The following is a 57,671-nucleotide window of genomic DNA, read 5'->3' on the forward strand; positions in this document are numbered from 1 at the left end:
AGGTACTCTCGAACAGATGTCGCCCCTGTGCTGACAGTAAAAGCGTAGTATATTTCCGGAGCGGGTCTATGCGCTTTTCATGTTCGTTCGGATTTTAATCAACTAAAACTCTTTTGTCCCAGCCTCTACTTTATAATTTTCATTTAACGTCTTAGTTGTAAACCGGTAAATGTTAATGGTCCGATAAGGAAGATATCAGGGTCTTCAGCCTTAATAGATAGTACATAAGTTACGTTAGTTTGATCCTCTGTTGCAACATCCACATGAGCAAATGGTGCTACAGTCTCATCATCATGATCACCGTCGATATCAAAATCACTACGGTAAATTTCCTTTCCGTCGATTAACACTGGTGATTGACCTTTGAAGATGCTAATTTCCACATCTGTTTCTGGATCGCCTGCTTCACTTTCCAAACCAACAACACCATTCAACCATACGACATCACCCGCACACAGTTTAGGGAACGTAATAGTTGCAACTTTTTTCTTACGATTATTCGGAAGGCGCTCTCTATACTTATCTTTGTTTGGATCCAATTTATCCCAACGGAAGTCCACTACATTATTTACGTTTTGTGGTTGACCACAATGTTTATCATGCTTGTTGTCATGCTTGTTATCATATTCATTTCCTCGTCTATCCATATCACCCATCACTCCTCTTTCATAATCCTTATAATTTCTACTCATCCACTTTCACCTCCTTACACTTTATTAGATGCAAGAGGGGAGTTAGATGATAGAGATAATAGTTTATGTTACGTAAAATGTATGTCTATCACTATGAACATCACCCAAATAGGTGAAAACTAGACTATAAAACTACCCCACCGCAGATGTTCTGCATAAGCTATAGGAACTACGTATAAAAGGGGTGAGAATATTGGATAGGCATAACAAACATCGATGCTATGATGAGAATTGCGTTTGTGAAGTAGTAGAGAAAATAGTTAAAGCACAAAACAGAGTTGCGCAAGAAGCAACGAATTGTGACACTAGTTGTCAGCAATCTATTCGTGATTTGCTTTCACCAACAAGAGAGAACCAAAATACTACAGTACCTTTCATTTTGTATTGCAAAGAGGGTTGTAAGCCATTTATTGCTAGTGGTGTTCATAAACAGCCAATCGAAGGATTCCCTAATGATAGATATTACGAGTGTATTGAAACACCAGTATTACGTGCTAAACAGTTCACAAAGAAGGACCGTTGTTGTGTAAATGTAGAATTATTAAGACCAGTTAATGCTAATGGCTGCCCGGTTACTGATAAAGGCGATAAACTATGCGACTTTTTCAAGGATAAAACACCGTATAGAACCATTCAATTTCAAGAAACTGGTATTTGTTTAACGATTGACTTAAAAGATTTCTTAGGTATTTCTTGTTTAGATGCTACTAGACCTCTACCCAAATAGAACTTATATTAGAAATAGTATTGTATAGAAGAAATATATTAATATAGATACTAACTGTGCGGAGAAAACATTAGTGCCATGTTATGCACTAACACATTAAGATAAAATCATAACCATCCCTTAAGTTAATGGGGATGGTTTTGATTTTACGAATCATTAACAGGAAATCGGCCGTGGATTTTCATGATAAACTTGGAGAATTTATTAACAAATGGTAATGCAATTAAGGAACTAAGCGCGTTAAAGAGAACACTAATATGAGCTACTTGGACATCAGGACTATCTGCCAAATAAGTTCCCACATCAGCAAGTACACCGATGAACGGGAAGAACACAATAACCCCTAACACATTAAGCCAAATATGGGACCAAGCGGTTAGCTTTGCTTCTCTTCCACCACCAATAGAGGCTAACCACGCATCAAAACAAGTTCCAATATTAGCACCTAATACGATAGCTACTGCAGTATCTAGGTTTAATATACCGACTGCAATGAATCCCATTGTAATTCCGGTCGTGGCGGTACTAGATTGAATAATAGTTGTTAATAATGCCCCGGCTACAACTGCATAGAATAGATTATTATCGAGAACCAAGAACAATTGGCCAATGAATTGCATTCCCTGTAACGGTTCTGCTAGGGTTTGAAATCCCCACATTGCCCCGAAAACAGCTGCTAATCCTAAAATAGCTATACCAATATTACGGAAACTTTTCTTATTAATGAGGAAAAGAACAACCCCAATACCGGCCATTGGAAGAATCATCGCATCAATATCCAGTGCAATTATTTCGGTTGTTACCGTAGTTCCAATATTGGCCCCTAAAATAATTCCAATGGACTGGCTAAAAGTGAGCATTTTACCAGCTACTAAACCGATTACAATGATTGAAACAGCCGAACTACTTTGTAGGATTGTAGTAACAACCATCCCTAGTAGGAGACCTTTCCACGGGGAATCTGTTAATTTTGTTAAAAGATTTTTTAGCCGATCAGCTGATAAGTTAAATAGTCCCGTTCTTAAAAGATACATTCCAAATAGAAATACACCCAATGTAAGAATAAACAGGAGTAATTGATACAAGTTTTCACCTTCTTTCTCACACATAAAATAAACGGGATCAACTAAGGAGCTATTTACACAGGGTTAACAAGAAGTCTATTTATTGGAACGGTTCACAGGTTGTTGAATGGCAACTGGTTGAGTAGGAATCGTAACTACTTTTTCCCGAATTGAATCAGGCTCAAAGTCGGTTACTAGAGTCCTTAATGTTTGGTTTACTTGCTTTTTAGTTAGTTTTCTAAAAAATGTAACCTGATAGACAAATAGACCAGCAATAAGTGAAATAAACATTACTTCTAGCATGAATTCACCTCCCCTATACCATTACAATATGTATATATTAATAGATTCAATTGGACAAATATTGATATACGTAAAAAATGTGTAGGAAACTAGATAAATGATAATCATTTGTAGACTTGGACAATAGATAATTAAGTAATGGTCAAGGTAAAATCCCTATGGAACAGACCCCTCCCCTCTATGTTGACGTAACCTATTTTCTAATCAAGCGGACATTAATCCAAACACTATCTATTAAAATGAATAATATATAACACTTATTAAAATGGAAATTTGGGGTGTTCATAGAGAAAATCTTCTAAAAATTAACCAATGATAAGGAGGTATATTATGGACGGAGGGCCAATCGTATTAATGGGAATTGATGCAGAGGATTACTCACAAGGTGGTTATCACGGACCAATCTCTAGTTACGCAACCATTGTTAGTAGTGTCCTGAATAATGTTACTAATGATGGTGGAGGAATCCTAGTAATTGGAGGAGGCAAAGACCGATTTGACGACGTAACAAGATTTTGGAACGCTGTTTCATTGGATATCAATCAGACTGTATCCTTCGCTAACGGAGACGGTATTGCTAATATATCCTTTTCTCAATTTGCTTTGCTAGCTATTGCCAGTAGTATAACTTCAACCCCTTCTGGAGGATTAACACAAGAAGAAAATAAACTATTAGTTTCTAGAAAAAAAGATATTGCCAAATTCGTGAATACTGGTGGGGGACTTATTGGTTTCAGTCAAACAGGGTTGACAAAACCATATGCTTATCTAACTAATATTGGTAAATTCCGGGTGAATACAAATTTAAATTACGACAATATCACATCGACACCCGCAGGAAGATCGATAGGTATTGCAAACTCTAACTTAGATATCGCCATATGGCATGATGAATATGTTACTTTTCCTTCCTTCCTGCATGTATTAGCAATTAATAATAGTACAGGAAAAGCAGCTGCAATTGGTGGAAGAAGTGTTACTCCTTCAAAAATCTTATAGCTAAAAAAATATGCCATACTATAACCAAACACTAACTTTTTGTTTGAAACTTCTCCTCCCTATTAATTTTTCATTAGTTAATTTTTGTAAGGACAAGTAGTGTCTATCGCTTGATTATATTTATGTAAATATTCTAACAATTTAATTTCAATATGATGAGAAATGGGTATATGCTATTTCGTTTGCACCGTTCAAGACATAAAATGCATTATTCTTATACTCGTTTACTTAACCATCCGTTACAAGTTTGTCTTTATAAGATTTTAGAGTATAACGAATATCCATCCTAAACTTTTGAGGTGCATATTGTGAGCTTTGAATTTATTATTTTAGGATTTATTGTTGGAATATTAATCGGTGTAGCTGGCGTAGGTGGAGCATCTCTTCTCACACCTAGCTTAATTTTCATGGGAATCCCCCCTGTAATTGCTATCGGTACTGACTTTTTATATAACTCTGTAACAAAGGCATTTGGCACATTACAGCATTTAAAACAAAAAACAGTAAATATTAAACTTGTAAAATATTTTTCTATTGGGAGCCTCCCCTCTGCCATTATTGCTAACTTTCTCTTTCACTATTATTTATCAGATTACTATAATGAATCCCTTATTCTTTTATTGTTAGGAATAGTCTTAGTAAGTATTTCTCTTTTAACTCTAATACAGTTTGTTTTCAACTTTGAAATCATACGTTCATGGAAGGAAAAAGATATTAATGACAAAAGAACATTAATCATTGTAATTGGAATAGTCCTTGGAGTAATTGTAGGAATAACTTCAGTTGGAGCGGGTAGTCTCTTTGCAATAATACTTCTGTATTTCTTTAATCTAAAATCTTCAGAGCTTGTAGGAACAGACATAGCCCATGCTTTTTTACTCACCACAATACCAGGTATTCTAATGGCATTTTATGGTCATGTAGATTTCCATTTATTGCTACTTCTTCTCTGTGGGTCCATACCAGGATCTATCATCGGCAGTAAATTAACCTTAAAACTCCCTTCCGTGTTTATCCGCCTTCTTATCCTCATCATTATCTTTTTTACTGGGCTAAAATTAATCGTTGGGTAAAAGCACATTCTTTATTATGCAGGTTTTCTAACTTAGTTTTTTTCTTGTACATTTCTATCATTAGAGAAGGAAAATCAGTAACCCTAGGAATAGTTTATTTTAAGGATTAATAAAAAAGAGGCTGGGACATAACTAAAAGTATAAGTTGAGAACCTGAACGATACGCCACATTAGCTCCGGAAATATACGGAGACTCCTACGGGAGGATAGGCATCGGTGAGACCCCGGAAGAGCTTTAGCTCTGAGGAGGCTTACCAGCCGCCCGTGGCAAGGTAGACACTGTGAGGTACTCTCGAACAGATGTCGCCCCTGTGCTGACAGTAAAAGCGTAGTATATTTCCGGAGCGGGTCTATGCGCTTTTCATGTTCGTTCGGATTTTAATCAACTAAAACTCTTTTGTCCCAGCCTCTTTAAACTAAACCAATTTCTGTCCACAGTTCGAACAAAAATTTGCTCCATTTGTTTTTTGTCCGCAGTTAGGGCAGAAGTTTGGAGCTTTATTTGTTCCTTCAGATGGTTTATTAGACTCAGATTGAGTAGGTTCATTTTGATTCTGTTGATTCTGGTTTTGTTGCTTCATTTGATCTTGAGAATTATTCTGATTCATATTATCCATCATTTTATTCGCCATTGTCATTCCCATCATCATACCTGCCATATCACTCGCCGTACCAGATCCTTGTAGTTTACCTGAAGCCATTGCATCTGTAACGGAAATCTGCTGGTACTTGGAAACATCTCCTACCATACCATGTGAGGCACTTTTATTAATCATATCTTGAACTTGCTTTGGATAGTTGAAGTCCCCCACGCTAAAACCTGTAATGGTCATTCCCATTTGATGAATTTCCATATCTAAGTCTTCCTGAATTCCTCTAGATATCTCGGTACTGTTCATCTGTAAATTGAGGATATCCTTGCCTGCACGTGTAATCCATTTCATTAATAATTGATCCAAGATAGTCGTTATTCGAATTTTCACATCATCAACCAAATAACGATTCTTCACACCTGCAATATTATCAATAAGTGCAATATAATCATTTACTTTAAACTCAAATGTACCATTTGCTCTAATAGGTAAACCTCCTGGGAGATTTAGTTGAGGTGCTGGAATATTTATTGCATTTCTTGTTCCCCACTTCACATTAAATATTTTGGTATTAACAAAAATAACCTCTACTCGTAAGCCACTATTAAAGCCAAATTTAAATCCTTTCAACGTAGAAAGAAAAGGGATGATTTCAGATTCAATATTATAATCCCCTTCATCCTTAAAGACACCTTCAATTTTTCCATTATAAAGAAAAATTGCATCCTGCCCTGGACGGATGATTAATCTACTACCCTTTTTAATTTCCTTATTACTCCACTTCCAAAATATCATATCATCACGGAACTCATCCCATTCAATAACATCAGCAAATTGGTTTCTGAAAAAAGACATATGCAACTCCCTTTCGCTTTTTTTATAGTCAAATTAATTAGAACTTCCCTCGGCTTCCACTATAGGAGTGACCTCCACCTGTTACTCCACCACCGCCGCCACCTTTGTTATTATTTTGTGGCTTTCTACGTTTGGTGACACTTTTCGTTAGATAAATATCTTTTCGCTCTAACACTTGAAAATTCCCTGTATATGTTCGTTCATTAACCGTGACTTTCCCTCCAGAGTTATAAGCCATGGATCCAACTACTACTCCGGCAAGCCCTATTGCCACTATAAGATGAAACCATGTTTTTAATAGAAAACTATCTGGGTTAACTCCAGGCATGTATTCCATATATTCAGAACCTAGTTCAATGTATTGGGTAAAGGCATCATAATAATTGCCACTTGATAAACTTGGTGTTATTTTTTCCCTGATTAATGTTGCCCGTTGATCATCCAGATACTTTTTCCCCTTATAAAACCCGGCTATCATTACATCTCTTTCGCTCATATCAAGTGCCAAGATTACCGTGTTTCCATGTGGTTTATCAAAACCAAATGCCATATCATCATAGAAACTTTCTATAAAAGGTTTAATATCCTTACCATCAGCGTCCTGTGTGGTGACAATAATAAAGTCCATTTCGTGTTCTTTACCATGCTGCAAGGATAAATTCTCCAGCCTGGCGATTTCATCATCTGTTAATAGATTAGCATAGTCATACACTCGTTGTTTAGTCTCATCCGCGTAAACATTACTAAAAGATCCAAAAATAAAAATGATAGAGAAAATACTAGTAAGAATTATTATTCGCTTTTTCACCAGATATCCCCTCCAACAATTAGCGTAAGGACCTTAGCAGCAATAAATGTTGCTGCGGCAATACTGCCAAACCACGCAGATACTTTTGCCATACTAAGTGGAGGTTTTCCAACCACTTTTCCATTAACACCATTCATTGCAAAGGTGTGTTCTTGCTTATCATAATCATAATATACCATCCATACTGGTAGAAGAACGTAATGTGCCTTTGTTTCCTTCGTATCGACACGCTTTTCTTCGTAACGAACAGAAGAATACCCACTAATTGTGGAACTAATATATCTATCAATATAACTGCTGACTTTAGATTTCACACGAGGAAATAATTCTTTGTTATCATAGTTATATTTTTCCGCTAAGTAGCCTGCTAGATATGGTGTTTTAAAGTCTTTTAAACTTCCATAGTCATATGGTTCTAATTTATCCATTAAATCGTCATTCATTTTCTCCGATGCATCAACTGGAACTTTATTAAAGGTTAAATCTATTTTTCGGTGTACATCATAGTACTTTGTTTCTGTATAGATGTAGTTACCTTGCGTATATTCCCTCACCCTAGTAGCTCTTGCTTTAACCTTTGCAATACTATGTAAATCATAAATCCAGAATGGGACATATATGCCTGTCATTGACTTAATACGGTCTGCTGACATAAAACCGGTTGGTGTCAATCTACCATTTTTACACCATTTCTTAAATGCTTGAATTGCCTCATCCTTACTAATTTGAAATGGAATAACCATGTCCGGTGCATGAATGCCAGAAACCCGATCAGCCAAGACCACCGCAGCGCCACAAAAGCTACATGATGTAGCAGATGTATCAGCATCAGTTATCACTGCTGCACCGCAATTATTACATACATATTCTTTCGCTTCATCAACTGAAAACCTTGTCGTTATATACTCATCAGAGAAATCCTCGATTGATTCTGTACGTCCACAACTTCCACAAGTTAACTTACCAGACTCACTGTCAAATGCCATGTCATCACCACAATTTGGGCATTTATATTGAATGACCATTTCTCTTCCCCCCTAACTCAATTTATCGTTTTAGTTTATCTCTTAACATTTCCAATTCTGTGTTTACATCATTACTTTCATCATATTTCTGGTCCAGCTTATCCATGTCATAATCGAGACCTTTTCTTAACTCTTCTAATGTCTCTGCTTCCGCCAATGCCCGATTAGCCTTTTCTTCTAATTGGTCAAAAGTAGTTAAACGAACGTTTGATTGAGACAACCCAATCTCGTTTAATTGTTGTTTACTCTTGGCAGTAGCTAATTTTCCAATAATCCGGTCACGTTGTTCGGAAAGTTGGTTTAAGTCTTGGGTTAGTTTTTCCTGGACTAATGTCATTTGTTCGACCTTAAGTCCAGCTATTTCATATTGTTTTTCATAATTTTGCTTTTTAGGTTCCAAGCTTACTTTCTCATCCAAAAACCTACGTGCTTTATCCTCATCACCAGTTTCTAAAGATTTCATCGCGTACCGTTCCATTTTATTCATTTCTGCTTGGCACTCATGAAGGTTCCGTTTCAACCGTTCTCTAAGGGAAATCGCCGCTTCAAGCTCTCCCTTTATTTCTCTAACCTCTCGCTCTACTTCTCTTATATATTTCTGGACTTCCGCTTCTGGTTTTTTTGCCTTCTCTATTTTTACTTGTATATTGCTCTCTAAAATCGCTCGTAATCGTGTTAGTATACTCATTCCACTACCGCCTTCCACTACTTTTATAGTACCTATTTATACGTAATATTGGAATAGAAGGTTTCAAGATAAGAAAAGCTGGATGGTTTACCTACTAAAAAAGCATTTTTATCCAATGTTAGAAACTTTAACCACACGGGTGTACAGTCTCTTAAACTTGTATAAATCAAACATACGAGTACCATATTAAGCTTACATTATTAGGAAATTATCTTGCAACTACCGTTGGTACGAATTAAAGGAGAATATACTATGGATAAAACTACCTATCAAGGTACAAATAAAATGATCATTGGGATTGTATTTGGTGTTATTACTTTCTGGCTATTTGCTCAGGCCATGGTAAACATTGTACCCGCAGCACAAGAGGATTTGGGTGTTAATTTAGGGACATTAAATATCGCTATAAGTCTTACCTCATTGTTCTCTGGGATGTTTATTGTTGTAGCCGGAGGGCTGGCAGACCGGGTAGGTAGAAAGAAACTCACCTATGTTGGGTTAATTTTTAGTGTTATTGGTTCTTTATTTCTTGTCCTTGCACAGGGGTCTATTCTGTTAATTATTGGTCGTGTCTTACAGGGATTATCGGCTGCGTGTATTATGCCAGCTACAATCGCTTTTGATGAAGGCATATTTTGAAGGTAAAGAAAGGCAACGAGCCTTAAGTTATTGGTCTATCGGTTCTTGGGGTGGTTCTGGTGTGACATCTTTTGCTGGGGGAGCAATTGCAACCTACATGGGTTGGAAATGGATTTTTATTATTTCCATTATCTTCGCGTTACTAGTTAGGGATGTACCTGAAAGTAAAACAGAGACAACGGATTAATTCAAATTCGACTACGGTGGTCTAACCATATTCATTATAACTATGCTTGCTTTAAACATTGTGATCACACAAGGAGCTGATTTTAGATGGACTAGCCTATTAACTCTGTGTTTGATAGCAATTGTAATTATAGGGATCATTGCCTTTGTCCGTTATGAAGGAAAACGGGAACACAGTCCACTAATTGATTTTAAGTTATTTAAAAACAAACCCTATACAGGAGCAACTATTTCTAACTTTTTGTTAAATGCTGTCGCTGGTACTCTAATCGTTGCCAATACGTATGTCCAAGTAGGACGTGGCTTTACAGCATTTCAATCCGGAATGTTATCTATTGGTTACTTAGTAGCGGTCCTGGCCATGATTCGTGTTGGTGAAAAAGTTATGCAACGGGTTGGGGCCATAAATCCAATGATTTGGGGGACTATTGGTACTTTAATAGGAGTTGCCATCATGGGATTAACCTTTTTACCTGACTTTATGTACACCATTGCGGTTTTTGTTGGATTTATCTTATTTGGGTTAGGTCTTGGTATGTATGCTACTCCATCGACTGATACAGCCGTTGCCGGTGCTCCTGAAAATAAGGTTGGAGAAGCTTCCGGAATTTATAAAATGGCAAGTTCATTAGGTAATGCATTTGGAGTTGCTATATCTGCGACGGTTTATAGTATAGTAGCTAACGTGAGTTCCGTCAATGTGGCCGCGACTGCAGGGATTATAACAAATGTTATTTTTGCTATACTATCATTAATCGCTATTATCGTACTAGTTCCAAAAAGTATTACTGAAACCAAAAGAACGAGACCAACTACAAAACCATTAGGTGCAGGACGTTAACGGGATGTTCCAGAGAGAAAGAAAGGCGATGAAAGGCAATGAAAGAAAAATTAATGAAAATGCTGGAATCACGAAACGACGAAATGATTAAGATTCGACGATATTTACATGAGAATCCAGAACTATCCTTTGAAGAAGAAAAAACAGCTAACTATATTGCTGATTTCTACAAGGATAAGGATGTTGAAATTGAAACGAACGTTGGGAATGGATACGGGATAATTGTTACCATTAAGGGTGGAAAAGAAGGCAAGACCATCGGATTACGAGCGGACTTTGATGCCTTACCAATCACTGAGCAAGCAAATGTCCCGTTCAAGTCCAAAAATGATGGGGTCATGCATGCATGTGGTCATGATGCTCATACGGCATATCTACTTGTTCTCGCTGACTGTCTGATTCAACTGAAGGATGAGTTAAAAGGTAAGGTTAAAATCATTCACCAACATGCAGAGGAGGTACCACCTGGTGGTGCAAAAAGTATTATGGAAACAGGTAAACTGGACGAATTAGAAGCTATTTTTGGTATACATCTTCTACCTCTCGCTCCTGCAGGAACAGTCGGTTATCATAGTGGTTATTCATTTAATGGAAGAACCTATTTTAAATTAGTGATTAAAGGTAAAGGCGGACATGGCTCTTCCCCAGATAAGGCCAATGATTCCATTGTCGCAGGTAGCTATTTCGTTACAGCAGTTCAAACCATCATAAGTCGTAGAGTCACCCCGATGAAATCTGGAGTTGTGACCATCGGTTCGTTTGACGGAAAAGGAACCTTCAATGTTATTAAAGACAGTATTGTAATTGAAGGAGATATCCGTTATTCCGATGACGAGGTCCAAAACGTAATTGAACAAGAATTTCATCGAATAGTTAAGGGAATAGAAGAGTTATTTGGTGTAGCTTGCGAATTAACGTATACACCGGATTACCCACCTCTATATAATGACCCGGAATTAACAGAATTTATTGCTGATGTACTTAAAAATTCGAATGAAAAAGAAATTAAGAAAGTAGAAGAGTTCCCTAAAATGGCACCATCCGATGATTTTGCCTATTATCTAGAGAAAATCCCTGGTTCTTATTTCTATATTGGTTGTACACCAAAAGGCGTTAGCGAACCTTACTTTAATCACCATCCGAAATTTGATTTGGATGAGGATGCTCTTCTTGTAGCAGCAAAAGCAGTTGGAGAAGTAACATATAACTTTTTGGAAGAAAGTAAGGATTGAATTCTTGATGTTAAAAAAGCACAACAGACCTCTTTGAAGTTTGTTGTGCTTTAATAGTCACCCGTTATAACTATCCTTCTTCCATGGCGGATTACCTTTTTCAAGTAGCTTTTGATTTATTCTATAGACAGCATAAGGTATTACAAAAGCCAGAACGGTACCTATAATAATAAGTTTTTCAGGAATGAACCCTAGTAAAAAATCAAACACACTCCCACCATACTTTCTATTCTTTAGATTTATCTACTACACCATCAGTGCGAACTTCCGCCTTGACCGTAACTTTCACATTACTTTCACTAAAATAGTTCTCACCACGTTCCCAGTCCTTTTTTACCTTTTTCCATGTATCATAGTGGAATTTCTCTAGTTTATCTGCGAAGCCGAATATATCTGCCTCAAGTTCTTTTTGAGCTTTGTCAATTACTTGATTTGTAATAGCTTTTACTTTTTCAGATATTTCCTCTTCTAGTTCTTGAATGACTTTAGGGTCTTCTAGTATGACGGTACCAAAAGTTTCTTGTATTTCACCTTCCATTTGTATCGTCACATTAATATCGATGTTATCCGGACGATCTGCATCAATAGTTATTTTACTTTTTGATTTCATGATCGAATACGCAGTTAAATGTTCCTTATAGTTTATAACAACTGGTCCTTGTACTTCCTGTCCCGTTATTAATTCAAATCCAAGCATCTCCTCCAAATCTAGATTACCGATTATACTTTTAGAAACTCCTTTATAAACAGCCCCACCCTCAAAAGTTATCTTCTTATCATCTGCTGTTACCTCTGAGAGTACGAAACTACTTTTACTAAGTAAATACTCATGAATATCACCAATTCTTACGGGCTTCATTTCACCTGTCTTTCGCATGCTATTTTCCAGAATTCTATCGATATACCGGGCAGGTAGCTTTTCTGTATCGGGTTGAACATTTAAAATATCCATTGCTTTTCCTTTTGAAACGATGACTTTAATTCCTCGACGAGTATCTCTATTTCGGATAAACACATCCAGTACATTGGCAAAAAGCTCCGGTATAGCTAGTACTTCTTCCGAAACAATGATTAACTTTAAGTGTTCAAAAAATGGCATTTTATTTGTCTGGTTTGCCAAGTTCTGAGCAATATCATAAATACTAGTCCCACTTGCAGATAAATTCATAAAGCTCTTACCACCACCTCCCCCACTTTGACTAGGGGTGCCCAGGCCAGATGGTACGGCAAACTGGTTCGTTAATATTAATTGATAATTTCCATCTGATTTGCCTTCTTCAGCTACGTCAATTGCCATTCCTACAATAAAACCGCGTTCTTCAATATTAACTGAATCCCAACAACCTGAGAGTAACATTAGGGCAATAAAACAGCTCAAAGCTTTATTTATTCGCTTTATCATTACGCCCCACTCCTCTTATTTTAGCTGCAAAGACCAATATGATTGTTATCGAAAATGCAAACGAAACCAGAAACATATGGATGAAGTCTTGAAACATATTAATTTGACTAATATTCCTAGGGAGTAGAGCAATATAGTATATGATTGGACTCAATATGATAACAAGCTTAACTTTCTTCATACGCTTCAAAACAGAATTTAATGCTAAAATAGCTGCATCAAATGCCAATGTGGTTCCATTAAAAACACCCATTGTCCAAACAATAAAGAAGAATGCTTCTACTCTTTCTAATATACCCCCTGGTACCTCTATTCGTTTCGCCAAATCAATGGTAGGAAATAATAAGTTGGATGTTGCCGCATGTCCAAAAATCATGAGACAGAATAAATAGACTAATATGAACAACACAATGGGGATCAACATACCAAGCATAGCGAGTTTAGGTGCTTTTTTTGGCTTATCCACAAAGGCAATATAGAATAAGACAATACTAAACCCCATATAAGCCATTACACTGGTTTGTAATCCTTTTACATAACTCTTAAGATCGGTTTGAAATACTGGCAATAAATTAGTCACATCAACCCACTTTATATTAATCACCAATACAAATAGTAATACGATATTAATGATTGGAAAAAACAACATATTTAAGCGAAATAAGGCTGCTCGAGAACCACATACGGCATAGACTATCACCAGTAAAAATGAGAGGGAAACAACTTCAACTGGTGTCTGTTCAAATAAATATTGTTGGGATGTCTGTCCCAGCACCCGTATATAATAAGCCGCTACGCCAATAAACAAAACCCCAAATATAAGAGTAAGTACAATCGCAACTGGCTTCGAAAGAATAGTGGAAGCATAAGATAAAAAGGATTGTCCAGGAAAGCTTGCTGCAAGTCGAGCCATCATCCAAATAATTAGAAGACTAAATCCACCTGCAACTAAGAGAACAATCCATCCATCAGAACCATTCATATCATTGGAAATTTCCTTTGGTAACGAGAGAATGTCAACACTAATAACGATGGATGGCAAGGCAATCATTAATTCTCTACCACTAATTTTCTCATCACCATATTTGAATGATCTCATCCACCGTTTGCTCCTTTATCAACAGATTTTGCATCCTTAGGAGCCAAAAACTTTGGCCTTTCTGTTAGCATCGTCATCGGTGCACGGATGACAAGGTCTTTCCAGTCCCCTACCATAGTTGGTGTAAAAGGTGTTGAATATGGTATACCAAAACTCTTTAAATTGACCACATGAATATTAATCATAATATAGACAAGTACGATTCCATATAAACCAAAAATTGCTGCAGCTAGCATAAAACCAATGCGTAAGATACGGAATGTAATACCGATACTGAATGTTGGATTTGCAAATGCAGCAATAGCAGTCAGACCGATTACTATTACCATAATTGGACTAACGATACCTGCTGAAACAGCCGCTTCTCCAATTACCAACCCACCTACAATTCCAATTGTCTGACCAATTGGTGTAGGGAGTCTTATACCGGCCTCCTGTAGTAATTCCATTGTGATTACCATTAAAAATGCCTCCACTACCGGAGGAAATGGAACACCTTCCCTTGATGCAGCGATAGAAAGCGCAAGATCAGTTGGTAGCATTCCTGGATGTATGGTTACTAATGAAATATATAAACCTGGCAGAAATAGTGCCATAAAAGCGGCGAGATAGCGTAAGAATCTTAGTAATGAACCTATCAACCACCTTTCGTAATAGTCCTCAGGCGATTTTAGTATATCCCCTAATGTGACAGGTGCGATTAATACAAATGGTGTCCCATCTAACAGAATGACCACTTTTCCCTGTAGGAGTGCTGAGGCTGCTCTGTCCATTCTCTCCGTATTATTCATCTGTGGAAACGGAGATAGAAAACTATCCTCTATCCACTGTTCAATAAATCCAGCCTCTGGTGCGTCGTCAATATCGATGGTTTCTATCCGTCGGTTGACCTCTCCAACAATTGCTGGATTAATAACACCGTCCACATAAGCAACAACAAGACTTCGCTTGCTACGTCGACCAATTTGATGTGTCTTAAATCTTAGATCTGGGCTCTGAAGGGATCTTCTAAGTAGCGATAAATTTGTTCCAAGATTCTCAACAAACGCCGTTTTGGGTCCACGAACAACCGTTTCTGTAGTAGGTGCTTCAATTCCACGACTCTCCCCACCTTTGGTATCCATTAGTAAGACGGTTTCCGTATTATCTAAAAAAAGGACTGTTTTACCCGAAAGAATTCCATTAGTAACATCATCAAGAGTATTCCCTAGCTCTATGGAAGTGATGGAAATAAATGATTGATAGATCTTATGGAATAGCCCTACATTTTCTATGGGATACTGCAAATTTTGAGACACATTTTGCAAATTAACTAAAATACTATCCTGTACTAATTGTCTATCGATCAATCCACTGATATAAACAATAGCACTGGTGATATTTGCCTCCTCAAACTTGATTTCCCTAACTACTAAATCATTTGGAGCATCTAAAAGCTTTTTTAACTGTTGGATATTTGTATTTAAATTACTATCTAGTTTGACTGGTTTGCTTGGTGACTCTTCATGTTGCTTTGATTTCTTATTGCTCCTCGTATATACTCGACGTACCATGAAATCCCTCTAGTCTTTAAAAGTTCTCTCCTTTTGTTTCCCTATTTTATGGTTTTTTATACCAATATTGGTGTTCGGTATGTAGATCCTGGTGAACTTCTATTCAATAGAAAATGTATTGATTCAACAGGAATATAACTAGTCCAAATTATCTGTACCCTAACTTTATTTGTCTTTAAGGATAGTTTTAAGTTGATTCATTAGTTGCATATACAGGCAATAATTTTTCTTCTATAATCAACTTTAGAAAACGCTTTCATTACTAACACCGTTACTTATCTAATATAACCATTAAGGAGGAGAGAAGTTTTGCGTAGATTACTCTATGTTGTAATGTTCATTACCTTGTTTAGCACCATTTTATTCCACCCTGGAACAACAATGGCAGAATCTAATCATACTCATGAGCCAACTATAGAAAAACAAAATGCAAAAAAGTCATCATCCAAACCTCACCCAAAATTCACATGGGGAAGCCCTAGACCAATATCACCTGTTCTACATCCCGGCTCAGTTAGAGGGGCTGGAATGATACAAGAGCCGTTATTGAATATTGGTCCAGTAATGGAAAATATGATTGCTAGCGGAGCATTTCCTGGTGCAGTTACCTTTGTTGCTAAGGGTGGGCATATCGTTCAACATGAAGCATATGGACATGCATACCTCTATGAAGATGACAACTTTACGGAAGCTGAGAACCAAATTCCAATGAGGAAAGATACCATTTTCGACCTTGCTTCCATAAGCAAAATTTTCACTACAACAGCGACAATGAAACTATATGAAGATGGCCACTTCGAGTTGGATGATCCAGTTGCCATGCATCTTCCTGAATTCGCTACGAACGGAAAAGAGGATGTAACGATTAGTCAATTAATGACCCATACTTCCGGATTTCCACCAAGTGCACCTGTATATGATGTAGAAGGGGACCGTGAAGCAAGGCACCAATATGTACTTCAATACCCTCTCTCTAATGAACCTGGAACAGTATACACTTACAGTGATTTAAACATGATTACATTAGGAATCTTAATTGAACGTCTTTCTGGTCAAAGGCTTGACCACTATGTGAAGGAAAACATCACCGAGCCTCTCAACATGAATGATACAATGTATAATCCACCTGAATCTTTACAATACAGAATTGCTGCTACAGAGTATATGCCTTGGACAGATAGAGGAATTGTCTGGGGACAAGTTCATGATGAAAAGGCATGGGCACTCGATGGTATTGCAGGTCATGCTGGAGTCTTCTCCACTGCACATGACTTAGCGATCCTAGCCCATATGTATCTAAATAAAGGTAGCTATGGTGGTAAACAAATATTGAAGCCTGAAACGGTTGATTTACTAGTAGAAAATCAAATACCTGAATTCCCTGGTGACGATCATGGACTTGGGTGGGAAATGTCACAGATGTGGTATATGGAAGGCTTATCAGAAGCCTCCTCATTAGGACATACGGGATATACTGGAACATCGATTGTCATCAATCAAAATAACGATACTATCGCGATTTTGTTGACGAATCGGGTGCATCCTACTCGCAATACCGTTTCAACTAATCCCGCTAGACGTAAGTTTACAGAACTAGTTGCAGATGCTATTCCAGTGTCGATGCCTAATAAGAAAGAAGGAGCATGGTTTGCAGGATATGGCGACCTATTAAATCGGACATTAATTGCAGAAGTGAATTTAGAAACGGATGCAACCCTCTCATTTGACACATGGTTTCGAACGGAGCAAGACTATGATTTGGGTATTGTAGAGATTTCAAGTGATGGGGAAAATTGGACAAAAATCTTGGATCCCTTTACAGGAACAAGTGTGGATTGGTTATCACAAGAAGTAGTGATTCCATCTGAAACAAGTCACATAAGATTCCGTTACGAAACAGATACTTATTACCATGGGCGTGGGTGGTATATTGCTAATTTAGAGGTGAAGGATTCAGATAATGTAGAAATACCATTAGATTTGATCAGCGATGGTTGGACAAAGAGGAACTATTAAAAGAGATGTTAGGTATTAAATAGTTCAGATACAAAGCTTCTTTATACTAGAAAATGCAGAACCTCATATTTATTTTGAGGTCTGCATTTTTTTAAAGTAATCAAGTTACTATATCATTTTTCTTTCCCAATGCCTATGTTCTGCAAGAGCTCGAATAAAGTCTTTTATCAACCTTGTACCAGCGCCATCTAACACTCCTAGATTGCCTTTAAGATTAGTCTCTTCTAAGATCTTTATTCCATCTTGGGATGCAGCAATTGGTTTGTAATGTTTATACGTCTCTTTTAAGTAATATACGGTTTGCTTATAGAACTCTGTATTTTGATTAGCACTTGACGCAATATAAATTGCATCATATAGGACAGGATCCGTTGTAGAGAATGTATGGTTAACCATTAGGTCTTGACTACCTGTTCCCATTACTCGCCCTTGTTTCTCACTAATAATTTCATAAGTTATACCTTCAGCATTTAATCCGTGTAATACTTCCATTACTTCCTTATCATTAAAACCATTATTAAGAATAACACCTACTTTTCGAGTTGCAGCAGTTTTAATTGTATTTAATTGACTTAATGATGGAAATGTTTTCGTTTCAGTTGAATTTTCCACCACTTTTGGTGGTTCTACTCCGATGTTTTCTGCTATTTTCTTCGCTAAACCAACATCCACATTCGCAAACATATCCACTACTTTTTGCCGGATATTCAAATTTTTTACATGGCCAACTTCAAAACTAAACGCATCGATTATATGCTTCTTTTCTGGATCACTCACACTATTCCAAAAGATTTTCGCCTGGGAGAAGTGATCACCGAAACTTTTGCTTCGTTGGCGTACCTTTTTTCCTTCTACTTTTTCTTGATAATGGGCATAGCCACCCTGTTCTTCACTAATCGGGTTCGGGGTATTATTTGCTAGTGAGTTACGACGATAGGATACGTTTCCTTTATTGATTGTTTGACGATGATATCCATCACGTTGATTATTATAAAATTGAACAACTGGCTTGTTAATTGGTATCTCATGAAAGTTTGGCCCACCTAGTCGAATCAATTGTGTATCGGTATAGGAAAACAACCTACCTTGTAGCAATGGGTCATTTGTAAAGTCAATTCCCGGAACAACATGTCCAGGATGGAAAGCTACTTGTTCAGTCTCAGCAAAAAAATTATCAACGTTTTGATTGAGTGTCATCTTTCCAATGATTTTTACCGGCACTTCTTCCTCAGGCCAAAACTTGGTCGCATCTAATATATCAAAATCAAAAGAAAACTCATCACTCTCCTCTATCATTTGCACGCCAAGTTCATATTCAGCAAAGTTCCCCATTTCAATCGCATCATATAAATCTCTTCGGTGATAATCTGGATCTTTACCACTAATTTTCTGCGCTTCATCCCAAACAAGGGAGTGAACACCAAGTTTAGGTTTCCAGTGTAGTCGAACAAAACGAGATACTCCATCTTTATTGACAAATCGAAACGTATTAATACTGAACCCTTCCATCATACGGTAGCTTCTCGGTACTGCTCTAGGGGACATAAGCCACATTATCTGGTTCGCTGTTTCTTGATTATTCACTACAAAATCCCATAATGTATCATGGGCAGCTGTAGCCTGCGGAATCTCGTTATGTGGTTCTGGTTTTATTGCATGAACAATATCAGGAAACTTAATCCCATCCTGAATAAAAAAGACTGGATGAATATTATTTACTAAATCATAATTTCCCTCTTCAGTATAAAACTTCGTAGCAAACCCACGAACATCTCTTACCGTATCAGCCGATCCACGTGACCCTACAACGGTTGAGAAACGAACAAATACAGGAGTCTTTTTTCCTGCTTCAGATAAAAACCCTGCTTTTGTATATTCTGTCATTGATTCATAAGCTTCAAATTCACCATGTACCCCAAATCCACGAGCATGCACAACCCGTTCAGGGATACGCTCATGATCAAAATGGGTCATCTTCTCACGGAAATGAAAATCTTCCATTAAAGTCGGGCCCCGTTCTCCTGCTGTTAAGGAAAGTTCGTCCTCCGATACTTTTAATCCTTGATTAGTAGTCATCTCTTTACCGGTATCTTCAACTTTAAAATGCTCTAATTGATCTTGTTTGCTCTTTTCATTCACTTTGTCTTTCTCATGCATAGTAAAATTTTCCTTTCATTATGTGCTACTAGTAACCTTTCCAACCTGATAAAATCCTATGCGCAAACTTAGCCAGATTTGTTAATAACGATGGGACTAGATAATATTTTACAAGTAAAAAGGCATTGCCTCTTTTGAAGCAATGCCTAGTAAACTATTATGGATTATAATGTAGCGGTCCGCCTGGTCCAAGTGGCAGTCCGAATAACATCCAAATAACTAACATAATCGTCCAACCTATTAAGAAGAAGATTGAATATGGAACCATTGTAGAAATTAACGTCCCAATTCCCATTTTCTTATCATATTTCTGTGCAAATGCAATAATAATTGCGAAATAAGTCATCAATGGTGAAATGATGTTTGTGGAAGAGTCCGCAATTCGATATGCCATCTGTGTCAACTCTGGTGAATAACCAAGTTGCATCATAATCGGAACGAACACTGGTGCCATCATTGCCCACTTCGCAGAAGCACTTCCAATAAACAGGTTAATAAATGCTGTAATAATGATAAATAATAAAAGTAACGGAATACCAGTTAGATTAACACTCCCTAGAAAATCTGCACCGTATACCCCTAGGACAAGTCCCATATTAGTTTCATTAAAGAATGCCACAAATTGTCCAGCTGTAAATGCTAAGACGATAAACGTTCCCATAGATGCCATGGTATCTGACATTTGGCTGGCAACATCTTTATCACTACGAATGGATTTAGTGACGATTCCATAAGCAAGTCCTGGAATAAAGAATAAAATTGCAATAATTGGTACTAAAGAACTCATAAATGGCGACTGAACAATTTGTGCCATGGTATCCCCTTCTGTACCTCGCATCGGTGCATTGGTAGGGACGATTAATAAAGCAGTTAATACGACACCAACAACAACTGAAATACCAGCCCAGATAAGTCCTTTTTTCTCTATTGATTGAAGTCCCTCTAGTTCTTCTTTTTGATCACCATTATATTTACCTAATCGAGGTTCCACAATTCGTTCTGTTACCCAAGTACCGATAATGGTTAATACAAATACTGAAACTGCGATAAATAACCAGTTCATTGCTATATTCATAGTTTCTGCATAAGCTGGGTCTATAATGGCAGCTGCCGCTATAGTCATTTCCCCTAACATCGCATCTGTTCCAGATAGTAGAAGGTTCGCACTAAATCCACCAGAGACCCCTGCAAATGCTGCTGCTAAACCTGCTAATGGGTGTCTGCCAAGAGCTGCGAAAATAAGTGCTCCAAGCGGTGGCAATACAACATATCCTGCATCAGACGCCACACTGGACATAATACCAGCAAAAACTAACCCTAACGTAATAAATCTGTTCGGAACCGATAAAACAAATCCTCTCAGAAGTGCACTAATAAGTCCAGTACGTTCAGCTACTCCAATTCCCAGCATTGTTAATAATACAACACCAAGGGGAGCAAACCCTATAAAGTTACTAGTCATATTTGTGAGTATATACTGTATACCCTCAGCACTTAAAAGGTTTTTTATTTCTACTGTTGTTCCTTCCTCACCTGGATGTTCCACACTAATTCCTAGTGGTTGTAAAGCTGCTGAAAGTAAGATTACTAACAGTGCCAAAATTGCGAATAATGTCGCTGGATGTGGCAACTTATTACCAACAAGCTCAATCCTATCTAAAGAGCTTTGAAATAGGCCCTTTTTTCGTTTAACCATAAATAACTCCTCCTGAATACTTGTTCATAGTGTTATTAATTGCGATTTTTTTCTGAAAATTAAATTAATAGCGTTTAAATTGTGATTTAAAGACACAAATATCATGGTAACAATTTTTTACACTCATTTCAAGATTATTTTTTACCAATTATGCTTTCTTTTAAATTAATCTGTTATTTTGTGCTTTTTGGAGAACATTGTGTGTGGGGTTGGTGCTTGTTAATTTAGTTGGGAGACTTGTTGTGACCGTGGAGGGTAAGCTTGTTACCTTTGCGGGGAACCTTGTGACCGCGGGTGGTGGGCTTGTTACCTTTTTGGGAAACCTTGTGACCGCAGGGGCTGAGCTTGTTACCATTGTCTTAGAATTTATCACCTTAGTGGAGAATATGAAATATAACAATCTTACTTATCCCCAATGAACTTAATAAGAAAAACAGGAAAGATGACGTACAATAGTTTGTGTAAAATTAAGACAAGAACAACTTAAAGGTACCAGTAATGTCACCTTACTATAGAATAGAATCCTCTTTCCTCCTATACTAAAGGTTTAGCCATTCGGATGAAGCTAGCCCTTTTTTTTATGCATCCTTTCTTATCCCCTAAGGCCGAACTAACTATTATCATAAAAGTTCCCCAAATGCCCGCACAATGTCCCAGGAAGAAACCAAACCAAATAAGTGTCAGACTCTTTTTATGCATAATTGTACGAATCTACCGAGCCATTAGCCATCTCAAATTTTAGTACTTCTTAATATGATGTAGTGAGAACCTCAAGAAGGGAGATAAAACACAATGTCAACCAGAGATAAAAGTAAAAATCACAATTGTGAAAAGAAGGTTGTACTGCGAGAAACTTTCGGTGAAATATCTAGACCATGTGACGGAAACACATACACTTTAATTGAAGCAACTGCAACACCAATGGAAAACGTGAATGCAGAGATAGGAAACTTTGGAGATTGCTCTGTTACGTTTCACTTCCTGCAAGAGAAGGGCGGAACGATTAATAAAACTGTCCCGGCTAACGCAGGAATTCGAGTGGTTCAAATCCCGGGCCGTATCCTTTTAGTCTCAGTTACATGCAATTGTCCATGTGAAACAGGCACTGAATGTGACGCTGGCGCATTTGTAACTTTTTCACAGTGTGTTTGCTGCTTACCTGATGGCCATGATGAATACCCAGCTTGACCCGAATATTACATTCTACAGAAGGCAGATGATTAAGTTGTCAAGTATAGATAAATATGAAAAGAGCAAAAAAAGAAAATGTAAAAGTGGTGAATGTAGATCTGTTGTTCGATTTGGATTTGCTTCGTTTGTAGGTGATTGCGAAGAAAATAACATTACTTTGTTTGAAGCCAATATAAGACCGCTGGAAAATCTAATAACAATTTTAGAGAACGATCTTGGAGATTGCCCTGTTACGCTTCACTTCCTGCAACAGGATGGCGGAATGATTGATAAAACCGTTCAACCCGGAGACATTATGACATTTTCAATTCCGGGACGGATCATACTCGTAACTGCTACATGTGAATGCCCATGCGATTCGGGCGAGGCTACATGTGAATTTGAAGCTAACTTCTCCTATACGGAGTGCATCTGTTGTAGCAATTCCTACAATCATTAAGCAAATAGAATGACAAAACGATACCTGACTGGAATAAGAGGTGATTTGAATTGGAAAAATCCGATCTAGGGTTTCTAAAGAGACAGGTCCGAAGCATAAAAATGAGCCGCAGAAAAAAAGAAAAAGTAAATGAGAAAATCGACGAGATAATGAATGCGGTTGAACAATCGTCGATGGATAACGGTAAAATAATGGAAGATTTTCAACAAATTTTAACAATAATTAAATCCGAGAAAAACGTACCCAGAAATACAACAGCGAAGTCTAGCCAACACAAGTGGGCGCTTTCCAGAATAAAACGATTATACCGTCAACAGAAATCTAATATGAGTTAAATGGAGCTTCCATGAAAGAACGGATTAATTTCCATGCTTTGTTGTATACTGCAGATGCATGGGTTATCGTGTATTATACCAGATTTGATGCTTAGGCATCTTTTTTATTGAAAAGAAGGGTAAACCGATGCCGATTAACTTGTTATGACGCATAAAAAAACAGAAAAAATTGCTGATTTCACTAGCACAGAAAAAAGACCGATCGTATTTGTCGGTCTTTTGACTTACTTCTGGGAAATAAGAAATAGAAAAGAACATTACTCCACACTCATTTCGGCATACCCACATTTCATTATTAATAGAAGCTGAAGTAGGTAATAAAGACATACCGGATACTAATACTACAATGAATAGATATGCTCATATGACCGCCAATATGGAAGAAAAGGTCTCCCAACAGTTTAGTAAACTGATGTAAGACCTTCTCTTATAATTAGCTATTCTTGCATGGTTTGGCTTGTTTTTTGAAAAAATGTGGACTGGTATGCAGATGGCGTCAACTCGTATTCTTTGATAATTTCACTTCTAGGCTTACCCGATAAGTGTAGCTTAACAATTTGTTCCTTAAATTCATTGGTGAATGTTCTTCTTTCCCTTTTGGCCATAATTAATTCTCTCCCGACTATTTATGAACTATGTTTATATGGCCTTAAAGAATCTGTCCAACTAAGTGTAACCTATCCAAATTACTTTTACATCTGCATCACTATGTAAATCATAAAACCAGAAAGGGACATATATTCCTGTTATTCCTTTAATTCGATCAGCAGTCATAAAGCCCTTTGGAGTCAATCTACCGTTCTTGCACCATTTCTTAAATGCTTGCATTGCTTCTTCTTTACTAATTTGGAATGGTATTACCATATCTGGCGCAAGATTGCCTGACACACGATCTGCTAAAACTACCCCCGCCCCACAAAAGCTACAGTTTGTCGCAGAAGTATCTGCATCAGTAATTACAGCAGCTCCACAGTTATTACATACATATTCCTTCGCTTCCTCATCTGAGAATCTTTTTATAATAAATTCATTCGAAAAATCCTCTATCGAAAGCCATATCATCACCACAGTTAGGACATTTATAATGTATTACCATTTCTTTTATCCCCCCTAATTAATCTAGTTCAATTCCCCTTTTAATTTTGCCAATTCACACTCTAAGTCCTCGCTTTTATTATATGGTGAAACATATCCATCCATATCTACATCTAACCCTTTTCTTAACTGTTCAAGTGCTTCCGCCTCAAGCAATGCTCTATTTGCCTTCTCCTCCAATTGTTCAAATCTAGATAAACGAACGTTTGATTGAGATATTCCTACATTGTTAACTTGTTGTTTGCTCTTAGCCGCTCTCCATTTGCCAACAATTACATCACGTTGAATGGAAAGGTCAGATAAATCTTGGAAGAGCTTTTCTTGAGCTAGTTTCAATTGTTCTGTCTGAATCGAAGCCAACTCTATTTTTTTTCATATTCTTGTTTTTGGGGTTTTAAACTAAGCTTTTTCTCTAAAAATTGCCGTGCTTGAACTTCATCCCCGTTCTCCAATGCCCTAGTAGCATAACGCTCCATTTTATCTATTTCTGATAGACAATCATTAAGGCTTCGCTTCGCCCTATTCATTAAGACAATCGCTGCCTCAGTCTCGCCCTTTACTTCTCTTAAATCCCTTTCCATTTCTCTAATATATTGATTCATTTCTTCTTCTGGGTCTTTTGCATTTTCTACTTTCGCATTAATATTGCTTGCTAATATTGTACGAACTCGAGTTAATATACTCATTAAAACCCCTCCATCACTCATAATATAACAGTAGCATATATACGTAATTTGGAAATAGAAGGTTTCAAGAAATCATATTAAAAAAAGAGGTAAATGGATTCTCTCCATTACCTCTTAATCAAAACGGATTATAAAATCGACTACCATCATAAAACGTAATAAGTAGTGAAACAACTAAAATGAATAAGCCAGAGATCAAAACAATATAATCTGCTTTTCGAAATGGCTTTTCCTTATACCATGTTCGTTTTTTCTTTTTCCCAAACCTTCTTAACTCCATCGCATTACTAATAACTTCAATTCGATCAAGAGTTGAAAAAATTAGTGGCAGAATAATGGATGATATATTCTTAATCCTTTTCCATAACTTTTGATTCTTGGATATATCTATTCCTCTTGCTTGTTGTGCCTTGGCAATGGTTTTAAAATCACGTTGAATATCTGGGATATATCGAAGTGCTAATGAAACGGAATAAGCAATTTTATAATTAACGCCAATCTTATTAAGGGATGCAGCAAATTCACTTGGGTGGGTCGTCACAACAAACAACAGTGCAGCTGGTATTACGACAAAATATTTTAATGTGATATTAAACTGATAAAATAATTGCTCCCATGTAATATTGTATCTTCCCGCTAGCTCAAATAATACATGGCTAGAACCATATATCTTTACGCCTTCTTGTGGAGAAAAGATATAAATGGCAATATTATTCAATAACAGAAAAGCTAATATAAAAACTAATATAAACCCGATTTCACGTATTCGAATCTTTGACATAACGAAGATCACAATACTTATAACCAGTAACGCCAGTAAGACCCTTGTATCATATGTTAGCATCGCAGCTGTTGAATATAGTATAAATATGATTAACTTAGTAGCTCCTGATAAAGAGTGAACAGGCGATTTACGTTCAATATAGCTTAGTAATTCTTGCGCCATGTTAATCTTGCCTCCTTATCATATTCGATAAACCTTGTAACAAACTCAATCGGCTGATCCATTCCAGCCTTCTGAGCCAACTCAAAAAGTGACGTTACTTTTAAATTGGTCATCTCTACTATAGAGATATTCGTCAAAATATGGGCAGCTGAATGATCTGCAATAACTCGTCCATCATCAATCGCAATAGCTCGTGGTGTATATTCCAACATTAAGTGCATATCATGCGTAATCATGAGAATGGTCACGCCTTGGCTATTTAATTGAGTTAGAAATTCCATAATCTCGGTATAATGCCGGAGGTCTTGACCGGCTGTTGGCTCGTCCAGAATAAGCACCTCTGGTTGAAGCACTAAAATAGAAGCAATGGTAACCCGCTTCTTTTGTCCAAAACTTAGTGCAGAAATTGGCCAATTGCGAAAAGCGTATAACCCACAGACCTTCAGTGTCTCCTCAACCCGTTTCTTAATTTCTTCCTCTGGTACGCCTCGCATCACCAAACCAAGTGCCACTTCATCATAAATCATATGCTTAGAAACCATATGATTTGGATTTTGCATGACGATACCAATTCTATTGGAACGCTCGAATATCGTATCTTCTGTAATATCCTCACCTTTATAAAAAATACTACCCGATTTGATTTTTTCAAAGCCACCTATTATCTTAGACAATGTGGATTTTCCCGCACCGTTTCTTCCAACAATACTAACCATTTCACCTTGGTGAATGGTTAAGGTAACATTTTGAAGTGTTTTTATACCTTTATGATACTCAAAATTTATATCTCGCAGTTCGAGAATAGGAGAATTCTTTTTCTCCTGTTTTACTGAATCAGTTGACTCGTACCATTCAGAAAGCTTATCCCTACATTGTTCTATTGCCAATGACTCAATACTTTCAGGATGCATATCTGGTGTTACGTTGCAACCTGCATATTTTAATGCCTTCACATAAAGAGGTTCCCGAAGATGACATGATTCTAAAATATCTGAAGCTAGTAATTCATTTGGGCTCATATCACTAACAATACGCCCTTCATCTACTACTATTATTCTATCAACATCCTGGGACAACACATCCTCTAATCGATGTTCAATAATCACAACAGTTGTTTTTGTTTCTTTTTGGATTTGGTCAATCAGGGCCATCGCATGTTTACCAGTAGCTGGGTCTAAATTAGCAAGTGGTTCATCGAACAGCAGTATATCTACTTCCTCTACAATTACTCCAGCTAAAGAAACTCGTTGCTTTTGCCCACCTGAAAGTTCATGTATAGAGGATTGAATCTTATTCTCTAAATCTACTAACTTTGATACATCTGTTACTTGTCTTACCATTTCTTCCTGTGGTATAGCTTCATTCTCTAGTGCAAATGCAATATCCTCTGCAACGGATAATCCAATAAATTGTCCATCCGGGTCTTGAAGAACAGTACCTACCATTTTCGATATAGTGAATATATCAAGCGTACTTGTATCATGTCCTTTAATAGTTAGACTTCCTTCTACTTCACCTCTATATGAGAATGGAACTAGCCCATTTAAACAATGGGCTAGTGTACTTTTTCCAGATCCTGATGGGCCAACAATGACTATTTTTTCACCTTCATAGATTGATAGATTGATTTTCTCTAAGGTATGTTCTACTTGACTTTCATATTTAAATGAAAAGTTTTTAAACTGAATGATCGGTTCTTTCATGATTGACTCCTTCAGGTCTCTTATTTATTCTTTTGTTAAACTATTACTCTTTGTACGAGTTTTAGCATAAGCAACTAATAAGATTGTACCAATTATACCAACTGTAATGATATTAGAAATACCTGCAAATAGACCTTGAACAAATACTTTGTTTGCAGGTTCTGCATAAATTAATATATCTAATAACGGAGCAAGAACAAACCAGCCAATTGCTTGGACAACCGCCTGAACCAAATTAAAGGAAATAATTTGCTTTGTTCCAAACTCACCATTTTCCACATTAATTCGCTTACCTAAAAGACCAACAAAGAGACCAACAAATAACGAAACAAATACCCAGCTCCACCATACTGAGCCATAAGATAATGCATCATTTAACGTATGGCCAATAAATCCGATAAGAGCACCAGCAATTGGACCAAACACAACTGCCATTAAAGCTAAAAATGCATAGGCTGTTTGGACCGTCGTATTCGGTATTCCTGTGGGTATTGCTACAAACTTAGCTAAAATTAGAAATACAGCTGCCCCAATTCCAATTGCTACGATAGTTCTAATAGAAAGATTTTTCATTTTCGTATTCCCCTTTTTCATTTTTTATATTTTATTATTATTCATAGCCATTATTAATTATAAATGATTCCTTGTGCTTTACGGATACTAATTTTCCAGTTTGCACCAGTTTCAATATGATAAGCTTTTGCAAAGGATCCCTGGTTAATAGCTACGCCAATTTTATCTAATGAATTAACAAACAAGATAGGCTCCCCTAACCTGCTATCGGCAAATGAGCGACCAAACTTAATAATGTTCTTATAAATGTGGCGGCGATTATTTTCGATGGTAACCTCTAATGCATCCCCGAAATTAATTCCAATTTCTTTGAAAATATCACGATTAATATTTGTCCAGAGATTTCCAAAACGAACATCTAGAATATCAATATTTCCTGTCACCACTTCTTCTGTGTATGTAGCTGTTGTTAGTGGTAACTCAATGAGTTTCTCCACATCATATGATGGTCCTACTTGCTCATAAGAAATTACGCCAGATGCTAGTCTTGCCCCTGTATAAGCATAAACATCACGACCGTGGAATGTGTAGGACTCTCCTGAATTCGGTAGACGATTTATTTTCTCATCAATAATTCTCGCTTCCACTATTCCTACACTTTCTTTAATATGGGTCACACTCCCATTATCAGGAGTAACAATATATTGGTTGTTCGCCGTTTTGACTACTACGCTTAGACGGTCTGTTCCAACCCCAGGATCAACGACAGAAACAAAGACTGTACCCTCTGGCCAATAATTGACAGTTTGGAAGAGACGATACGATCCTTCCCAAATATTATGCTGTGGTATTTCATGTGTTAAATTATAAACACCTAATTCAGGTGCGACTGATAGAGCTACTCCATACATCGCACTAACAGCACCATCACTAAGCCCAAAATCTGTTTGTAATACTAAATGTTGTTTACTCATCTTTACTTCCCTCCATTTTTTAGCAAATAAAAAAACCACGCCTTTACCGAATAAACGGTAAGGACGTGGTTTGATATACGTGGTTCCACCTTACTTCACTGCATGCTCTCACATACAGCCTCATCAAGTACTCAGGTTTATATAACCTTCTATACTGTGGTGTTGATAACGAGCACCAAATCTCGTCGTAACCTACTAATATCAATCGAATAAGTTCAGCACGAAACTCCAAGGCCATTGTTCAGATTCGTATTTTTGCTTCTTTTCAGCTACCGAAGCTCTCTGTGAAAAATAATCTAAATCCTACTTTTCCTTATCATCGTCTTTACAAATAAAAATCATTAAATTTAAATATTGAATTTATTATAATGAATAGTTTAGAGATTTGCAAGAGTTTTTTAAAATTAGTTTCTTTTCAACTAATAATTCACCTAAGCCCGCTCATATATCTGAATCAAATGTGGGTCAATTAATGTATTAGGTCTAAATTCCACAAGCTCCCCATTACTCTTCTCAATCTTTTCATCTTATCTTTACCAAATACACCTAATGCTGGAATTAATTCAGTAGTAAGGAATTTTAGTCTCTACATCAATTTCTAGGTCTGCCAAATTAATCTCTTCACGACTAGCCATCACAAAGCCCCAATTTCCAAAGCTAGGTACATCGACATGCAAGTTTTTAACGGATAATCCAGTCGATGCAACAGTCTCCGAGATCGTCCAGTAAACTTCTCTTGCAAAACCGGACTTGTCGCTTGGATCATCGCTGCTCCACCAGGCTTTAAATGATTCCGAACTAAAGAATAGAATTCCTTTGTATGCAATTTGTTCAAGCTTTCATTATTTGGATCAGGTAAATCAACAAAAATAACATCAAACCACTGATCAGTATCTTCTAAGAAAGTAAAAGCATCCATATTCCTAACTTGAACTTTTTCATCCATTAAGGCTCCTTCGTTATACTCCAAGAGAAGTGGACTGGAATTTGCTAATTCTATTACAGCTGGATGTGGATTAACAGTTTCAGCTAAGAGTGCACTTAACTCCGTCAAGCCAAATTGGGTTGTGGCAAAAATCTCAGCATTACTAGAATCCCCTTCGACAGTTGTAATTTTAGGAAAGTTGGCTTCGATAATATCGTCGATTTCATAGTTTTGTGAATGTTGGATTGTCGTGATGATTTCTTCTTTGGAGATTCATTTGGAATATCTTCGGCTGTTAATTGATTCAAAACACCGATCAATGTGCAATACAAATCATCAAAATATTTTCAAAAAACTATTGCAATAATTCAGCAAACGTTATATTATGGTCTATAAATTAAAAATTAACTTTTAAAAGCATCGAAAAGGACATGAGTTACTTTTTTCGGTTTACAGAGAGGGAAGGATTTGCTGGAAACTTCCTAGCTTGGAACTGTAACTTACCACCTTGGAGCTGATTGGGTAATATAGTAACCATCTCCGTATTGCTGCGTTAAAGCACTGGAGCCATAAGTACTTCTTATGGGAAATTAGGTGGAACCACGGGTAACATACTCGTCCTTATTATAAGGATGCGTATGTTTTTTATTTTTTATATGAAAATCGGCAATGAAAAGGATATGAATTATTTTACCAGTTTACCAGAGAGGGAAGGTACTGCTGAGAACTTCCTAAACAAAGGAAAATAATTTACCACCTTAGAGCCGTATTGGGGAATTTAAAGTATCCAATACCGTACTGCTGCGTTAAAGCACTAAAGCCATAAGGTATTACTTATGGGAAGTTGGGTGGAACCACGGGTAACATACTCGTCCCTTTTTAGGGATGGGTATGTTTTTTTATATAAAAATAAGTAAAAGAAAGTGAGGGATTATGGTCAATAGTGCATTATTTTTCTTTATTTGGAGTAATCATTATAAATATAATTGGAGGTTATTCAAATGAAAAATGTCTGGAACGAGTGGAATCAAATAAGTCTTGTTAAACGAATACTAATGGGTTTAATTCTAGGGATTATTTTAGCTTTAGTAGTTCCTAATGGAGCAAGTTGGATCACCATTTTTGGTGACTTATTCGTCGGTGCATTAAAAGCTATAGCACCGGTATTAGTCTTTATCCTTGTTATTCATGCTATTTCTAACCATAAAAAAGGCAATAAAACAAATATGAAATCTATCCTTCTATTATATGCGGTTGGTACATTACTTGCTGGTTTAGTAGGTGTTTTAGCCAGTTATCTCTTCCCAGTTTCATTAACGCTAACTTCTGGAGCAGAAGATCTAACTCCACCAAGTGGGATTATGGAAGTATTAGAAAATATACTCTTTAATATTGTGGATAATCCTGTAAATGCACTTATGAATGCAAACTATATTGGTATTTTAACTTGGGCTATTCTCTTTGGATTGGCATTAAGGAATGCAGCTGATTCTACTAAAAAAATGTTAGAAAACTTCTCTGATGCAATCTCTGTATTAGTAAAATGGGTTATTAACTTCGCTCCAATCGGTATTATGGGTCTAGTATTTAATGCGATTGTTACTAGTGGATTATCATCACTACTCGGTTATGGAAAACTACTACTAGTATTACTAGGATCTATGTTCTTTGTAGCTCTTGTCGTTAATCCTGCTATTGTATACTTCAATATTCGTAGAAATCCATATCCACTTGTTTTCACTTGTTTGAAGGAAAGTGGTCTGACAGCATTCTTTACTAGGAGTTCAGCAGCTAATATCCCAGTAAATATGCGGTTATGTGAGAAATTGAATTTGGATAAAAATACGTATTCCATCTCCATTCCATTAGGTGGTAACATCAATATGGGTGGTGCTGCAGTTACCATTTCCGTCTTAACTCTAGCTGCAGTCCACACACTGAACATAGAGGTGGACATTTTTACAGCATTAATCCTTATCGTTCTTTCAGCTGTATCTGCTGCCGGTGCTTCTGGTGTTGCTGGTGGTTCTCTATTACTGATACCACTAGCTTGTAGCTTATTCGGAATATCAAATGATGTTGCAATGCAAGTAGTTGCAATTGGCTTCATCATCGGTGTCTTACAGGATTCTTGTGAAACAGCACTTAATTCATCAACAGATGTACTATTCACAGCAACAGCAGAGTACGCTAAAAGCGAAAAGTAGATGATGAATATATTATAGTGTCAGGTGAACAATAGAATTAAAGAGAACCCTAGAGTTAGTAAATTAATAGAAATTAGCTGACCCAAAGGACTACCACTTAGAGCCTTTTGGGTCAGTCTTTTCATAAATTCTAACGGACTTAAAAATATGCATAACTGCCTCTGGTCATTACACCCACTCCTCAAGTCACTATCTATTGGTATTTCCCATCACAATTGATACATATGATGCATGTACATGTTATCATTCTTTTTTTATAATCACTTATGGAAGCGTTTTCTATAATGATACTATTAAGGAGGAGAGGAAGTTGCGTAAATTAATCTATGCATTATTACCTATTGCCTTAATCAGCATGATAGCCTTCTATAGTCAATCACCTACCATGGCTGAATCCACTTATTTTAATGGACCTACGCTTGAGAAACAAAACAATAGAAATTCATCCTTTAAGCCCCATCTGAAATTTTAATGGGGGACTCCTGCGCCATCTTCACCTGTACTGCATCCAGGTTCAATAAAAGGTGCTGGAATGATGGAAGAGCCTTTATCAAATATCGCGAAGCAATGATACCTGTTCCTATTATTTCTCCTAATGTCGCTAATCATATTTGTCTAGTACGTTTATACAACCATCCTGCAAATGCAGCTCCAATCATCCTCCAGGAAAAGCAAGAAATGAACCAGTACCAGTCCTTATCCGGACTAAGCCAGTCATGAAAGCAATCACAATGGCTGGAAAAGGCCCTAATAGTATTGCCGCAATGACATTTACCGCATGTTGAACTGGGTAAGCTCGAGCAATCCCAGCAGGAAAGGAGATGAAAATGGATCCCGCTACCACAATGGCAGTAAGTACGGACATAAGAACTATTTTTCACGTATTCATTGAACTAAGCTCCTTTCATTACGCCATTGCAACGCCTTTTCCTTCAGAATTTCTGTTGCCATTTTAGGATTTTTAACCCTTGCGATGGCTGAAATGACCGATATTCCGTGGGCACCCGCCTGGAAAACCGGAGCGCCATTATCAACTGTTATTCCACCTATTCCTACAATTGGCAAATCAGGATACAGTGTTGCTACTTCTTTTATCACCGCAGTTCCTGCAACAGACTTAGCATCCTCCTTGGAAGTCGTCTGATATACTGGCCCCATTCCAACATAATCCACTCCGTCCTCTATTGCTTTTTTTGCTTCCTCCACTGTATGTACCGAAACTCCCAACACTTTACTAGTCCCGATCCTACGTCGAACAGACCGAGCCTCTGCATCGTCCTGGCCAATATGGACACCATCCGCATTCAGTTCGAGTGCGAGATCAACATCATCATTGATGATAAACGGAACATCAAATTGATAGCATAATCTTTGGCAACTTTCCGCAAATGCCTTCTTTTCCTTCCCTTGGAGTGCGCATGACCCTTTTTCACGCAATTGGAAACATGTAATCCCTCCTTCTAATGCAGCCTCCAAAACCCTTAAAGGATCTTTTGCATTAATCGACCCCATGATAAAGTAAAGCAGCACATCAACTTTTCCCAATTAATTCAACATCCTTTCGTTTTGCATTGCTTCGATTTCGAAATGCAGCATGGTTTGTTGGTCCATTTCCTTTACCGAGATGTAGCCCATCTTCAATAGCTGCATGAATATATTGTTTTGCCGTAACCACAGCTTCTGACATCAGCGCACCTTTCGCAAGCTCTGCAGTTATGGCTGCTGCAAACGTGCAGCCTGTTCCATGGGTATCTTTGGTATCAATTCGCTTGCTCTTCATGAGAAGGTATTCGCCACTTGCTGATATATATAAATCCTCCGCAAAAAGCGTATCCTGTCGATGCCCACCTTTCATTAGTACAGCGTCTGTTCCCATCTCTAAAAATCGATTAGCGGCGATCTCCATATCTGTTAAAGAAGAAATAGACATACCGGTCAATACTTCTGCTTCAGGTATATTTGGTGTCAGTAGAGAAGCCATTGGGATGAGACATTCCTTTAAGGCAACGATTGCACTTTGTTGAAGTAGTGAAGCACCACCTTTCGCAATCATGACAGGGTCTATAACTAAAGGATATTTCGAATAGCGGGCCAAAGTGTTGGCAACAGCCTCAATAATTTCTGCAGAAAACAACATTCCTGTTTTGATTGCTCCAACAGAAAAATCATCCATCACCGCTTCAAGTTGATTTATGACCATATCTATATTAATAGGTTGAACCGCACGAACACCCATTGTATTTTGTGCAGTAACCGCCGTTAATACTGAAGTTCCAAATGTACCAAGTTCCTGGAAGGTTTTTAAATCAGCCTGTATACCTGCTCCACCTCCACTATCTGAGCCAGCTATAGTTAGAGCAACTGAAATCATTCTTCAACCACCTCTTCGCCTAAATAATCATTAGCATTAATTGTCTCATCATCCAAGTAGTGTAGGGCATTTAAGAAATGAATAGTAAAATCTCCCGGACCTGAAGCATTCTCCACTGCCAATTCACCCGCTTTTTTGTAAAAGGCAAGACTATAAGCGACAGTATCTATAGAATGCGTACTGATAGAAAGGAAAGCAGCAGTTACGGCGCTTAACAAACAACCCATTCCGGTTATCCTTGTCATAAGTGGATGCCCACCAGTTAACCGGATGATTTTATTACCGTCCGTCACGATATCAGTCTCACCAGTAACAGCAACAAGGCAACGATAGAGACGCGCCACCTTTTTTGCTGCTACCGTAATATTTGCTGTTCCTTCACCTGCATCAACACCCTTTGTTTTCCACTTAACACCAGCAAGTGTAGCAATTTCACCAGCATTTCCGCGGATAAGTGTAACATCTAATTTCGAAAGGAGTTCTTCAACTGCCCTTTTCCGATAGGCAGTCGCCCCTACACCAACCGGGTCTAATACAATTGGGTGGCCTTTTTCATTTGCACTTTTACCAGCCACTATCATCGATTCAACCGCCGAACTATCCAATGTACCGATGTTAAGCAATAGACTAGAGGAGATTGTCGCTACATCTGTTACCTCTTCGACTGAATTAGCCATAATTGGAGAAGCACCCAATGCTAATAGGCCGTTGGCTTGAAAGTTTGCAACGACAATATTAGTGATGCAGTGGACTAACGGATTTTGTGCACGTAATTCTCTCAACAATAGGGATTGTGTCATCATGCATTCACCTCATCTATTAACAGAGACCATTTTTGTTTTGTCCAAGCCATTTCCCAAAATTGTAATTCATAATGTGTACTTTTAATGAAGTGGGATTCTAATTCTTTATGCCGGTCTTTTGAGAGATTATCTGTCAGCTTATTTAAGCGATCGATTTGTTCACGGGTTGCTTGTTCGAACCATTCTGAGCTGTAAGTCGCAATCCACTTGTCATAGATTGGGTGATTTGGTTTTGCATCCTTCAGCCTCTCGCCGATTTCATAATATAGCCAGTAACATGGTAGTAACGCAGATAAAGTTGCAGACAAGTCACCTTCTAATCCAACTCGATATAAATGCGATGTATAAGCGTAAGCTATCGGGGCTGGTTCAAAGTTTTCGATATCTTCATCTGTAATGCCTAATAGTTCAAAGAAGCCCTCATGCAATGAAATTTCCGCACCGCAAGTTTCATCTGCATGCTGTGCAAATCGTTGTACTGTTGATAAATCCTTTGCCTGTACAGCAGCCATTGCGTGGACCTTTGCAAAGTGTTGCAAGTAGTAGGAGTCTTGCAGAACGTAATATTTGAATACCTCCTCAGGCAATGTCCCATCTGCAAGTGCTGTAATGAATGGATGTTGAAAACTTGCCTCCCAAATATCATCGCATTTCTTTCTTACCTTTTCACAAAATGTCATCCTAACCACTCCTTATTCATTTTTGGAAAACCAAAAAAGCCGCTTCACTCAACAAATACGTTGAAGAAGCGGCTCGCATATCGGCGTAAGATAACCATGGAAGACGTGCGATCCACTTCCCTACGCTGGTATGAGCCAGATCAGGTTCTAAGGGTCCGCGTATCTATACACGTCTCAGTCTTGCTCAAAGACTCCCCCAGTGGTTAACTCTTTTCAGTTTTCAAATTTACTATAACATAGATAAATAGATTCGCAAGTGACAAAAGTCATGGAACAAATTCATTCTAGATTCTCTACGGTAGATCTGTACTGAACCTAACCAAAATTAGAGCTTACAACATTCTGACCATACCTAAACATCTTTCAAATTCCTCCGATAGTGATATTGGAGGGGAAGTAATGAAGAAGTTGAGGTTGGCCATCACAATGAACTTCAAATGTATCTTCAATTTGATACGGGTTATCAGGCTTGTTTTGGGCATTGCTACTAAAATGAAGTAGAACATGGGTAATTGGTGTATCTCTTTTTTCAGAAACCTGTTCAGGTAAATACCTATTAATTATGGAGTCCTCAATAGATAACTGCATTGACTGTACTTGCTTATCTCCTGACTCCTCAGATTCTACTGTATTACAACCTATTAAAATAAATAGTGCCATTGCTAGTAGCTCGATACCAATTGAATAGTCATTTAACTTATTTTCATATGATAAATAATTAGTTAATCTACCTTTTCCGGCATGGTAGGTACCAAAGAAGAAATTTGAATCGGTTACACTTAGTTAGACAAATATTTTAAGGTCATATAAACTGAACTCAACAATTAGTCGGAGGAGAATCAGTAATGACCAAAAGAATAACAAGAACATTCACAAAAGAGTTCAAAGAACAGATCGTCCAGCTACATGCTTCTGGTAAACCAAGAGCTGAGATAATCAAGGAATATGAGCTGACATCATCTTCTTTTGATCGATGGGTTAGTCAGTACAATGGTTCTGGTTCATTTGAAGAAAAGGACAATCGAACACCTGAACAGGAAGAGTTAATCAAGCTACGGAAAGAGAATCAAAGACTTGCGATGGAGAATGATATTTTAAAGCAAGCCGCGCTGATCATGGGACGAAAGTAGAGGTGATTCGCAATAACCGCCACAAATACTCGGTATCAGCAATGTGCGAAGTCCTGCAAATTCCACGAAGCACGTACTATTATGAAGCAAAAGAACGTGATTCAAAAGAAGAAGATAAACTCACAGAACTAATCATCCAGATATTCAATGAAAACAGAAAAGTCTACGGCCAACGCAAAATCAAAAGAGAACTCAAAAAGAAAGGCTGGCAAGTCTCGCGCCGTCGTATAGGTAGAATCATGAAGGCGGAAGGGCTAGTTTCTAAATATACGATTGCCCAATATAAACCCCATAATTCAACTGTGAATGAATCGGACGTTGGCAATGTATTAGACCGTGAATTTACCCAGGAACAGCCATTGAAAGTTGTTGTTAGTGACTTGACCTATGTTCGTGTGCAACAAAAATGGCATTATATTTGCGTGCTCGTTGATTTACACAACCGTGAGATTATTGGTCATAGCGCAGGTCCGAAGAAAGATGCAAAGCTCGTTCAACGTGCTTTTGCGACAGTACCATACAGTTTAAATCATCTTGAATTATTCCATACTGACCGCGGCGGTGAATTCAAAAACCAATTAATCGATGAAGCATTGACTACATTTGGTATTGACCGATCCTTAAGCAACAAGGGTACACCATATGACAACGCAGTCGCTGAAGCAACCTTTAAAACAATTAAAACAGAGTTCGTTAAAGGGGCTATTTTTTCTAGTCAGAAAGAGCTTGATCTAGAACTCTTTGATTATGTCAACTGGTTTAATAACATTCGAATTCACCAATCACTAGATTACTTAACGCCAAGAGAATACAAGCTCCAGCATCAGTTAGAGAAGCTTGCTATCTAACTATCATGCGCCCACTTTACTTGGAGAAGCAGGCGTGATAGCCTTTTTTGGCAAGCCAGCGCGGTTTTAATAAGCTGGCGTTCTGGCAATCCAATCACGCCTGCAGAGGCTCAAAGTCAAGTGACAAACTTTGTTTTGTATTTTTAATAAAGGGCAGTTTACTTAGCACTATAAAACGTTTATATTCCTTAAAAATAATGTTTAGTTTAGTGTTGACATACCAGAAGAAATATTAACACCTTCGTATATAACATATGCAGCGTTCTATTTTGTCCTTTACCAATTGCTTATTTATGCATTAATGACACTTTCAACCTCCGCAAAAAATGACTCAAACTTAGCAATCAGAGATTTAATTAATTATGTGTATCTACAAGCAAAATTTGGTCAACCAATAGATGCAGTTTTTTTCAAAGTTTATAGATTTATAGTAAAAGATAAAGGTAAATATATGTTTAGCAAAAAAGATATTAACTATATAAGTAAATTAGAAGATATTCTTCTTAAATATCGATTAAATGAACTCTCAGACCATGAATTATTTTACCATCTAGATCATGCTTTGAGGGAATTAAATTTTAGGAAAGAATATAATGAATTAATTTGGAAGAATTCAATACTATTAAACTTATTAAAATAAGTACTTTTTTATTAAGAACTTCTACTCAACAAAAATATAAGAAGTATTTACGATTAAATAAAATAATGATTAAATATCGAATAAAAATAATAACTATTTACTATTACAAAGATCAGGAGTGATCGTTTGAACAAAAACAAAATTATCTACATAATAGCAGGATTTTTGATGGTTGCTGTCATTGTAATGGGGTACTTTAATTTTTCATTCTCTTTACCTACTACATTTAAAGAAATGGTAGAAAAGCAAATTAGCCAAGATGAACAACTTGTTATAACTAAAATAGATACGGAAAGAATTGCTTCCATAAGCATTGAAGTTCCTTTTTCCGGCGAAGAAGAAGTCAGAATTGAGGATAAAGATATAATTTCTACCTTACTTAATAATGAACTCCGTATCTATAATGGTGGAAGATATAAAGAGAGTAATGACGAGTTTGACCTATATGTTCGATTTTATGGCTCAACTCATAGATATACGATTGCTGAAGAGGTAAGCGTCAAATAGTCCACACCTATTTCTAAGATGTGGACTAATGTTATGATTTATTTAGATTTATTTGGAACACGACATTCCTTTGGAATAGTCTGTGACCAAGGCAAAAGCTGATCTAACTTCAAATCTGGCTTTCCATTCTATTCTTTTGTCAGCTTTAGTCATCGCAAAACCTCCCGAATTATTTTCTAGGGAGATTATCTCATGAATAAGCTATGCTGGAAATGTGGGTACTATTTGACGCTTACGAAACTAGGAATTTATCTTTAAAAGATGCTTTTGATGCAATGGAGGTTCATGACGCGTTTCATGCTGAGTTAGTTTATGGCGGTGGAACAAGTAAAATTTTGGATACACTTGCAGACGTGGCTATATCGGGGGTAGAAAAGTTATTTGGTGCGACCGCTGGTAATACCACAACTGTTGCTAAAGCAATGGTGGATATTGCGGATAAGCAGAATGCTTCTGCGATTCAAAGCTACATTTACGGTGGAGAATTAGCCTTCAAAGAAATAACAAAGTTTTTAATTAATAACCCAAGATATACCCATGTAGAAGCTCAGTTCTTATTCTATGATCGATTTTATAGCACAAAATATAATCAACAACAAAAATATGTGCAAGGGAATAGACAAGAACCTCATAAGGGTTATAAAGTCTTAAGAGTTAAAACAAGTAACTGGCCTATAGAGTTAGCTAAAAACATAAAACCTCCACCTAATAAGATACCGAAAGTATAATGTCCTGAGAAAATTAATACAAAAGAGGCTACAACCATTGCTACCATTATAATTAATAGAAATAATTTAATACGTTTTTTACCTTTCTCCATCATTTATCCCTACGACATCTATCCTAACAGAGGGGGTTATCTAATTTCTCTTCTAGAAAAGTTATTAGTTAGAACTAATTATATCTTATTTAATTTTAATAATATCTAATTGATCAGTAGTAGAAATCAAATCTATTTTGTGTTTTCCTTTCGTGTAAATAACCGAAGCCCCTTCTCTGTCACCTTTTACCCACCCATTACTTTTTAAGACTATTTCATAAGAAAATGGTATACCATTTTCTTCGGATGCTCTAGACCAATGATACCTTGCCCCTAGTTCATTATTTTCAATAAGTTTTGCATTTCTGGGAACTGGAAAACTATGTAATTCATCTGTTGGCTCATATAAAGATAGAGTACCAAAATAGTAAATAATAACAACCCCTATAAAAGTTGCTAATAAAGTCAAGGTCCACCTAACTTTTTTCTTCAATTTCCACACTTCTTTCTATAAATAAATTTTTCAAAAGATATTATAGGTATATTATAGCAAGGAGAATAAAAAGATTATATAAGTTAAAATCATTTAGAGGAAGAGAGGTGATAATAATATCAATGTTAAATATATTTATCTAGTAATTATAACATCTTGATAAGCTAATGAGCATTACGACCTTCCCATTGCTAATTACTATAGAAAGGTCGCAAAAAGGTTTCTTACAATATAAAATTAAATTGATATAAATATTTTACATTTTAATAATACGATACGTACTATAACCAGTTATATCATCTAAGCTTCTTGTTAAGTAGTCATTGGTGTGCCCAGCCAATAATAAGTCAATTTTAGAACTAGATTTAGCAACTTTGTTATTTACCCACATTGCATGGGTGTATCTGTCTGCACCAGATTTTTTAAATTGAATAACATCACCAGGTCTGGCTTGACTAACAATGTTTGACTTGTTACTACTTGTGTAAACCGTATGACTTCGAACTAGGTGTGAGTATAAATCCTCAACCAAACTCCATGAAGAACTTCTAGTCCATACACCATCGCCAGCTCTCTTTCTAATAAACCAATATTTAGTATCACGAACTAAAGTAGATGTCGTAGCTACAGTAACTTGTTTTCTTCCGCCAGCATGAAGAATCTGAGATACAAAGTTTGTACAATCATTACTATATCTCGGGTAAGCAGTATTATAGTTTTTATAATACTTTGTTGCATATGCTCTTGCAGCAGCAACATTAATAGTCGCCATTATTTCACTATTGGGTTGTTTACTTTCCTGTAACTTTGCTATCTCTCTTTCTTCTTGTAAAATCTCCTCTTTAATTTCACCAAGAGTAACGTCTTTTAAATATGACATGCTAAATTTCTCACCTGAATAATCTAAGACTGTTTTATCAGCTATAGATGAATCTGAACTAATTGTTGAAGGATTATATTCTGCCATTATTTCAGTTTCAAATAGAGATAACTGATGAAGATACTCAGCAAAATAAGCAACAAACAAATGATATTCTGGTAATTTTGCTAGTTTCTGATCAGAATCATAATGCATTTGATTAATTACAAATTCAGTAAAGTCAGGAGTTCCGATTTCTAAATTATTGCCATTTTTATCCAGATAATTAACTAACAATTGCTCTATTTCACCAAAAGTATATTCATCGCGCTCTTTTTCATTAGCATTTGCCACATTGCCTAATAAGCCAAAGAAAAGAAGAAAGCTCAGGAAACCAATAAAAATAGTATATTTTTTCAAAATTTTTCCACCTCATTCCAATATAAATATACAATATTTTTAACACAAATCAATATATTTTTAATAATACGACAAAAGATGTCATATTATTAGAAAATCCGTGATCAATGTACGTTTCATCTAAAAATAATAGAATGTCATTAATAGCTTTAGAAGAACTTGAAAAAGTTAATTTTAATGTTATAATTAGAACGAATGTTCTATAATGTGGTCGGTACCATAAAAGGTCTATTCCTTAGAACAATCGAAAATAAGAAAAAAATCGTCATCTTTTATATCGATAATAAGAACCAGGTAACTCAACGATATGTTCGTATAATCAGCATGGATGATAGTTCTATTGTGGCTTTTTGTTATTGGAGAAAACAAATAAGAACCTTTATGTTAGAGAACATCCTTTCAGCAGGACCAATCAGAAAGAAGGTAGGGGCATAGTATGAGCGTGAATGATCGCGGAAGTATCAAGTGGACTGCAATGATGATGCCGGAACATCACCAATTACTTCATCAAATGTGGAAGCAACAGGAATATAAAGCGAAGCCTGAACTCGATGAGCAACAAAAAGAAGAAATAAACATGAAACTGCATGTTGCAATTCTTAATGACCTATTTGTCATTATCAAATACTATAGTGTTCATGATTATAAAACTGTTAGAGGTAAACTAAAGGATGTAGACTCGCTGCAAAACTATGTGCTTCTCCGTGATGGTACTAAAATTAAATTACAAAGCATTATAGATCTGCAAATAGATTAACCTTCATATTTTAAGGTTTATTTTTAAGGGCTACTTTTATTCTCCACAGTTCTTAAGTTACGAAATAAAACCTAAATAGACTTTTCACTTCATATTCTTGATTCAGAAGTCTCTGTTTCTTTATGATTTATATAATTTCTAACAGGTAACCCGTCTTCTTATGTGGTATTGTATTTTAATAATGATAAATAGGGAGCTTATACCGGTTTACGTATTGGTGAAATGATAGCTCTAAAATGGCATGATATTGATTTTAATACCAATTCACTAAGGGTATATAAAATCTTACTATAACCCTTCAAATAACAAACTAGAATATAAATTGCTTACTCCTAAAACAGAAGGATCTGTACGCACTATTGATGTTGATTCAATCGTAATTAACCTGCTAAACCTACACAAACAAGAGCAAGGTAAAATTATCAAAGAAAATAAACCTTTTTATATTGATAAGGGGTTTATCTTTGCAACTAATGAAGGGTATCCTAAAACCATTAAACACATTGCGATAAGAATGCAGCGACTTTTAAAGAAAACAACTATTAAAAAACACGTTACTCCCCATTCATTTAGACATACTCACACTTCATTGCTTATTGAAGCGAATGTCCATATTAAAGAAATACAAGAACGCCTGGGGCATTCTGATATTAATACAACAATGGACATTTATGCTCACATGACAAACATTAAAAAAGAGGCTTCCAATAAGTTTAGTAACCTAATGGAAAACCTCTCTAAAAAACTCATTGACTAATATCGGTGGTTTGATGCAATTTCCTACCTTATAAATGTTGTTTTATCAACGTTTTAAGGATACTATTACATCATACCGCCCATATATTAACCTGATAAACATTCCAAAACAGGTTCGAAAAACTGTTATTAGATCAACGTTATCTGAATTAATCATTTAATTAAAAGTACTGTTTTCGAGTATAAACATGAGCAAAACATGAGCATTTTTTTGCGAGAACCTTTTTACCTCGTGATTGAAAGTACTATATAATTTAAACTCATTTTCACTGGTATAAGCATTAGAGCAAATGATATAATATAAGTTAATATTATAGTTGACATTCTTATATAAGAACTACTTCGGTTCTGTATTACCTTTTTTTGCTCCTAAAGTATAACCCTTTAAAAAACTTCTTTTTCTAAATGCATATTTACATGAACTATAAGGTATTATTAATTAATATTACATAATGTTCTTTTCAGTAATATTTACAAGTTCCTAATTTAATTAAAAATGTTCTAGAATACTTTTTGTTTCTCTACATAAATGTGGTTCCATCATTAAAAATATATGCCTACTTTAATCAATTAATCAGACTTTACTTTTTAAAAATAAATATGGGTAGGTTAATCACTAAATAAATACTAATTATTTTTATAAAACAAGATGACGAGCTATCCCGTTATCCCATATAATATATGTATAATCCCCTTATCATTTTACTAACTACAAGAATGGGTTAACAGTTTACTAAAAAAACAATTGTTGATTTAGTTGCTTAGAATAGTTGAGAAGGTGAATATATGACTAATTATAATAGTGAAATTTTAGATAAACTTGATGGGAACTATAATAATTATGTGATTTTGAAAAATAAATACAATAAGCTTCTTGACCAACAGATACGTATCTTACTAAATACAATTGATAAATACAACCCAATCATGAAATGGTATAAAATGAATAAAGTCAATTTTATGCATTATTCCTTGCCTTTTCAAACTACCTCTGGCCCTATATTAGGATATAACAAAGAAGAAAATAGGGCTATTATTTATGATTTGGAAAAGAAACTCATAATCACAATGAGAGACACCTATCCAAGAGACGTCAAACATTACCCATACTATCAACTTATTTTGGATGGCTTTTTTATTGAATCTATAAAGTCTTTAAAATACTTAGAGGATAATTTTTCTAAAGATATCAAACTGTTAAAAGAGAATATTGAAATAGCAAGTTGTAATTTAGAAAAAGTAAAATCTATCTTATAAAAATAACTAGTTTCTAAAACCTTTTTTAAGTCCAAAGTTTTTATTAAGAATGAAAATTATTTTAAGTTATTTCTTTCGGACTATCATTTTCATATAAATATCATGTTCAAATTGAGCTTTTTTTGAAGATACTAGGTACAGATGTTCACAATTAAAGCTATCGGTTGATCTTGCTATTTTTCCAGTATTATTATTTGGTGTTAATAAAGTATGTGGAATCAAGCCATTTAGCGCTTCTTCTTCTTTTGAATTCCATCTGTTTTCTTTCCAGCAAACAAGCAAAAATATAGCATTACATAACCTTAAAACATAGATAATTTCAATGTTTTCATTTCTATATTCTAGTATTTCCTTATGAAAGGCCCGTGATGACAAAAGAATTTTTGGTTCAGAAATTCCCTGAAAAGGTAAAGAAGGAAACATATTTTGAAAAGGTGCTAAATCTACGTAAGTACCTAAAAACAAACTGACTTCACTTGTAGTTTTTTCTACTTTACCAATCATATATTTACTATTTTTTTTCAACCAACTTGAGCTATCATTTTTCCTTAAACTATTAAAAAGTATTTTCATTACCCACTTCAATAATATTTGGTAATCATATCTAATTGTAACAATCTGTTCCGGGGATAGATTCCTTGAGAAGTAATCCATAATAAATTTATTACCATAAGAATCCAACTTAGACAGAGCACCATTATTACAATTTTGACATACATCTTTTATGACCTGTTTTTTAGGAGATAGTTTAACTGCTTTTTTTTCACCAAGAAAGGCATATTTATATTCAGGAAATTTCGATATTAATCCAAATGGAAAAATGTGTTCAGCAGTTAATTTATTATTCACATCCTCGCAAAAAGCGCATTTTTTCACTATTATCTATCCCTTTAATTTATTTGAATTGATATAAATTCCGTCAAAAAATCCCAAGTTATATATTCAACTCAGGATTTCTTGCCAAATGAACTAATTACTTCAATCGTAGGTTCCATCCAAACAGACATCTATTGTTTCTTCAATATCTTTACACCATATTGGCTTAATCTTCCCATTCTTTAGAACCCATACAGTATATCCATTTTTGGTAATTTTTGAGATGTTATCATCCCACTTACCTTGAGTAATCAATCTGATTTTTAATTCTTGCCCTTTTCCAACCTGTTTCAGATGAAATAGCTTTTTGGAAGAGTCCTCTACAATTAAATGATCACCTTTAGTATCTATAGCTACAATGCTATCTTTTTGCCAAACAATAAAGTCTGGGTTAAAGTTTTTTGTTGAACCTAATGAAAGTAATGGCACCTCGAAGAATCCTCTTGAAGGATTTCTCATCCAATCATAATTTTTATTATCTAAACCAAGAGCAAACTTTTTCTCAAATTCATTTAGACCACTATAACCTTCATGTAATGAATTATTGAATTTAATTTTATCATTTGGATTAACTGGTAATGAAGGAGCTTCAATATTATTTAGATTATTCTGTATCACTATAGAATAATCTAAATAGTCCTCTACCACTTTATAAGCAGACTCTCTTAAATGTTCAGCAGCTCTACTATTATATTCTACTAATGCATCAAATTTCACATTTTCTATATCTGATAAATTAACTGCTTTAGCATAATACTTTTGTATTTCCCTAACAAAAATCCATCGAGCAGAAACAGGATTGCTATGGTCTAATTCAACCCATTCAACATCATGATCATTTTCAGAACCAATGGTTTGAAGTACTTGTATTCTTCCACCTTTACCAATTGTATTTACTTTATCATCCCTAAAATCCTGTATATTATCTATTACATTCTTTATAGGTTTTTTTGCACTTTCGGAATATATTGAAATCTCAGGGACGTATAATTTTTTTTGAGGAGCTTGAAGGGGTCTATCCTTTCCTGAACCACTCTTAAAGTATTGTAGATTGATTTCCGGAGATTCTGATGCTAATTTAGCTTTAACCTCTAACAATACTTCCTCAAAAACACTTTTTTCATCAGTTCTAATATAAAACTGGGCGGTATTTAACTCCTGTTCAGCATAATGTGTTACGCCAGGCTGCCTTAATGCTCGCCCTATTATTTGTTCAATCTGTATTCTTGAACCCATATCTTTATCAATGTATGCAAAGTAGCAGGATGGGTCGTCCCACCCTTCTTGTAGTGTCTGGTTAAATATAATGTGCTTATAATCACCATCAATAAAATCATCATAATCAGAATCTCCGCCTGAGAACAAATGGAAATTATCTGGTGGCGGAAATTTTTTGTCAAACTTCAAGTTACAATAGACCGCTATTTCGGAGGGATTAATTCCTTTTTCCTCAACTAGATAACGCCAAATTACTATTGGTCTAGCTAATCTATCATGAAAAGGTTGCTTTATTTGATCCTTTTCAACACCTGAAATAATATTGGTGTTTGTAACATAAATAGCTTTAGGAGAAAATGGTTTACTACAATTTTTAGCTACACCAGATACCCTTTTAAATTCCTCAATCATATCGTCAATTGTTTCCTCCATAGGAGTTACGTATCCGCCTAGTAGGATATTTTGTTTTACTAGGCCTGACTTTACAACCTCGGAACTTTTTACTGATGTTATAAAATCCTCATCATTCCAACCCTTATCGTCTCTTAAACGATCAATTATTTTCTTTAACGATTCTGGGACTTTAACTGTTGCACTAGCTGCTATCAAAGCATCTGGCTCTAACTCTAGTAATAAGTCCGTCTGTTGATTTGATAGATTATGTCCTTCATCATAGACAATAATAAACGGTCTCCTAATCCCATTATGGTTACGTCTCTTTTTTAATAGTTCCCATAATGAATCATCTGCACTATCAAGTTGAACTTTGAATATCTTTCTATCACCTTGATCTTTATCCTTTTGATTGAATTTTCCTACAGTTGCTATTAGCACCAAACCCTTATCAGATTGTGTAATGTCTTTAGGTTTACAATCCAACAAAGGTTTTACATTAAATCCACTAAGTACACTAGAATACTTTCCAGATGATAAATTCGAATAAGTTTGCCATACTACAACCTTTCCCTTCGAAAGCCATAACACAATAGGTTGTACAGGTAATGTACTTCTTATTTGTTCTATTGCATCAGATAAAATAAGTGTCTTACCACTTCCAGTGATAGAGGATAAATTTTGATAGAAAGGAACAATTTTTGTTCTTGTTACTGTTAGTGGATCTGACATATAATCATTAAATCTTTTGGCAATCTGATTCGATGCTTTAAGTTGAAAAGGTAAAATTACCATTTAATTACTCACCTCACTCTCATTAAATGGATCAGTATTTTCGTTTAATCCCAAATGAGTTAATATTTTATCAGGAATCTTATAAAATCTAACACTCTTAGTCTGAAGTACTTCATAACGAGCATATACATGATAAGGGGTATTTAAACCAGCTCTTTTTGCTTCATTAACAACTGTTTCATAAGTTTCTAGATTAAGTTCACCAACTTGATCTAATCCATTCCAAATAATAAAGTATCCTTCATTTACATCATTTCTTCCTACAAGGTATTTATAATTTTCATCATCAATTCTAATTAAATTTGAACTAGCTCTTCGTTCATTTTCCCAGTGGGAAGTAATAACTACATCTATTAATTCATCTTTCTTCATAGTCAAAACTGTTTGTGCATCTATTTTCTTCATTAATACTCGAAATTCGAAACCACTTTTTATAGGTTCCGTAGTTTTTTCAAGGTATCCATTCTCATTTGGTCTTTCTCCAGATATTACTCTTCTTAATCTTTCTGCGGTAATACTCCTAGCGTACTTATCACCTTTTTCAGAATTACCTTGTTCAATTAAAATGAATCGCCGTTCAGTTTCTGCCTCTTTATTAAGTTCCAAAACCGCGTGACCTGTGGTTCCAGAACCTGCATAGGGATCAAGAACTAATCCCTTCGGCGGACACCAAAGTTGAATAATTTTCTTAATCAATTTAAGGGGCTTTACTGTTTGGAAATTATGTCCTTTACCTAAAATCTCATCTAGTTCATTTATCCCCGATTGGCTGTGTCCTGATTCTTGGTGTGCCCAAGATTGGGCTCCTAGTATAAATGGAACCTCATATTCTTCGTCTGCCCAGAATGTAAGTGGAACCTTTCCTCTCTTTACGCTCTTGAGATGTCTCTTAATAGCAGGTCTACCTACACCATCTTTTGTAAAGTACAAGGTTGGCCAGACATTGTTGTCACGTATATTTTCAGCTAACTCTCGAGATTTCTTTATTAATTCAGAGTTATACACGGATTCATCTTCGACAACAGGATTGTTATCTAAACTTTGTTCTTTGGAAATATACGGTATTGGTGCTCCCTTAATTATTAGTGCATTCGGTCTATTATCGTTAAGCTTTTTTTCTTCGTATTTTAATCCCCAATCTTCAAGCCATCTTTTCATAGACTTCTTCGGATTAGTCCAAGATCTGGAACCTGGATAATGCAATGCTCCGGTAAATGGAGATTGTATAGCATATCTATCTTTTTCAGTAACTCGAGCAGCAGTTGAATCGCTGTTCCTCCATAATCCTTCTGGGTCATTGTCCGGATTTTTATACTTTGAGTTGGTGCTTGCGTCTCTTGGTAGTAAACCTGTTTTTGCTAATGTTCTATCTTTAGCATAAACCAAAACATATTCGGTTGCAGTAGAAACATGAGTTGTATCATTCTTAGGTGAATAAGACTTCTGCCAGTTTATGATACCTATTCTATTTTCCTCACCAAAGACCTCATCCATCATCATTCCCAAATGAAAAAGTTCATTGTCGTCAATACAAATGGCAATAACTCCATTTGGTTTTAACATTTTCCACATCATTTGCAGTCTCGGCATCATTGCCTTCATCCATTTTGTATGTTTTGAACCATCATCTTCTGCTACAATAGTACCTAAGTCGGGGTCATTTGGATCGGTATCCCATTTATCATTATATCTAAAGTGCTGTCCCCCAGTATTATAAGGTGGATCAGTGACTATTAAATCTACTTGTTCACGATATTTATACAAAGTAACCATCGCTTGAAGATTTTCACCTTCTATGATGAGATTTTTAGACTGTTCTTCTTCATTACCAACGCATAGCTTCCTATCTACTCTAGTAACTCGTGGTCTTACTTTCTTGTAAATTTCTTCTGCAGTTCTTTTTCCATTAAAACTTATTGCTATTCCACCGTTTACCATATTCTTAACGATTTTGAGTAAATCTTCTCGATCTAAAAATTCTAAACCATCTGTTGTGATGTTATTATATACCATCAAAAATCCTCCCTATGCAGGTAATTAATTGCGATATAATACCCAAATTACATGTACTATTTTTCTTAATCTATCATAACACATTTCCCAAAAATAAACACACCAAACAGAACTAGTGTTCCCTCCTTCTCTTTTGCATTAAGATAGATAATGCGACTTTCAGATATATACATATTATTACAATTCATTTTCTCTAATAAAGTTATGTTTTCTTGCCTTTCTTCTTTTCTTGTCCTTATACTTCGAAAGATTTACATTTTTTTCGTTCTTTTGAGCAGTTGTATTGATTATTGCACTAAATATATCACCAGTTGCCTTAGAAGCATTAACATGGTCATTATTGCTATAAGACTTTGGTGACTGTTGCAAGTCTGCTCGTACATCTTTCTCACCAATTCTAAGATTCTTAGAAAATTCACCTGTATTTCTACCATTAATACATAATTCCAGAATTCTAGCCTTAGATTTTGATGGAAGCTTTGATAATGTATTATCATTAACACTTGGATAAAGAACTTTCAAGTGATTATCAATCTTTATAGATAAATCATTTTTATTAGATTCTCTAGCCCGAATTTGTTCTTTTGTATTAGCGTATTTAACAGAAGAATTAAAGACTTTTTCTGCATCCCAACCTTTGAAGTATTCAGCGTATTCTTTTTGTTGTTTAATCTTAGTCCTTTCTAAGATTACTAGACTATTTACATTGTCTTTCCAATCCTTCAATAACTGTTCAGCTTTTACGTATGAATCTGAATATTTTTCTAAGTTATTTTCTAGTTCAGGAATATCAATTCTTAATACTCCTTCTTTAGTAAACTTATCTACATAAGATGATTTTAAAGCCATTGCTTTATCATTATTACTTAGTACATCTGCAAAATCAGGGTACAAGAATCTAAATTCCTCATTTGTAAATGATTGTTGGATTACATAAGCTCGTTTAGAATGTTTATTTATTTCATTATAAGCGTGAACTTTTTTGTTATAATCTTCAACTTTAGTTGCATATTCTTGTTGTCTTAAAGAGAATTGTTCTTCAAATTTATTTGGTATGAATCCATACAATAATACATCTTGTGGCTTATCTTTATATACAAATTTTGCTTTTTTCAAGGTTTTTCCTATAGAAGTAATTTCTAGCTTTTCATTAGATAATTTTAACTTCCAATAATCTAATCGTTTTAGATTATCTTTTGCTATTGAAAAATCGACATGCCCTTGCGCCCTTCTAGCAATAACTTTAAGTGAATCCAAATCCTCCTTCGACAGCTGTGAGTTTTTACGTAGACTTCTAAGCTCTTCTATAGTTGCTACCCTAATTGTTTCACGGATTTCCTCAAGACTACTTATGTTTTTACTTAGCCCTTCTAATTCATGATTTACTTTTTCAATGTTCTGGTTTTCTTTTGCGAAATGTGATTTGGGGACATATTCTATTCCAAATTGTTCAGCTTTTTCTTTTTCCCTTTGTTCAAATTTGTATTCAGATCTTGTTAACCGATACTTAGGAATTTTTTCTAATCCTTGTTTTTCATAACTTTCATGGGACACTCTCTCATTTACGTTAAACTTTTTATAATATTCATTTACCTTTTCAGCAAAGTTTTTTCTCCAAGTTATGACCTTATCGTTGCCATCCCATCCAATTAAATCTATCTTTCTGGTTTTCTTATTTCCCTTTTTGTTGTAAACAAAATTTCCTTCTTTATCTAGAATGTACTCCTTTTTAGATTTTTGTTTGATCCACTCACCATTCTCGTCAAATGGTCTAATTGTCAGCATGATATGAGCATGTGGATTATGTTCAACATCTCTATGTATTGAGACATCTGCTACCATTCCATCATTCACAAAATTATCTTGTACAAATTCCTCTAGCATTTTTCTTTGAGTTTTATAACCCAATTCTATTGGTAAAGCAACTCTGACCTCTCTTGCCAATCGACTGTTTGCATTTTTTTCAATCCACTCAACTTCGTTCCATAATTTTTCACGATTATAAACCCATTCCGGTGCATGTTTTGGTGCAAAAATAAATGTCTCAGGTGCAATAGTTCTTTTCCTATATGATTTAGTCTCCATATCAAGCTCGGAGTATAAATTTTCACCACTTCTATATGCTGCACTAGCAACTGCTGATTGTCCTTTTTTTCTACTAATAGGGCTAACACTTAAATAAAATGTACTCATGTATTTCTCCCTCCTTTTTTACTCCCGCTAGGTTATTAGCGTAAGCTAACGTTTTGAAAGATTATTAAGCTCATAATCTTTCACCCATCAACACCTTTTATAAAGGTGTGTAAATGGGCACTATGATGATTAGGGCCTGCAATAAGGACTGACTTTTACCAACAAATTGTTTCAATATATACATTTTACCCTTCTATATAATTTAGCCGTATTGTGTTAGAATGTATTGGAGTATCTATATTAATTTAGCTCTATCAAAATAGTGATAGGAAAGGGCTATTCCCCTTTCCTATCATGTACCAATCCTTTTCTTCCTTGCGACAGAAGAATACATGAAAAGTCATAGATTACTATGGCTTTTTTGTTACCAGTCATTTAGATTGTGCTTCGTCAATTCGTGTTTAAGAGCCGCCAACGCCTTTTCAATCTCTCCAATGCGGATTATTCACATCTTTGATGTAATCCCCCGTAAACACGTTCTTTTCACTTTTTGTGGCTAATTGAACATATTGCATTAGATCTGCTATCAAGTGCTTCACTTTTATTTCAGTCATTTATAACAATCCCCTTTAGTTCAAAATTGGTCCATCATTTTTTTCATTTCTTGAATCAAATTCTCTTTATCATACTGAAAGTTGTTATCCCATTTCATAAAGGCGTCTATATCTTCTTTGCTTTTGGTTGTTAATGACCATGAATAGTTAGATAAACAAAATACATATAAATCAATATCTTTAATGCAATACAATGTCCCTAAATCTCTATATTTCATTTGTTTAGAAGTTATTTTCATATCAGCCATTTCTATTTCATTTGTGTCCTTAGCTTGTTGCCATGCTTTTTCAGGTTTTTCCACAACAACTAATTTCTTTAGCCATTCCATAGCTAAAAAAGCAGTTTTTATTTCTTCTTTTTGCAAACTAATTGCCAAGTCATCTCCATTTTCTAATGGAAGTTCTTTTAAAAGCAAGTAATTTAAAATGACATTAATAATTTCATCCTTTAGCCCCATCCTTCGCATACTATTAATGGTTTTTATATGCTCGATATTAATATTTTCTTTTCTTTCGTTTTTGAGAAACTCTTTAACCATTGATTCAGGAGTAATTGTTCTAAAAGAATCTATTAATTTACTTTGTAAACTTTGTTTATATATAACCCTCACCTCACACCGACCTTAATTTTTTTTAAATTCAGCTAGGATTTCAGCTATTTCTTCTCTCTCTTTATCTAATTCTTCTTGTGTTTTTTCGGGTAGATTATTGGCACTCTTTCGATTTTTAAACCAATCAGGCACAACTTCTGATTGATTTGCTTTAAAATAATTATTACCTTTATTAGAGTTTTTGCTGAAGTTGTTCAAGGGATCTGATTCATCAATAAACTTTCTAACTGCTTCATCTTTCATTAAATCTGCTAAATTATATTTATGTTTAAAGTAGTGTATATCACTAAAGTAAACTGCTGAATAATTTTCAATTACCCTCATTAACTCTTTAGGGCTATATTCTTTTAATCTAGCAATTATTTCTGACTTCATAGATTGAGTTAACCTTTTATGGATAATAATTTTTTTGGACTGATAAAGATTAAAAATAAGATTAATATAATCATTATTATCCTTTTTATCATTATCATCATTCTTGTTTGTATTATTGTGTTCTCGTTGCTTTCCTATTACTTTCTTATTACCTTCATTGTTACCTTCACCGTTGCTTTCATAACTTTGTGGGCTTTGATAAAGGTCGTAATTATCAATGGTTATTAATAAGCCATGCGTTGCTTTCGTGGTTGTAATCATAGTAGATTTCGTATCTTTTTCATTAGTCTGTTCATGACTTTTTCGCATCCAATTTAAAATACGAAAAATTTGATCCTTTTCCGGCTTTTCTTTTCGAAACCCTACATACCAACTACACGCATCTATAATCTCTGGAATGCTTGTGTAAAGCTGACCTCTTTTTAATCCTTTATATTGTGTGTGTTGTGCTTTAGTTAATAAATATAACCACACCTTTATATACATAGGAGGCTTGTACCATATTTCACTATCAACAATTTGTCTAGCAATCATAATATATCCAGATGGAATTTTTGGTTTCAGAATTTTGCACCGCCTTTCACATAGAATTTCAAAATCTATAACTTCCCACTAGCATATCCCTTCACTCTATTGAAAAATTTCAAATTATTATTAGTGGAATCCATATTAGCAGTTACTTCATCTAAGAAATTGTCCACCTCATCCTTTTTAAATAAATATTTACTCCCAACTTTATAGTATCTAAGTCCATTTTTTATTAAACGATCCTCAATAATAGGTTTACTGATATTAAGGTACTCTGCCAATTCGTTATAAGATAAAAAATATTTACTTTTAACAACTTCATCAACTCTGTCATTAATAGCCTTTTCAAGCATCGTATTAATTGTTTTTTCATCTACCTCAATATTAATCAAATCGTCCCCTCCTTATTTTGGACCATATACTTTTTCTGCTTTATCAATAGCTTTAAGTATCTTTGAATAAACTTCTTCTGTAGGATCCTTTCTTAATAATCTGCTAAAGTTTCCTTCACTGATGCCATAGAATTCTGCCACATGCCACTGTTTTAAACCAACAGAATTTATCAACCTCTTTACTTCCTTAGCTGTCAATTCGCAACCTCCTATAATGTTATTAATGTATATTTATGGACTTAATAAATGTTACAAATATAACATTACATGTTGTTGTTATTGTTGTCAACTTTTTTATTGCATGATATGTTATAAATGTATAACTAATAGAAGTGGGTGATAATCAGTGATTTATTACAATTATTTTGGGGATTATTTAAAAAAAAGAAGGAAAGAAAGCAAATTAACCTTAAAAGAATTAGCTGAAAAGTTAAGCCTTACACACGGATATATCTCGAATGTAGAGAATAGTAAGATGAAGGCCAACATGGATTTAATTGAAGGTATATATGCAGTTTTAGGGGTACCTGTAGAAGAATCTCTCTTTAGGTTAAGGATGGATAATGGAGATTATAATGAGTTCTTAAATGATATAAGAAATAATTCTATTAGGGTTTCTTATAACAATATACTTACAAGTATTTTCTATTCTTCACCCGGCAAATTTTATATGTTATCCCTTAGAATTGAATCAAAGAAAACACTCACTGAAATAGCACACGAAACCCAGTTAACCACTAATGAAATAATAGATCTTGAAAATCATGGACCCAGTAATTTACCCATTCTAGATAAGTTCGGAACCTGTTATGGTAAAAAAGACTTGTTAAAATATCTAAACCATGAGGTTGATCTTCCTCCTATAAGTATCAGAAGGACTCAAACTTTAATGAGTGCAAAAAATACTAGTGAACTTTCTGAATTAAAATTCACATTATGGGGGAATGTTGAAGGACTTGACCTCCCTAGTCTAATATCAGATCATTACCCAAGATTAACTTATCCTAAAAATAATGACCTTCTTAATTTGTTAAGCGACTACAATGATCTTTATTTTGACAGTAAACTTCTTAGTGATAAAGATAGGAAAAGGGTGATTCAGTTAATTGATCTCTTACTCGATAAAAGTTAAATTTTATAAAAGTAACATGAGGGTGATATAATGGCACGTATTTATAAACGAGGAAAGAAATGGGCATATGTTGCGTATGCTGGTAAAGACCCTATTACCGGCAAAGACAAACAAAAGACTAAATCAGGATTTTTAACTAAAAAAGATGCACAGCTAGCTGCCTCTTTATTCGAAAGAGAGTTCCATAAAGGGGAATATATCCAACCATCTAAAATGCTTTTTTCAGAAGTTTATAATGATTGGCTTAGACATTATAGTCAAGATGCAAAAGAAAGTAGTTTAAGGGCTAGGAAAATTGCTTTAAAACATATACTGAACGAATTTGGTCAACTACCTATTCAAAGGATTACTAAAAAAGCATATCAGGACACCATAGATCAACTTTCAACTAAGTTTAGTTACAACTATGTTTCAAGCATAAATACTTCTGCCAACATGGTTTTTGAATATGCATCTCAATTCAAGTTAATTAAAGACATCCCCACTAAAGATATTAAAATCCCTAAACCTAAAGTAACCGTTTCAGATTTAGAAAAGGATCAATTTATTCACGAGAAATTTTTAGAAAAGGAAGAGCTAGTAGAATTCCTTACTCACACAGACAATGAGGGTTTAGAGGGGGATTTATTAGTTTTTACAATGTTGGCATATACAGGAATGCGCATAGGAGAATTAATAGCCTTAAAATGGCAAGATATTGATTTTGAAAATCATACACTACGAATATACAAAACATATTACAATCCTACTAATAACAAAGTTAAGTACAAGCTTTTAACACCCAAAACAGAAAGCTCAATAAGAACAATTACGATTGACCCATTATTAATTGATCTACTACTGAAGCACAAGGAAGAACAAAATTTAATAAAAACAGACAATCCATTTTACATGGATAATAATTTTATATTTGCTACAAACGAAGGGTATCCGAAAACAATAAAGCATGTTTCAATAAGAATGAATAGAATATTAAAAAAGACCTCCATTGAAAAACATGTTACACCTCATTCCTTTAGACATACCCATACTTCATTACTTATTGAGGCAAATGTGCATATAAAAGAAATTCAAGAGCGACTGGGACATAGTGATATAAATACCACAATGGATATATACGCACATATGACAAAGAACTTTAAAAAGGAAGCTTCAAGTAAATTTAGTAGCTTAATGAAGGAACTTTCCTATAAAATCAATCCAACTAATAGTGATGATAAGGATGATGAATAAAGTCTAACCCATTATAAAGACTTTCAATGGTTAACTAAGGTTAACTGGTTAACCACTTGATACATTAACATTTACTAGGTCATTAGGGTTAATTGAAATGGAGAGTGGTATTAATGACTAGAGGAAAACCAATAACAGATCCTGAACGATTAGAAAAAGCGTGGCAACTAGCGAAAGCATCAGCAGAAATAGAAGGATTCCAATTTACTCCTGAAGATGAACGAATCATTAAGGATTTATCAACTGGAAAACGTGATATAGAATCGTTGATAAATAAATATAAACAAAAAAAGTCATAAATCCCTTATGACTTTTTTTGTTTATTACTACGACGACGAATAGCTAGCACTACAAAAGTGATTATAAATCCTAACGCTATAAAAGGCACCATTTCTATAAGAATGTTATTCACCTC

At 35.4% G+C, this 57,671-nt stretch carries 57 protein-coding genes, 5 pseudogenes, 1 riboswitch and 3 other annotated features; of the genes and pseudogenes, 24 read left to right on the plus strand and 38 right to left on the minus strand.

The annotated features are described in order from the left end of the window. Positions 1 to 143: 143 nt before the first annotated feature. Positions 144 to 692, minus strand: coding sequence for a hypothetical protein (locus tag BN999_RS12020; RefSeq protein ID WP_096271681.1), 549 nt, complete (start codon positions 690 to 692; stop codon positions 144 to 146). Between the two features lie 193 nt (positions 693 to 885). Here BN999_RS12020 and BN999_RS12025 point away from each other — a divergent pair, with 193 nt between their 5' ends. Next, the gene (locus tag BN999_RS12025; RefSeq protein WP_176481960.1) at positions 886 to 1,419 is read left to right on the plus strand and encodes a CotY/CotZ family spore coat protein; all 534 of its coding nucleotides are present in this window, start codon (positions 886 to 888) and stop codon (positions 1,417 to 1,419) included. A gap of 146 nt (positions 1,420 to 1,565) precedes the next feature. Here the strand turns inward: BN999_RS12025 and BN999_RS12030 are convergent, their stop codons facing one another. Further along, positions 1,566 to 2,504, minus strand: coding sequence for a Na/Pi symporter (locus BN999_RS12030; RefSeq protein WP_096271685.1), 939 nt, complete (start codon positions 2,502 to 2,504; stop codon positions 1,566 to 1,568). A gap of 75 nt (positions 2,505 to 2,579) precedes the next feature. Continuing rightward, a complete protein-coding gene (locus BN999_RS12035; protein WP_096271686.1) occupies positions 2,580 to 2,786 on the minus strand; it encodes a hypothetical protein in 207 nt (68 codons plus the stop codon). Positions 2,787 to 3,116: 330 nt separating this feature from the next. Here BN999_RS12035 and BN999_RS12040 point away from each other — a divergent pair, with 330 nt between their 5' ends. Beyond that, on the plus strand, positions 3,117 to 3,785 hold the full coding sequence (locus BN999_RS12040) for a hypothetical protein (protein ID WP_096271687.1): 669 nt from the start codon (positions 3,117 to 3,119) through the stop codon (positions 3,783 to 3,785). A gap of 308 nt (positions 3,786 to 4,093) precedes the next feature. Continuing rightward, on the plus strand, positions 4,094 to 4,858 hold the full coding sequence (locus BN999_RS12045) for a sulfite exporter TauE/SafE family protein (RefSeq protein WP_096271689.1): 765 nt from the start codon (positions 4,094 to 4,096) through the stop codon (positions 4,856 to 4,858). Between the two features lie 416 nt (positions 4,859 to 5,274). On the opposite strand, the gene BN999_RS12050 is transcribed toward BN999_RS12045, so the two are convergent. The 4 genes from BN999_RS12050 to BN999_RS12065 are packed head-to-tail and all read right to left on the minus strand — an operon-like array spanning position 5,275 to position 8,827. Beyond that, entirely contained in the window at positions 5,275 to 6,306 is a 1,032-nt protein-coding gene (locus BN999_RS12050; protein WP_096271691.1) for an SPFH domain-containing protein, read from the minus strand. 37 nt (positions 6,307 to 6,343) lie between these two features. Next, positions 6,344 to 7,114: a TPM domain-containing protein gene (locus tag BN999_RS12055; protein WP_096271693.1), complete on the minus strand. Its 771-nt coding sequence runs from the start codon at positions 7,112 to 7,114 to the stop codon at positions 6,344 to 6,346. Beyond that, entirely contained in the window at positions 7,111 to 8,139 is a 1,029-nt protein-coding gene (locus tag BN999_RS12060) for a TFIIB-type zinc ribbon-containing protein (RefSeq protein ID WP_096271695.1), read from the minus strand. The genes BN999_RS12055 and BN999_RS12060 overlap by 4 nt, the downstream gene beginning before the upstream one ends. A gap of 22 nt (positions 8,140 to 8,161) precedes the next feature. Further along, positions 8,162 to 8,827: a PspA/IM30 family protein gene (locus BN999_RS12065; RefSeq protein WP_096271697.1), complete on the minus strand. Its 666-nt coding sequence runs from the start codon at positions 8,825 to 8,827 to the stop codon at positions 8,162 to 8,164. Positions 8,828 to 9,079: 252 nt separating this feature from the next. Here BN999_RS12065 and BN999_RS12070 point away from each other — a divergent pair. Beyond that, a pseudogene (locus BN999_RS12070) lies at positions 9,080 to 10,493 on the plus strand (MFS transporter). 38 nt (positions 10,494 to 10,531) lie between these two features. After that, positions 10,532 to 11,725: an amidohydrolase gene (locus BN999_RS12075; RefSeq protein WP_096271699.1), complete on the plus strand. Its 1,194-nt coding sequence runs from the start codon at positions 10,532 to 10,534 to the stop codon at positions 11,723 to 11,725. Between the two features lie 226 nt (positions 11,726 to 11,951). Here BN999_RS12075 and BN999_RS12080 read toward each other — a convergent pair whose 3' ends face one another. The 3 genes from BN999_RS12080 to BN999_RS12090 are packed head-to-tail and all read right to left on the minus strand — an operon-like array spanning position 11,952 to position 15,779. Continuing rightward, complete coding sequence (locus tag BN999_RS12080; RefSeq protein ID WP_096271701.1) at positions 11,952 to 13,127, minus strand: Ger(x)C family spore germination protein; 1,176 nt, start codon at positions 13,125 to 13,127, stop codon at positions 11,952 to 11,954. Then, a complete protein-coding gene (locus BN999_RS12085; RefSeq protein ID WP_096271703.1) occupies positions 13,108 to 14,226 on the minus strand; it encodes a GerAB/ArcD/ProY family transporter in 1,119 nt (372 codons plus the stop codon). The genes BN999_RS12080 and BN999_RS12085 overlap by 20 nt, the downstream gene beginning before the upstream one ends. Further along, positions 14,223 to 15,779: a spore germination protein gene (locus BN999_RS12090; RefSeq protein WP_096271705.1), complete on the minus strand. Its 1,557-nt coding sequence runs from the start codon at positions 15,777 to 15,779 to the stop codon at positions 14,223 to 14,225. The genes BN999_RS12085 and BN999_RS12090 overlap by 4 nt, the downstream gene beginning before the upstream one ends. 333 nt (positions 15,780 to 16,112) lie before the next feature. On the opposite strand from BN999_RS12090, the gene BN999_RS12095 reads away from it, so the two are divergent. Beyond that, a complete protein-coding gene (locus BN999_RS12095; protein ID WP_096271807.1) occupies positions 16,113 to 17,795 on the plus strand; it encodes a serine hydrolase domain-containing protein in 1,683 nt (560 codons plus the stop codon). 108 nt (positions 17,796 to 17,903) lie between these two features. On the opposite strand, the gene BN999_RS12100 is transcribed toward BN999_RS12095, so the two are convergent. Next, positions 17,904 to 19,952: a catalase gene (locus BN999_RS12100; protein ID WP_096271708.1), complete on the minus strand. Its 2,049-nt coding sequence runs from the start codon at positions 19,950 to 19,952 to the stop codon at positions 17,904 to 17,906. A 157-nt stretch (positions 19,953 to 20,109) separates the two neighbouring features. Beyond that, positions 20,110 to 21,648: an AbgT family transporter gene (locus tag BN999_RS12105; protein ID WP_096271710.1), complete on the minus strand. Its 1,539-nt coding sequence runs from the start codon at positions 21,646 to 21,648 to the stop codon at positions 20,110 to 20,112. 203 nt (positions 21,649 to 21,851) lie between these two features. On the opposite strand from BN999_RS12105, the gene BN999_RS12110 reads away from it, so the two are divergent. From BN999_RS12110 to BN999_RS21175, 5 genes and pseudogenes are all read left to right on the plus strand, one after another. Further along, positions 21,852 to 22,067 (plus strand): hypothetical protein, encoded by a 216-nt coding sequence (locus BN999_RS12110; RefSeq protein ID WP_096271711.1) that lies wholly within the window; start codon positions 21,852 to 21,854, stop codon positions 22,065 to 22,067. A gap of 373 nt (positions 22,068 to 22,440) precedes the next feature. Next, positions 22,441 to 22,836: a hypothetical protein gene (locus BN999_RS12115; protein WP_096271713.1), complete on the plus strand. Its 396-nt coding sequence runs from the start codon at positions 22,441 to 22,443 to the stop codon at positions 22,834 to 22,836. Next, positions 22,817 to 23,278, plus strand: coding sequence for a hypothetical protein (locus tag BN999_RS12120; protein ID WP_217988477.1), 462 nt, complete (start codon positions 22,817 to 22,819; stop codon positions 23,276 to 23,278). The genes BN999_RS12115 and BN999_RS12120 overlap by 20 nt, the downstream gene beginning before the upstream one ends. A gap of 101 nt (positions 23,279 to 23,379) precedes the next feature. Beyond that, positions 23,380 to 23,613, plus strand: a complete 234-nt coding sequence (locus BN999_RS12125) for a hypothetical protein (protein WP_176481961.1) — start codon at positions 23,380 to 23,382, stop codon at positions 23,611 to 23,613. Between the two features lie 244 nt (positions 23,614 to 23,857). Further along, positions 23,858 to 24,031, plus strand: a pseudogene (locus tag BN999_RS21175) (site-specific integrase); the annotation flags it as partial. 64 nt (positions 24,032 to 24,095) lie between these two features. On the opposite strand, the pseudogene BN999_RS12135 reads toward BN999_RS21175, so the two are convergent. The 9 genes and pseudogenes from BN999_RS12135 to BN999_RS12175 all read right to left on the minus strand — a co-directional run. Then, positions 24,096 to 24,218: pseudogene (locus BN999_RS12135) on the minus strand (IS3-like element IS655 family transposase); the annotation flags it as partial. Between the two features lie 85 nt (positions 24,219 to 24,303). Beyond that, positions 24,304 to 24,709: pseudogene (locus BN999_RS12140) on the minus strand (TFIIB-type zinc ribbon-containing protein); the annotation flags it as partial. Positions 24,710 to 24,732: 23 nt separating this feature from the next. After that, positions 24,733 to 25,044: a PspA/IM30 family protein gene (locus tag BN999_RS12145; RefSeq protein WP_141249061.1), complete on the minus strand. Its 312-nt coding sequence runs from the start codon at positions 25,042 to 25,044 to the stop codon at positions 24,733 to 24,735. Between the two features lie 26 nt (positions 25,045 to 25,070). Then, complete coding sequence (locus tag BN999_RS12150) at positions 25,071 to 25,394, minus strand: PspA/IM30 family protein (protein ID WP_176481962.1); 324 nt, start codon at positions 25,392 to 25,394, stop codon at positions 25,071 to 25,073. Between the two features lie 118 nt (positions 25,395 to 25,512). Then, positions 25,513 to 26,340, minus strand: a complete 828-nt coding sequence (locus tag BN999_RS12155; RefSeq protein ID WP_096271723.1) for an energy-coupling factor transporter transmembrane component T family protein — start codon at positions 26,338 to 26,340, stop codon at positions 25,513 to 25,515. Further along, positions 26,322 to 28,043, minus strand: a complete 1,722-nt coding sequence (locus BN999_RS12160; protein ID WP_096271725.1) for an ABC transporter ATP-binding protein — start codon at positions 28,041 to 28,043, stop codon at positions 26,322 to 26,324. The genes BN999_RS12155 and BN999_RS12160 overlap by 19 nt, the downstream gene beginning before the upstream one ends. Before the next feature lie 24 nt (positions 28,044 to 28,067). Further along, entirely contained in the window at positions 28,068 to 28,616 is a 549-nt protein-coding gene (locus BN999_RS12165) for an ECF-type riboflavin transporter substrate-binding protein (protein WP_096271727.1), read from the minus strand. A 53-nt stretch (positions 28,617 to 28,669) separates the two neighbouring features. Further along, positions 28,670 to 29,530: an SAM hydrolase/SAM-dependent halogenase family protein gene (locus BN999_RS12170; protein WP_096271728.1), complete on the minus strand. Its 861-nt coding sequence runs from the start codon at positions 29,528 to 29,530 to the stop codon at positions 28,670 to 28,672. Positions 29,531 to 29,586: 56 nt separating this feature from the next. Further along, positions 29,587 to 29,859: a binding site (T-box leader), on the minus strand. Between the two features lie 102 nt (positions 29,860 to 29,961). Next, positions 29,962 to 30,551, minus strand: a pseudogene (locus tag BN999_RS12175) (polyamine aminopropyltransferase); the annotation flags it as partial. A 315-nt stretch (positions 30,552 to 30,866) separates the two neighbouring features. Beyond that, positions 30,867 to 31,081: a binding site (T-box leader), on the plus strand. Positions 31,082 to 31,115: 34 nt separating this feature from the next. Beyond that, positions 31,116 to 31,335 (plus strand) — a binding site (T-box leader). Positions 31,336 to 31,456: 121 nt separating this feature from the next. Here BN999_RS12175 and sstT point away from each other — a divergent pair. Further along, on the plus strand, positions 31,457 to 32,662 hold the full coding sequence (gene sstT, locus BN999_RS12180) for a serine/threonine transporter SstT (protein WP_096271730.1): 1,206 nt from the start codon (positions 31,457 to 31,459) through the stop codon (positions 32,660 to 32,662). A 310-nt stretch (positions 32,663 to 32,972) separates the two neighbouring features. Continuing rightward, positions 32,973 to 33,134, plus strand: a complete 162-nt coding sequence (locus BN999_RS20640) for a hypothetical protein (RefSeq protein ID WP_176481963.1) — start codon at positions 32,973 to 32,975, stop codon at positions 33,132 to 33,134. Positions 33,135 to 33,317: 183 nt separating this feature from the next. Here BN999_RS20640 and BN999_RS21045 read toward each other — a convergent pair whose 3' ends face one another. The 6 genes from BN999_RS21045 to BN999_RS20645 all read right to left on the minus strand — a co-directional run bounded on the left by BN999_RS21045 (position 33,318) and on the right by BN999_RS20645 (position 37,176). Then, the gene (locus BN999_RS21045) at positions 33,318 to 33,527 is read right to left on the minus strand and encodes an energy coupling factor transporter S component ThiW (protein ID WP_255247455.1); all 210 of its coding nucleotides are present in this window, start codon (positions 33,525 to 33,527) and stop codon (positions 33,318 to 33,320) included. Between the two features lie 20 nt (positions 33,528 to 33,547). Then, a complete protein-coding gene (gene thiE / locus BN999_RS12190) occupies positions 33,548 to 34,174 on the minus strand; it encodes a thiamine phosphate synthase (protein WP_096271809.1) in 627 nt (208 codons plus the stop codon). A gap of 19 nt (positions 34,175 to 34,193) precedes the next feature. Beyond that, the gene (thiD, locus tag BN999_RS12195) at positions 34,194 to 35,033 is read right to left on the minus strand and encodes a bifunctional hydroxymethylpyrimidine kinase/phosphomethylpyrimidine kinase (protein ID WP_096271732.1); all 840 of its coding nucleotides are present in this window, start codon (positions 35,031 to 35,033) and stop codon (positions 34,194 to 34,196) included. After that, complete coding sequence (gene thiM, locus BN999_RS12200) at positions 35,030 to 35,836, minus strand: hydroxyethylthiazole kinase (RefSeq protein ID WP_176481964.1); 807 nt, start codon at positions 35,834 to 35,836, stop codon at positions 35,030 to 35,032. Before thiM ends, thiD begins: the two co-directional genes overlap by 4 nt. Next, positions 35,833 to 36,516: a thiaminase II gene (gene tenA / locus BN999_RS12205; protein WP_096271736.1), complete on the minus strand. Its 684-nt coding sequence runs from the start codon at positions 36,514 to 36,516 to the stop codon at positions 35,833 to 35,835. Before tenA ends, thiM begins: the two co-directional genes overlap by 4 nt. A 100-nt stretch (positions 36,517 to 36,616) precedes the next feature. Continuing rightward, a riboswitch (TPP riboswitch) is annotated at positions 36,617 to 36,724 on the minus strand. 155 nt (positions 36,725 to 36,879) lie between these two features. Then, the gene (locus BN999_RS20645) at positions 36,880 to 37,176 is read right to left on the minus strand and encodes a hypothetical protein (RefSeq protein ID WP_096271738.1); all 297 of its coding nucleotides are present in this window, start codon (positions 37,174 to 37,176) and stop codon (positions 36,880 to 36,882) included. Between the two features lie 185 nt (positions 37,177 to 37,361). On the opposite strand from BN999_RS20645, the gene BN999_RS12215 reads away from it, so the two are divergent. The 4 genes from BN999_RS12215 to BN999_RS12230 all read left to right on the plus strand — a co-directional run bounded on the left by BN999_RS12215 (position 37,362) and on the right by BN999_RS12230 (position 40,369). Then, a protein-coding gene (locus BN999_RS12215; protein WP_096271740.1) for an IS3 family transposase occupies positions 37,362 to 38,494 on the plus strand; the annotation gives its coding sequence in 2 pieces (ribosomal slippage) (positions 37,362 to 37,611 and positions 37,611 to 38,494; 1,134 coding nt in all). 283 nt (positions 38,495 to 38,777) lie between these two features. Continuing rightward, entirely contained in the window at positions 38,778 to 39,134 is a 357-nt protein-coding gene (locus BN999_RS12220; RefSeq protein ID WP_176481965.1) for a hypothetical protein, read from the plus strand. 126 nt (positions 39,135 to 39,260) lie between these two features. Then, positions 39,261 to 39,641, plus strand: coding sequence for a hypothetical protein (locus BN999_RS12225; RefSeq protein WP_096271744.1), 381 nt, complete (start codon positions 39,261 to 39,263; stop codon positions 39,639 to 39,641). A gap of 203 nt (positions 39,642 to 39,844) precedes the next feature. Continuing rightward, entirely contained in the window at positions 39,845 to 40,369 is a 525-nt protein-coding gene (locus BN999_RS12230; protein WP_141249063.1) for a hypothetical protein, read from the plus strand. A gap of 177 nt (positions 40,370 to 40,546) precedes the next feature. Here BN999_RS12230 and BN999_RS12235 read toward each other — a convergent pair whose 3' ends face one another. Both BN999_RS12235 and BN999_RS12240 read right to left on the minus strand, forming a co-directional pair. Beyond that, positions 40,547 to 40,870 carry a hypothetical protein gene (locus tag BN999_RS12235; protein WP_096271746.1) on the minus strand — a complete coding sequence of 108 codons (324 nt, stop codon included), beginning with the start codon at positions 40,868 to 40,870 and terminating at the stop codon, positions 40,547 to 40,549. Positions 40,871 to 41,150: 280 nt separating this feature from the next. Further along, positions 41,151 to 42,107 carry an amidase domain-containing protein gene (locus BN999_RS12240; RefSeq protein WP_141249064.1) on the minus strand — a complete coding sequence of 319 codons (957 nt, stop codon included), beginning with the start codon at positions 42,105 to 42,107 and terminating at the stop codon, positions 41,151 to 41,153. A gap of 261 nt (positions 42,108 to 42,368) precedes the next feature. Here BN999_RS12240 and BN999_RS12245 point away from each other — a divergent pair, with 261 nt between their 5' ends. The 4 genes from BN999_RS12245 to BN999_RS12260 all read left to right on the plus strand — a co-directional run bounded on the left by BN999_RS12245 (position 42,369) and on the right by BN999_RS12260 (position 44,943). Continuing rightward, entirely contained in the window at positions 42,369 to 42,608 is a 240-nt protein-coding gene (locus BN999_RS12245) for a hypothetical protein (protein ID WP_255247456.1), read from the plus strand. A gap of 1 nt (position 42,609) precedes the next feature. Next, the gene (locus BN999_RS12250; protein ID WP_096271747.1) at positions 42,610 to 42,930 is read left to right on the plus strand and encodes a YolD-like family protein; all 321 of its coding nucleotides are present in this window, start codon (positions 42,610 to 42,612) and stop codon (positions 42,928 to 42,930) included. Positions 42,931 to 43,252: 322 nt separating this feature from the next. Beyond that, the gene (locus tag BN999_RS12255) at positions 43,253 to 43,687 is read left to right on the plus strand and encodes a tyrosine-type recombinase/integrase (protein ID WP_255247457.1); all 435 of its coding nucleotides are present in this window, start codon (positions 43,253 to 43,255) and stop codon (positions 43,685 to 43,687) included. Positions 43,688 to 44,472: 785 nt separating this feature from the next. Continuing rightward, positions 44,473 to 44,943 carry a hypothetical protein gene (locus tag BN999_RS12260; protein ID WP_096271749.1) on the plus strand — a complete coding sequence of 157 codons (471 nt, stop codon included), beginning with the start codon at positions 44,473 to 44,475 and terminating at the stop codon, positions 44,941 to 44,943. A 66-nt stretch (positions 44,944 to 45,009) separates the two neighbouring features. Here BN999_RS12260 and BN999_RS20650 read toward each other — a convergent pair whose 3' ends face one another. The 9 genes from BN999_RS20650 to BN999_RS12300 form a co-directional block, all read right to left on the minus strand. Continuing rightward, positions 45,010 to 45,792 (minus strand): hypothetical protein, encoded by a 783-nt coding sequence (locus BN999_RS20650; RefSeq protein ID WP_176481967.1) that lies wholly within the window; start codon positions 45,790 to 45,792, stop codon positions 45,010 to 45,012. Between the two features lie 129 nt (positions 45,793 to 45,921). After that, entirely contained in the window at positions 45,922 to 48,225 is a 2,304-nt protein-coding gene (locus BN999_RS12270; protein ID WP_096271751.1) for a DEAD/DEAH box helicase family protein, read from the minus strand. Beyond that, positions 48,226 to 50,238, minus strand: a complete 2,013-nt coding sequence (locus BN999_RS12275; RefSeq protein WP_096271752.1) for a site-specific DNA-methyltransferase — start codon at positions 50,236 to 50,238, stop codon at positions 48,226 to 48,228. It lies immediately after the preceding gene. 177 nt (positions 50,239 to 50,415) lie between these two features. After that, complete coding sequence (gene mobQ, locus BN999_RS12280) at positions 50,416 to 52,431, minus strand: MobQ family relaxase (protein WP_096271754.1); 2,016 nt, start codon at positions 52,429 to 52,431, stop codon at positions 50,416 to 50,418. 422 nt (positions 52,432 to 52,853) lie between these two features. Next, a complete protein-coding gene (locus BN999_RS21050) occupies positions 52,854 to 52,985 on the minus strand; it encodes a hypothetical protein (protein WP_255247458.1) in 132 nt (43 codons plus the stop codon). A gap of 20 nt (positions 52,986 to 53,005) precedes the next feature. Beyond that, positions 53,006 to 53,524: a hypothetical protein gene (locus tag BN999_RS12285; RefSeq protein WP_217988478.1), complete on the minus strand. Its 519-nt coding sequence runs from the start codon at positions 53,522 to 53,524 to the stop codon at positions 53,006 to 53,008. 84 nt (positions 53,525 to 53,608) lie between these two features. Further along, complete coding sequence (locus tag BN999_RS12290; protein WP_096271758.1) at positions 53,609 to 54,505, minus strand: hypothetical protein; 897 nt, start codon at positions 54,503 to 54,505, stop codon at positions 53,609 to 53,611. A gap of 65 nt (positions 54,506 to 54,570) precedes the next feature. Next, positions 54,571 to 54,891 carry a helix-turn-helix domain-containing protein gene (locus BN999_RS12295; RefSeq protein ID WP_176481968.1) on the minus strand — a complete coding sequence of 107 codons (321 nt, stop codon included), beginning with the start codon at positions 54,889 to 54,891 and terminating at the stop codon, positions 54,571 to 54,573. A 12-nt stretch (positions 54,892 to 54,903) separates the two neighbouring features. Then, positions 54,904 to 55,089 carry a helix-turn-helix domain-containing protein gene (locus BN999_RS12300; RefSeq protein WP_096271760.1) on the minus strand — a complete coding sequence of 62 codons (186 nt, stop codon included), beginning with the start codon at positions 55,087 to 55,089 and terminating at the stop codon, positions 54,904 to 54,906. A gap of 148 nt (positions 55,090 to 55,237) precedes the next feature. On the opposite strand from BN999_RS12300, the gene BN999_RS12305 reads away from it, so the two are divergent. The 3 genes from BN999_RS12305 to BN999_RS12315 all read left to right on the plus strand — a co-directional run bounded on the left by BN999_RS12305 (position 55,238) and on the right by BN999_RS12315 (position 57,555). Further along, positions 55,238 to 56,023, plus strand: coding sequence for a helix-turn-helix domain-containing protein (locus tag BN999_RS12305; RefSeq protein WP_096271762.1), 786 nt, complete (start codon positions 55,238 to 55,240; stop codon positions 56,021 to 56,023). Between the two features lie 30 nt (positions 56,024 to 56,053). Then, on the plus strand, positions 56,054 to 57,256 hold the full coding sequence (locus BN999_RS12310; RefSeq protein WP_096271764.1) for a tyrosine-type recombinase/integrase: 1,203 nt from the start codon (positions 56,054 to 56,056) through the stop codon (positions 57,254 to 57,256). Positions 57,257 to 57,369: 113 nt separating this feature from the next. Beyond that, the gene (locus tag BN999_RS12315) at positions 57,370 to 57,555 is read left to right on the plus strand and encodes an antitoxin VbhA family protein (RefSeq protein WP_096271765.1); all 186 of its coding nucleotides are present in this window, start codon (positions 57,370 to 57,372) and stop codon (positions 57,553 to 57,555) included. Positions 57,556 to 57,671: the final 116 nt, after the last annotated feature.

It is taken from the genome of Paucisalibacillus globulus (genome assembly GCF_900184735.1).
Lineage (GTDB): Bacteria > Bacillota > Bacilli > Bacillales > Amphibacillaceae > Ornithinibacillus > Ornithinibacillus globulus_B.

Coding starts and splice junctions, on each gene's coding strand:
- BN999_RS12020 (WP_096271681.1), bottom strand. CDS start 692: ATGAGTAGAAATTATAAGGATTATGAAAGAGGAGTGATGGGTGATATG.
- BN999_RS12035 (WP_096271686.1), bottom strand. CDS start 2,786: ATGCTAGAAGTAATGTTTATTTCACTTATTGCTGGTCTATTTGTCTAT.
- BN999_RS12040 (WP_096271687.1), top strand. CDS start 3,117: ATGGACGGAGGGCCAATCGTATTAATGGGAATTGATGCAGAGGATTAC.
- BN999_RS12050 (WP_096271691.1), bottom strand. CDS start 6,306: ATGTCTTTTTTCAGAAACCAATTTGCTGATGTTATTGAATGGGATGAG.
- BN999_RS12060 (WP_096271695.1), bottom strand. CDS start 8,139: ATGGTCATTCAATATAAATGCCCAAATTGTGGTGATGACATGGCATTT.
- BN999_RS12065 (WP_096271697.1), bottom strand. CDS start 8,827: ATGAGTATACTAACACGATTACGAGCGATTTTAGAGAGCAATATACAA.
- BN999_RS12075 (WP_096271699.1), top strand. CDS start 10,532: ATGAAAGAAAAATTAATGAAAATGCTGGAATCACGAAACGACGAAATG.
- BN999_RS12080 (WP_096271701.1), bottom strand. CDS start 13,127: ATGATAAAGCGAATAAATAAAGCTTTGAGCTGTTTTATTGCCCTAATG.
- BN999_RS12085 (WP_096271703.1), bottom strand. CDS start 14,226: ATGAGATCATTCAAATATGGTGATGAGAAAATTAGTGGTAGAGAATTA.
- BN999_RS12090 (WP_096271705.1), bottom strand. CDS start 15,779: ATGGTACGTCGAGTATATACGAGGAGCAATAAGAAATCAAAGCAACAT.
- BN999_RS12095 (WP_096271807.1), top strand. CDS start 16,113: ATGTTCATTACCTTGTTTAGCACCATTTTATTCCACCCTGGAACAACA.
- BN999_RS12100 (WP_096271708.1), bottom strand. CDS start 19,952: ATGCATGAGAAAGACAAAGTGAATGAAAAGAGCAAACAAGATCAATTA.
- BN999_RS12105 (WP_096271710.1), bottom strand. CDS start 21,648: ATGGTTAAACGAAAAAAGGGCCTATTTCAAAGCTCTTTAGATAGGATT.
- BN999_RS12115 (WP_096271713.1), top strand. CDS start 22,441: ATGTCAACCAGAGATAAAAGTAAAAATCACAATTGTGAAAAGAAGGTT.
- BN999_RS12120 (WP_217988477.1), top strand. CDS start 22,817: ATGATGAATACCCAGCTTGACCCGAATATTACATTCTACAGAAGGCAG.
- BN999_RS12125 (WP_176481961.1), top strand. CDS start 23,380: ATGAGCCGCAGAAAAAAAGAAAAAGTAAATGAGAAAATCGACGAGATA.
- BN999_RS12150 (WP_176481962.1), bottom strand. CDS start 25,394: ATGAGTATATTAACTCGAGTTCGTACAATATTAGCAAGCAATATTAAT.
- BN999_RS12155 (WP_096271723.1), bottom strand. CDS start 26,340: ATGGCGCAAGAATTACTAAGCTATATTGAACGTAAATCGCCTGTTCAC.
- BN999_RS12160 (WP_096271725.1), bottom strand. CDS start 28,043: ATGAAAGAACCGATCATTCAGTTTAAAAACTTTTCATTTAAATATGAA.
- BN999_RS12165 (WP_096271727.1), bottom strand. CDS start 28,616: ATGAAAAATCTTTCTATTAGAACTATCGTAGCAATTGGAATTGGGGCA.
- BN999_RS12170 (WP_096271728.1), bottom strand. CDS start 29,530: ATGAGTAAACAACATTTAGTATTACAAACAGATTTTGGGCTTAGTGAT.
- sstT (WP_096271730.1), top strand. CDS start 31,457: ATGAAAAATGTCTGGAACGAGTGGAATCAAATAAGTCTTGTTAAACGA.
- BN999_RS21045 (WP_255247455.1), bottom strand. CDS start 33,527: ATGTCCGTACTTACTGCCATTGTGGTAGCGGGATCCATTTTCATCTCC.
- thiE (WP_096271809.1), bottom strand. CDS start 34,174: ATGGGGTCGATTAATGCAAAAGATCCTTTAAGGGTTTTGGAGGCTGCA.
- thiD (WP_096271732.1), bottom strand. CDS start 35,033: ATGATTTCAGTTGCTCTAACTATAGCTGGCTCAGATAGTGGAGGTGGA.
- thiM (WP_176481964.1), bottom strand. CDS start 35,836: ATGATGACACAATCCCTATTGTTGAGAGAATTACGTGCACAAAATCCG.
- tenA (WP_096271736.1), bottom strand. CDS start 36,516: ATGACATTTTGTGAAAAGGTAAGAAAGAAATGCGATGATATTTGGGAG.
- BN999_RS20645 (WP_096271738.1), bottom strand. CDS start 37,176: ATGGCACTATTTATTTTAATAGGTTGTAATACAGTAGAATCTGAGGAG.
- BN999_RS12230 (WP_141249063.1), top strand. CDS start 39,845: ATGCTGGAAATGTGGGTACTATTTGACGCTTACGAAACTAGGAATTTA.
- BN999_RS12245 (WP_255247456.1), top strand. CDS start 42,369: ATGTTCTATAATGTGGTCGGTACCATAAAAGGTCTATTCCTTAGAACA.
- BN999_RS12250 (WP_096271747.1), top strand. CDS start 42,610: ATGAGCGTGAATGATCGCGGAAGTATCAAGTGGACTGCAATGATGATG.
- BN999_RS12260 (WP_096271749.1), top strand. CDS start 44,473: ATGACTAATTATAATAGTGAAATTTTAGATAAACTTGATGGGAACTAT.
- BN999_RS12270 (WP_096271751.1), bottom strand. CDS start 48,225: ATGGTAATTTTACCTTTTCAACTTAAAGCATCGAATCAGATTGCCAAA.
- BN999_RS12275 (WP_096271752.1), bottom strand. CDS start 50,238: ATGGTATATAATAACATCACAACAGATGGTTTAGAATTTTTAGATCGA.
- mobQ (WP_096271754.1), bottom strand. CDS start 52,431: ATGAGTACATTTTATTTAAGTGTTAGCCCTATTAGTAGAAAAAAAGGA.
- BN999_RS21050 (WP_255247458.1), bottom strand. CDS start 52,985: ATGACTGAAATAAAAGTGAAGCACTTGATAGCAGATCTAATGCAATAT.
- BN999_RS12285 (WP_217988478.1), bottom strand. CDS start 53,524: ATGGTTAAAGAGTTTCTCAAAAACGAAAGAAAAGAAAATATTAATATC.
- BN999_RS12290 (WP_096271758.1), bottom strand. CDS start 54,505: ATGATTGCTAGACAAATTGTTGATAGTGAAATATGGTACAAGCCTCCT.
- BN999_RS12310 (WP_096271764.1), top strand. CDS start 56,054: ATGGCACGTATTTATAAACGAGGAAAGAAATGGGCATATGTTGCGTAT.
- BN999_RS12315 (WP_096271765.1), top strand. CDS start 57,370: ATGACTAGAGGAAAACCAATAACAGATCCTGAACGATTAGAAAAAGCG.